The organism is uncultured Turicibacter sp. (assembly GCF_938044715.1).
GTDB lineage: Bacteria > Bacillota_I > Bacilli_A > MOL361 > Turicibacteraceae > Turicibacter > Turicibacter sanguinis.
In genome coordinates this window covers 115344-159920 of the sequence record NZ_CALIOS010000050.1, presented here as the reverse complement: position 1 = coordinate 159920, position 44577 = coordinate 115344, and the positions used below count along the sequence as shown (strand labels likewise).

The 44577-nt window shown below is 32.7% G+C and carries 46 protein-coding genes, 1 pseudogene and 2 riboswitches (1 of these 49 cut by a window edge); of the genes and pseudogenes, 17 read left to right on the top strand and 30 right to left on the bottom strand.

Annotated features, from left to right (window positions below; genetic code table 11):
• Positions 1-178: 178 nt before the first annotated feature.
• The gene (locus QWC74_RS05715; RefSeq protein WP_006785296.1) at positions 179-1009 is read left to right on the top strand and encodes an AraC family transcriptional regulator; all 831 of its coding nucleotides are present in this window, start codon (positions 179-181) and stop codon (positions 1007-1009) included.
• Between the two features lie 159 nt (positions 1010-1168).
• A complete protein-coding gene (locus QWC74_RS05710) occupies positions 1169-1807 on the top strand; it encodes a nitroreductase family protein (RefSeq protein WP_006785297.1) in 639 nt (212 codons plus the stop codon).
• Positions 1808-2050: 243 nt separating this feature from the next.
• Here QWC74_RS05710 and QWC74_RS05705 read toward each other — a convergent pair whose 3' ends face one another.
• Positions 2051-4519 (bottom strand): CoA-disulfide reductase, encoded by a 2469-nt coding sequence (locus QWC74_RS05705; RefSeq protein ID WP_006785298.1) that lies wholly within the window; start codon positions 4517-4519, stop codon positions 2051-2053.
• 293 nt (positions 4520-4812) lie between these two features.
• Between QWC74_RS05705 and QWC74_RS05700 the strand changes: the two genes are divergently transcribed.
• A complete protein-coding gene (locus tag QWC74_RS05700; RefSeq protein WP_288993938.1) occupies positions 4813-5181 on the top strand; it encodes a hypothetical protein in 369 nt (122 codons plus the stop codon).
• 331 nt (positions 5182-5512) lie between these two features.
• On the opposite strand, the gene QWC74_RS05695 is transcribed toward QWC74_RS05700, so the two are convergent.
• A complete protein-coding gene (locus tag QWC74_RS05695) occupies positions 5513-6088 on the bottom strand; it encodes a helix-turn-helix domain-containing protein (protein WP_237701258.1) in 576 nt (191 codons plus the stop codon).
• Between the two features lie 276 nt (positions 6089-6364).
• Positions 6365-6754 carry a hypothetical protein gene (locus tag QWC74_RS05690; RefSeq protein WP_006783959.1) on the bottom strand — a complete coding sequence of 130 codons (390 nt, stop codon included), beginning with the start codon at positions 6752-6754 and terminating at the stop codon, positions 6365-6367.
• A 111-nt stretch (positions 6755-6865) separates the two neighbouring features.
• Positions 6866-6924, top strand: a riboswitch (Fluoride riboswitch).
• Between the two features lie 65 nt (positions 6925-6989).
• On the opposite strand from QWC74_RS05690, the gene QWC74_RS05685 reads away from it, so the two are divergent.
• The 3 genes from QWC74_RS05685 (at position 6990) to QWC74_RS05675 (ending at position 9373) form a co-directional block, all read left to right on the top strand.
• A complete protein-coding gene (locus tag QWC74_RS05685) occupies positions 6990-8180 on the top strand; it encodes a cation:proton antiporter (protein ID WP_006783958.1) in 1191 nt (396 codons plus the stop codon).
• A gap of 93 nt (positions 8181-8273) precedes the next feature.
• Positions 8274-8711: a hypothetical protein gene (locus QWC74_RS05680; protein WP_039930904.1), complete on the top strand. Its 438-nt coding sequence runs from the start codon at positions 8274-8276 to the stop codon at positions 8709-8711.
• A gap of 155 nt (positions 8712-8866) precedes the next feature.
• Positions 8867-9373, top strand: a complete 507-nt coding sequence (locus QWC74_RS05675) for a pyridoxamine 5'-phosphate oxidase family protein (RefSeq protein ID WP_006783957.1) — start codon at positions 8867-8869, stop codon at positions 9371-9373.
• A gap of 159 nt (positions 9374-9532) precedes the next feature.
• On the opposite strand, the gene trxA is transcribed toward QWC74_RS05675, so the two are convergent.
• From trxA to QWC74_RS05635, 8 genes and pseudogenes are all read right to left on the bottom strand, one after another.
• Entirely contained in the window at positions 9533-9841 is a 309-nt protein-coding gene (trxA, locus tag QWC74_RS05670; protein WP_006783956.1) for a thioredoxin, read from the bottom strand.
• 114 nt (positions 9842-9955) lie between these two features.
• Positions 9956-10246, bottom strand: a complete 291-nt coding sequence (locus tag QWC74_RS05665) for a helix-turn-helix transcriptional regulator (RefSeq protein ID WP_006783955.1) — start codon at positions 10244-10246, stop codon at positions 9956-9958.
• 129 nt (positions 10247-10375) lie between these two features.
• The gene (locus QWC74_RS05660) at positions 10376-10585 is read right to left on the bottom strand and encodes a helix-turn-helix transcriptional regulator (protein WP_170837698.1); all 210 of its coding nucleotides are present in this window, start codon (positions 10583-10585) and stop codon (positions 10376-10378) included.
• 15 nt (positions 10586-10600) lie between these two features.
• A complete protein-coding gene (locus QWC74_RS05655; protein WP_006783953.1) occupies positions 10601-11188 on the bottom strand; it encodes a DUF2975 domain-containing protein in 588 nt (195 codons plus the stop codon).
• Between the two features lie 170 nt (positions 11189-11358).
• Positions 11359-12534 carry a NupC/NupG family nucleoside CNT transporter gene (locus tag QWC74_RS05650; protein WP_006783952.1) on the bottom strand — a complete coding sequence of 392 codons (1176 nt, stop codon included), beginning with the start codon at positions 12532-12534 and terminating at the stop codon, positions 11359-11361.
• Positions 12535-12552: 18 nt separating this feature from the next.
• Entirely contained in the window at positions 12553-12963 is a 411-nt protein-coding gene (locus QWC74_RS05645; protein ID WP_006783951.1) for a deoxynucleoside kinase, read from the bottom strand.
• A gap of 72 nt (positions 12964-13035) precedes the next feature.
• A pseudogene (gene ltrA, locus QWC74_RS05640) lies at positions 13036-14871 on the bottom strand (group II intron reverse transcriptase/maturase).
• Between the two features lie 746 nt (positions 14872-15617).
• Positions 15618-15911, bottom strand: a complete 294-nt coding sequence (locus QWC74_RS05635) for a deoxynucleoside kinase (protein ID WP_006783949.1) — start codon at positions 15909-15911, stop codon at positions 15618-15620.
• Between the two features lie 1000 nt (positions 15912-16911).
• On the opposite strand from QWC74_RS05635, the gene QWC74_RS05630 reads away from it, so the two are divergent.
• The 4 genes from QWC74_RS05630 (at position 16912) to QWC74_RS05615 (ending at position 20911) form a co-directional block, all read left to right on the top strand.
• Positions 16912-17604 carry an ABC transporter ATP-binding protein gene (locus tag QWC74_RS05630; RefSeq protein ID WP_006783948.1) on the top strand — a complete coding sequence of 231 codons (693 nt, stop codon included), beginning with the start codon at positions 16912-16914 and terminating at the stop codon, positions 17602-17604.
• A 4-nt stretch (positions 17605-17608) separates the two neighbouring features.
• Positions 17609-18415: a hypothetical protein gene (locus QWC74_RS05625; RefSeq protein ID WP_006783947.1), complete on the top strand. Its 807-nt coding sequence runs from the start codon at positions 17609-17611 to the stop codon at positions 18413-18415.
• Positions 18416-18427: 12 nt separating this feature from the next.
• Positions 18428-19510 carry a hypothetical protein gene (locus QWC74_RS05620; protein ID WP_040763802.1) on the top strand — a complete coding sequence of 361 codons (1083 nt, stop codon included), beginning with the start codon at positions 18428-18430 and terminating at the stop codon, positions 19508-19510.
• 261 nt (positions 19511-19771) lie between these two features.
• Positions 19772-20911: a 5-methyltetrahydropteroyltriglutamate--homocysteine S-methyltransferase gene (locus QWC74_RS05615; RefSeq protein WP_006783945.1), complete on the top strand. Its 1140-nt coding sequence runs from the start codon at positions 19772-19774 to the stop codon at positions 20909-20911.
• Positions 20912-21208: 297 nt separating this feature from the next.
• On the opposite strand, the gene QWC74_RS05610 is transcribed toward QWC74_RS05615, so the two are convergent.
• The 8 genes from QWC74_RS05610 to QWC74_RS05575 form a co-directional block, all read right to left on the bottom strand.
• A complete protein-coding gene (locus QWC74_RS05610) occupies positions 21209-21772 on the bottom strand; it encodes a DUF5780 domain-containing protein (protein ID WP_050775604.1) in 564 nt (187 codons plus the stop codon).
• 157 nt (positions 21773-21929) lie between these two features.
• Complete coding sequence (locus QWC74_RS05605) at positions 21930-22769, bottom strand: MurR/RpiR family transcriptional regulator (RefSeq protein ID WP_006783944.1); 840 nt, start codon at positions 22767-22769, stop codon at positions 21930-21932.
• Between the two features lie 13 nt (positions 22770-22782).
• On the bottom strand, positions 22783-23754 hold the full coding sequence (locus QWC74_RS05600; protein ID WP_006783943.1) for a Gfo/Idh/MocA family protein: 972 nt from the start codon (positions 23752-23754) through the stop codon (positions 22783-22785).
• 1 nt (position 23755) lies between these two features.
• Complete coding sequence (gene rpiA, locus QWC74_RS05595; RefSeq protein WP_050775603.1) at positions 23756-24421, bottom strand: ribose 5-phosphate isomerase A; 666 nt, start codon at positions 24419-24421, stop codon at positions 23756-23758.
• A 94-nt stretch (positions 24422-24515) separates the two neighbouring features.
• Positions 24516-25049 (bottom strand): GNAT family N-acetyltransferase, encoded by a 534-nt coding sequence (locus QWC74_RS05590; RefSeq protein ID WP_006783941.1) that lies wholly within the window; start codon positions 25047-25049, stop codon positions 24516-24518.
• Positions 25050-25104: 55 nt separating this feature from the next.
• Entirely contained in the window at positions 25105-26028 is a 924-nt protein-coding gene (locus tag QWC74_RS05585; RefSeq protein ID WP_006783940.1) for a cation diffusion facilitator family transporter, read from the bottom strand.
• A gap of 99 nt (positions 26029-26127) precedes the next feature.
• A riboswitch (NiCo riboswitch) is annotated at positions 26128-26232 on the bottom strand.
• Positions 26233-26470: 238 nt separating this feature from the next.
• Positions 26471-26593, bottom strand: coding sequence for a hypothetical protein (locus QWC74_RS05580; protein ID WP_006783939.1), 123 nt, complete (start codon positions 26591-26593; stop codon positions 26471-26473).
• A gap of 70 nt (positions 26594-26663) precedes the next feature.
• Positions 26664-28892: a beta-glucosidase gene (locus tag QWC74_RS05575; RefSeq protein WP_006783938.1), complete on the bottom strand. Its 2229-nt coding sequence runs from the start codon at positions 28890-28892 to the stop codon at positions 26664-26666.
• A gap of 117 nt (positions 28893-29009) precedes the next feature.
• Here QWC74_RS05575 and QWC74_RS05570 point away from each other — a divergent pair, with 117 nt between their 5' ends.
• Positions 29010-29435: a hypothetical protein gene (locus QWC74_RS05570; RefSeq protein ID WP_006783937.1), complete on the top strand. Its 426-nt coding sequence runs from the start codon at positions 29010-29012 to the stop codon at positions 29433-29435.
• Positions 29436-29452: 17 nt separating this feature from the next.
• Here QWC74_RS05570 and QWC74_RS05565 read toward each other — a convergent pair whose 3' ends face one another.
• Positions 29453-29992: a 2'-5' RNA ligase family protein gene (locus QWC74_RS05565; RefSeq protein ID WP_006783936.1), complete on the bottom strand. Its 540-nt coding sequence runs from the start codon at positions 29990-29992 to the stop codon at positions 29453-29455.
• 458 nt (positions 29993-30450) lie between these two features.
• Between QWC74_RS05565 and QWC74_RS05560 the strand changes: the two genes are divergently transcribed.
• Entirely contained in the window at positions 30451-31374 is a 924-nt protein-coding gene (locus QWC74_RS05560; protein WP_006783935.1) for an aldo/keto reductase, read from the top strand.
• A 51-nt stretch (positions 31375-31425) separates the two neighbouring features.
• On the opposite strand, the gene rbr is transcribed toward QWC74_RS05560, so the two are convergent.
• The 8 genes from rbr to brnQ form a co-directional block, all read right to left on the bottom strand.
• The gene (gene rbr, locus QWC74_RS05555) at positions 31426-31968 is read right to left on the bottom strand and encodes a rubrerythrin (RefSeq protein ID WP_006785031.1); all 543 of its coding nucleotides are present in this window, start codon (positions 31966-31968) and stop codon (positions 31426-31428) included.
• Positions 31969-32201: 233 nt separating this feature from the next.
• On the bottom strand, positions 32202-33359 hold the full coding sequence (locus tag QWC74_RS05550) for a cell wall metabolism sensor histidine kinase WalK (protein WP_006785030.1): 1158 nt from the start codon (positions 33357-33359) through the stop codon (positions 32202-32204).
• A 2-nt stretch (positions 33360-33361) separates the two neighbouring features.
• Complete coding sequence (locus QWC74_RS05545) at positions 33362-34036, bottom strand: response regulator transcription factor (protein WP_006785029.1); 675 nt, start codon at positions 34034-34036, stop codon at positions 33362-33364.
• Positions 34037-34104: 68 nt separating this feature from the next.
• Positions 34105-34794, bottom strand: coding sequence for an ABC transporter ATP-binding protein (locus tag QWC74_RS05540; RefSeq protein ID WP_006785028.1), 690 nt, complete (start codon positions 34792-34794; stop codon positions 34105-34107).
• Positions 34795-34796: 2 nt separating this feature from the next.
• Positions 34797-35411, bottom strand: a complete 615-nt coding sequence (locus QWC74_RS05535; RefSeq protein ID WP_006785027.1) for a hypothetical protein — start codon at positions 35409-35411, stop codon at positions 34797-34799.
• 32 nt (positions 35412-35443) lie between these two features.
• Positions 35444-36643, bottom strand: a complete 1200-nt coding sequence (locus QWC74_RS05530; protein ID WP_006785026.1) for an ABC transporter permease — start codon at positions 36641-36643, stop codon at positions 35444-35446.
• 4 nt (positions 36644-36647) lie between these two features.
• A complete protein-coding gene (locus QWC74_RS05525) occupies positions 36648-38207 on the bottom strand; it encodes an HlyD family efflux transporter periplasmic adaptor subunit (protein WP_006785025.1) in 1560 nt (519 codons plus the stop codon).
• Positions 38208-38329: 122 nt separating this feature from the next.
• Positions 38330-39613, bottom strand: a complete 1284-nt coding sequence (brnQ, locus tag QWC74_RS05520) for a branched-chain amino acid transport system II carrier protein (RefSeq protein ID WP_006785024.1) — start codon at positions 39611-39613, stop codon at positions 38330-38332.
• 353 nt (positions 39614-39966) lie between these two features.
• Here brnQ and QWC74_RS05515 point away from each other — a divergent pair, with 353 nt between their 5' ends.
• From QWC74_RS05515 to QWC74_RS05505, 3 genes are all read left to right on the top strand, one after another.
• Positions 39967-40452, top strand: a complete 486-nt coding sequence (locus QWC74_RS05515) for an LURP-one-related/scramblase family protein (RefSeq protein ID WP_006785023.1) — start codon at positions 39967-39969, stop codon at positions 40450-40452.
• Between the two features lie 204 nt (positions 40453-40656).
• Entirely contained in the window at positions 40657-41445 is a 789-nt protein-coding gene (locus tag QWC74_RS05510) for a histidinol-phosphatase (RefSeq protein ID WP_006785022.1), read from the top strand.
• Between the two features lie 52 nt (positions 41446-41497).
• Positions 41498-42154 carry an NAD(P)H-dependent oxidoreductase gene (locus QWC74_RS05505; protein WP_006785021.1) on the top strand — a complete coding sequence of 219 codons (657 nt, stop codon included), beginning with the start codon at positions 41498-41500 and terminating at the stop codon, positions 42152-42154.
• A 100-nt stretch (positions 42155-42254) separates the two neighbouring features.
• Here QWC74_RS05505 and QWC74_RS05500 read toward each other — a convergent pair whose 3' ends face one another.
• Positions 42255-42818, bottom strand: a complete 564-nt coding sequence (locus QWC74_RS05500) for a TetR/AcrR family transcriptional regulator (protein WP_006784546.1) — start codon at positions 42816-42818, stop codon at positions 42255-42257.
• Positions 42819-42951: 133 nt separating this feature from the next.
• Between QWC74_RS05500 and QWC74_RS05495 the strand changes: the two genes are divergently transcribed.
• Positions 42952-43695 (top strand): nitroreductase family protein, encoded by a 744-nt coding sequence (locus QWC74_RS05495; protein WP_006784547.1) that lies wholly within the window; start codon positions 42952-42954, stop codon positions 43693-43695.
• 32 nt (positions 43696-43727) lie between these two features.
• Here QWC74_RS05495 and QWC74_RS05490 read toward each other — a convergent pair whose 3' ends face one another.
• Positions 43728-44108, bottom strand: a complete 381-nt coding sequence (locus QWC74_RS05490) for a DUF3887 domain-containing protein (protein WP_006784548.1) — start codon at positions 44106-44108, stop codon at positions 43728-43730.
• 140 nt (positions 44109-44248) lie between these two features.
• On the opposite strand from QWC74_RS05490, the gene QWC74_RS05485 reads away from it, so the two are divergent.
• Positions 44249-44577, top strand: the 5' portion of a protein-coding gene (locus QWC74_RS05485; RefSeq protein WP_006784549.1) for a nucleoside hydrolase. 589 nt of this gene lie beyond the right edge of the window; only the first 329 of its 918 coding nucleotides appear in the window; the start codon lies at positions 44249-44251; its stop codon lies beyond the right edge, outside the window.

The following is a 44577-nucleotide window of genomic DNA, read 5'->3' as shown; positions in this document are numbered from 1 at the left end:
TTATTACCATTAAATACGTTTACCAGTTGTCTGACTTAATTATATAATTCAGGATACAAAAAAGCACTTGCATTTTCCAGTTATTTTTAATTATATATAAAAGCACTTACAAATAGTATTATCTAAATACTCAAAAATATGATATAATGTCTACATAATAGAGGGGGTTAGCGCTATCATGATTTGTTTCAAACCAAAATCAGATTACACTAAATTAGATTTTATGCTATATCACTGTGGAACCGGTGAGTGTGAAAAGAATTCTTCATGGGGGCCTGGAGTTCGTGATTATTATAGCCTTTATTATGTTTACGAGGGGAAAGGTTATTTAATTATTGATGGGCAAGAGTATGAAATTAAAGAAGGTACTTGTTTTTTAGTGCCACCACACTCACTTGTTTCCTATCGACCGAATCCAAGTAATCCATGGGGATATTATTTTGTATCTTTTAATGGACTACATGTTGATTCTTACTTGGGACGCCTTAACTTGTCACCCTGTTCACCAATCTCAAAATGTGATCGACATGAAGCAATTGAACGTTGCTTTGAACTAATATTGACAGCAGGGCAATTCAAACACAGCATGGACCTACAAGCATTAAGTGGATTTTATGCACTACTTGCGACATTAGCTGAGTATAGTCATTCACATCAAACTAAAATTCAAACAATGAGTAAACAATCAGATTATATTCGTCAAGCAATTGAATTTATTGAAACGAATTACGCACGCCATATTACAGTTGAAGAAATTTCAAATTATGTGGGAATTAATCGAAAATACTTAACTAAATTATTCAATGAATTAATGGCTGATTCACCTAAAAACTATCTAATTCATTTCAGAATTCATAAAGCATGTAACCTACTAAGGAAAACTAACTTAACGATTCAAGAGATTTCCCATTCTGTTGGATATACCGATGCTTTAGTCTTCTCCAAAATCTTTAAAAAAGTCATTGGAACTTGCCCACGCGAATACCGTAGTTCAAATTTTATTGCTTAACAAAAAGACTCAAGCTCATTTTTTATAAAATGAATTTGAGTCTTCTTTTTATATCTAGAATGCAGTAGAAAATAATCAGATTATGGGTTATAATCCGAGGATTGCATTGCATCTTGAATTAACATCTGTTTTAATAATAGTTAAAAAGGGGGTATTTCGTTGAAAAATTTAGAGTTTATTTATAATAGAAAAAGTATCCGTAAATTTAAAGATATCCAGATTCCTAAGGAAGATATCTTAACATTACTTGATGCTGCAACACAGGCACCATCGCCTAAACATCAACAAAATTGGCATTTTGTTGTGCTCCAAAATCGAGATATTATTAATCAAATGAGTGACATCGTAACAGAAAGTCATACTCAAATTGCAAACTTGGCACCAACAAAAGAACAGGGTGAAAAATATATGCGCCTACTAAAATACTACACCCTATTCAAACACGCTCCAGTCGTTATTATTGTTTATGGAAACGAATATGATATGATTGAGTACGATATTTTAAAGGCAAATGGTGCGAGTGAAGAACGATTAGCCGAAATTATCGCACCTCAATCAGCTATACAAGGAATCGGTGCTGCTGTTGAAAATTTTTTACTAGCCGCAACAGCAATGGGATATGGAACTTGTTATATGACAGGCCCAACTCATGCAAAAAAAGAAATTGAAGATTTAATCGGATTTAAAAAAGATGGTTATCAATTAATGAGCTTAATCGCTCTTGGAGTACCTGAGGATAACACTCCTCCTGCTCCAAAACGTAAGCCATTAGAAGAAGTTGTAACTTTCATCGATTAGAACATAAAAGCGAGTTTGCTATCAAATGAACTCGCTTTTATGTTTTTTTAATGCTTAAAGAAATATAATAATTTACTTACCCTTTTATTCTACTGATCTATGCTTGAAACAGTTGCTTCACCATCTCTTATCTATTCTCCCTCTCTTTCAACATAAATTGTCTTACTCGTTAAATTGCTCGCTTGTGTTGAACTTTATCTTCTTAAACAAAAATCTTAGAAAAATATAAACCCCTTCACTTCATTAGATAAACAAGTTCAACCCTGAATCTTCAGCTGCACCTAAGTATGAAGCAACTCCTCCAATTTCAACACCTTTTATAAATTCTTCTTGTTTAATTCCCATTAACTCCATACTCATAGAACAGGCAACAACTTTTACTCCCATATTAATGGCATTTTCAATTAATGTTTCTAAATCATCAACATTATGTTTTTTCATGATTTTTTTAATCATAGCAGGACCCATTCCCATCATGTTCATTTGTGATAATCGTAATTTATCTGTATTCCCTGGTAACATAAAGTCGAACATTTTTTCCATTGTATCTTTCGATACTTTTGGTTTATTTTTAGATTTTAATATATTTAATCCCCAGAACGTGAAGAACATCGTAACTTCTTTCCCCATTGAGGCAGCCCCTGTTGCAATAATAAATGAGGCAATTGCTTTATCTAAATCACCACTAAATACAACGAGTGTTGCTCCATTTTTATCGAGGGTATTTGTATTCGCTGTTTGAGAAACTTGAGTTCCTTTTTGAAGATAAGCAACAAAGTTTTTTTCATTTTTATTAAATTCTGAATTTAATAATGTATTTCCAGTTTTCTCACACCAAGATGAAATGTCTTTAGTAAAACCAGGATCACTTGCTTTAACTTCTAGAATCTCACCATCTGTCATATGATTCATTTCTTCAAATACTCGACGAATTGGCCCCGGACATTGTAATCCACAAGCATTCAATTTTACTTTGACAGGCATATCATCTAAATTTTGTGATACCACTGGCGTTACCTCCTTATTTTTAATAATTGATATCCACTGCTTACTTATTGCTTGCTGTGCTTTTTCAATCGCTAGATACGTTTTAACTCCACCATCAATATTTTTAGCTTTGAATCCATATTGGTTAAGTAGGCGACAAGCCACATAACCACGTAGTCCTACCTGACAGGTAACATAAACAGTTTTATCTGTTGGAAGTTCATTTAAACGATTTCTTAATTGCCCTAGTGGGATATGAATCGAATTTTTAATTTTACCTGTCATTAATTCAAAAGATTCACGCACATCTAAAACAACTGATGTTGTTTCATCTAAACTATTTACTTCACTCCAATCAATGGTTTCAATTAAGCCATCCATGATATTTTCTGCATAATACCCTAGCATGTTCACTGCATCTTTAGCTGAGTTATATGGTGGGGCATAGCAAACTTCAACATCTTGTAAATCAATAACGTTTAGATTTCCTTTAATAGCTGTGGCAATAACATCGATTCTTTTTTCAACACCATCTATTCCAACTCCTTGAGCACCATAAATTTGTCCTGTTGTTGGATTGAATAAGAGTTTATACGCGATTGGGAAGGCTCCAGGATAATAACCTGCATGAGAGCCTGGGTGAATGTGAAGTGCTTTGTATTCAAGATTTAATCGTTTTAATGTTTTTTCGTTATTTCCTGTTGCTGCAACTGTATAATCAAATACTTTTGCAACTGATGAACCAAGTGTTCCTTTATATTCCGATTCTTTACCACAAATATTATCAGCAACGATACGACCTTGACGATTAGCTGGCCATGCAAGAGGAATTATCGTGGGTTGTTTATTAACAAAATCCATGATTTCAACCGCATCACCTAATGCGTAAATAGACTCATCACTTGTCTTCATTTTTTTATCAACAACAATCGCACCACGTTCATTTAAAGCAAGTCCCGCTTCACGTGCAATCGTTGTTTCAGGATGTACCCCAATGGATAAGATAATTAAATCAGTTTCAATAACTTGCCCACTATTTAACACAACTTTTTTACCGTTATTTTCAAAGGATTTAACTCCATCATTCAAAATTAATTTAACACCTTTATCTACTAAGTGTTCATGAATTATACTTACCATTTCAATATCTAATGGAGCCATGACTTGACTACTTGCTTCAACCAATGTAATTTCAAGCCCTCTTTCATGCAGATTTTCGGCCATCTCCAGACCAATAAATCCTCCACCAATGACAACAGCATGTTTAGGTTTTTGGTTATCCACAAATGATTTGATTTGATCTGTATCTGGAATATTTCTTAAGGTAAATAGATTATTGCATTCGTTGATTCCAGAAATCCCTGGTTTGATAGGCTGAGCCCCAGGTGATAAAACGAGTACATCGTAAGTTTCTTCGTAACTTTCACCTGTTTTATGATTTGTAACGGTAACAACTTTATTTTCTTTGTCGATTTTAATAACTTCACTTAAATTACGAATATCTATTTTAAATTTAGTACTCATTTGTTCAACTGTTTGAACAATTAATTTTTCACGTTCATCGATGACTTCTCCAATATAATAAGGTAATCCACAATTTGCAAATGAAATATATTCCCCTTTTTCAAACATAATGATTTCTACTGTTTCATCTAGCCGACGTAAACGTGCCGCCGTTGAGGCCCCCCCAGCGACTCCACCAACAATAATTACTTTTTTACTCATCTTAAAACTCCTTTCACAAGGAACCCATCGTTTAATTTGCTTTATAAATTAAACAAATTTTTCTTCAATCGATAAATATCCCCTGCACTCTTTATATCTAAAGTATATTCTGAATATTCTAAAAGTTATGTAACTAAGTCACATAAGAAGCAACTACTCTCCTGTTGTATAAAATAATAAAAAACCACGCTTTTTAAGCGTGGCTATATATAATTCAATTTATATCTAAAATCATGTCACAATTAGGCTATCATTTCATAATATATCAAGAAATGAAGCTAGGAGATGATGGTATGTACAGTAATCAACCTTATTCATCTATGAGTTATAATAATGAAAATTTTTCAACACCTATTGATAATTATTCAAATTATACTATTCAAAGTGTACCCGAGCAAACCGAGCAAAGAATCATAATCCCACAAGGAGTAGGCGGTGGACAACCTATTATGAACAATCCTATGGGAGCCCAATACTATCCAGTTGTTCAACAACCTTATCAACCTATGGGGCAACCGAATTGGCCTATGAATCAACCCTACCAACCCATGGGACAACAAAACTGGCCTATGAATCAACCCTATCACCCTATGGGACAACAAAATTGGCCTATGAATCAGCCTTATCAACCTATGGGACAACCTTATCCAGTTATGAAATAGCCTATGATGAAAAGAATCTAAAATGTCATCCATGAATTTATTTTTAAAAGTTGTAATGACTAAAAAAGCTCTATCTTATTCTTCCTCTCTAACTGAGAAGATTTGAATAACTAGAGCTTTTATTTTTCAATTTCACACCTAAATAATGTAATAGTGTTTACTTTTTGAAATATTAAATTATACAACCTGATAATATGAACCATAGGATCCACATGCTAAGTAGACGACAGGCTCTTAGCTTTCCTCCACTGATGGGGGGGAACCCAGTGTGAACATAGTGAACACTCCTCAACTACTGGGGTAATTTCTCTTAATTCTAAAGAAATTCCAGTTAAATAACCTGATAATATAAACCATGATTACTACAATAATAGAATAACTTTCCATGTTTTCTCTTATGGAAATGGAATTGTAAATTCCACTCCGGATATTGCTTTCCAAGTATTACAGTATCTCCTGTTACATAAGCGATAAACGTAATATAATGACCTTTTGTCATTTCATGATCTGATGTTACATATAGTTCATCTTCAACTGGCTCAATACTTAATAAATGTCCATCTTCTGCTTTTTGAGGCACTAATGCTTCTAACGTTTTTCCACAACAAGATACTGTTGCATCTCCTGTTGCCGTCATTATATTTCCACACTGTGAACAAACAAAAAATTTTAATCTTCTCATATTTCCTCCTACTACCGGATTTTGATTTAGTTCTCCGGATAAAATTCCATCTATACTAACTCCAAAAATTTGTGATAATTCAGGAAGCAAAGAAACATCAGGGCACCCTAGTCCTCTTTCCCACTTACTAATCGTCTTATCGCTAATGTTCATTAATTCAGCTACTTGTTTTTGCGTCATATTTTTCTCTTTACGTAAGTCATAAAGTAACTTTCCTACCTTCACACAATCCAAAATTTTCACCTCTTCCTTTATCGTTAATCATTAACTGCCATGAAATTAACTACATCTTTTCCTAATTACTCTATAGTTATCTCTCAATCATCTGTATTTTATCTTGGTTAACCAAATGGGTTATGTACACTAAATAATCTAACTTAGTAGAGAAAAATAATCAATCTACGTATCGTAGAATTCCAATATTACTCTATTATTTTGGAAAACTAAGAGCCTTCGGATTCATAGGATGACCTCGCTAATATAAAAGAGTTTAACAAATCGCTAAACTCTTTTTAAGATGAATTTCTCTATTATTTTATCGATAATTTCTGCTAACATTAAGATAGTAAATAGTAATGGATGAGAAATCAAAGCGTAAATATAAATACCAATGGCTACAATGACGAAAGCAATTAAACTAACAATCACTTTTAACACTCTTTTCGATTCTGATTCATCTAAATCTTTATCGAGTATTTCTCCTAATTGATCTAGAGTATGTTCAAAACGTTTTCCTGTGTAGGGTGTAATGATTCTTTCAAAAATAAACATGATTAAAAATAAAATCCATGCCTCTTTTGTATAGCTTAATAAATAAAATACTAAAATTAAAATGGATAAAATCATCGTCATCCAGATAATGTGCTGGTCTTTAATTAGTTTTTTCTTCATCTTCTCTCTCCAATAGATTTTTAGCAAAAAAAGTCGCATTTAAAGAACTTCTTTCATTATATCATGTGATGATTAGTGTTTACAAACGGTTATATTTCTCATATAATAATGTTATCAATAGGCGATGGAGTTCGCCATTAACCGCGTAAGCTAATGACTCCTACTCTTTAATCTTTTTTGTCGTGGATTAAAGGGTAGGAGTTTTTTTGTGGTTAGAAGAAATAGGAGGATTAACGTGATAATATTGATTGTTTTACTCAGTTTAATAATTATTGGAATTTTGGCTAACTATAGTGGGAAGTTAGTCGAATATATTAAACTCCCCTCTTTAATTGGAATGATGATTTTTGGGATGATAATCGGACCCGCATTTTTAAACGTTGTGCCACAAGCTACTTTAAAAATAGCACCAGTCATCAAAGATATCGCCCTAGTAGCCGTATTATTTATCGGTGGACTTGGAATCAGTTTAGCACAAATGAAGCAAATTGGCCGTCCCGCCATCTTATTAAGTGCGGTTCCCGCTACACTTGAAGGGTTTACAATTGCCTTAATGTCGATGCTTCTTCTTAAATTTAGCTTCGTTCAAGGGGCAATTTTAGGGTTTATTATCGCAGCTGTGAGTCCTGCTGTTTTGATTCCGTCTATGATTGATTTAATTAATCGACGCGTTGGCCAAGATAAAGCAATTCCGCAGATGCTACTCGTTGGAGCGAGCGCCGATGATACGATTGCCATCACTTTGTTTACAACATTCCTCGGAATCTACTTCAACACAGGATCGATTAGCACCCAACTTCTTATGATTCCAGTAACACTTGTATTAAGTATTGGTGTAGGTTATCTTGTTTTCAAACTCACAAGAGGGATTATTGAACACGTTTCAAATGACTATCTAAAAGTGATGATTGCCTTCGGTCTTTGTTTAGCAATGCGCGCTGTTGAAAAATACGGTCACGTTGAGATTTTTAATTCTTTATTAACCGTTATGGTCTTTGGATTCTTTATTAGAAATTACATTGTGGATAGTTCAAAAATCATACTAGATAAAATGAACCTTATCTGGAAAACAGGAAAGCTTTATTTATTTGCCTTCGTTGGAATGGCCATTAATCCAACACTCGTCGGAGAATTTTTCTTAATCGGAGTTGGGATTTTAAGTTGTTCATTATTTGTTCGATCAATTGGTGTACTAATTTCATTAATTGGTACTAATCTCTCACTAAAAGAAAGAATTTTCTGTGTCATTGCTTATCTTCCTAAAGCAACCGTACAATCTGCCAAAGCAGCTATTCCAATGCAGATGGGAGTTGTGGGCGGTGAAATTATGCAAGCTATCGCAATATTAAGCGTCTTAATTACAGCTCCTATTGGTGCGATTGGAATTAAGCTAACGAGTGATAAATTATTAAAAACAGAAAATTAAATAGTCGTTTGAAGTAGGTAATCGAAAATGGTCAACATAGTATAAAGTAGGATTCATAATGAATTCTACTGTATACAGGAAGTGATTATACTAATGGCCTCCCAAATTAACATACCAAACTTTCGCAACCTATCCACAACAGAAATTATCGAAGTACTAAATAATGCTCCCTACTGTTTACTAGGAGTTGCTTATAACCACTCTGTTCAATCTAGTTCTAGTCAATCCCATAATTTAAAGGTACAACCTCTTGTTTTTCCTATGAATTACACCTACCGATATTTACGTGTAAATAATGAGTATGTTTATACTTTCACTTTACACAGCTTAAATCATGGACAAAAAATCGATGCTATCAATGATAATGATAGAGTTTGTTTAGAATTCAATTATCATACTTCTCGTAGTCGATTGAGTGTCATGGTAACAGGAACTGCTGATGTAGATATACTAAATAATGGCTTAGCTAGAATAACTATACGACCTGATGAGAATGGTGTTACAGGTCGTAAATTCTATACTTCAAGATAAAATTAGTTTATAGACCTCTTAGCCTAGTGATTCATATCTGAATCATTAGGTTTTTATTTATTACTAGGTGTTTTAATTAACTGAGAAAAATTTCAATGCATATGATATAGAAGAATTCTTAGGAGTTCTACTTTATATAGGAAGTGATTATACTCATGGTGCCAGTAACATATCGCTATTTAACTTGCAATGAAATTCATAACTTATTAGACAATGCTTCTTATTGCTTGTTGGGCTTATCTTATAATGCTGATGATAATAGTTCTAGTACACGTTCTTCAAGTTCGTTTACTAGAAGTTCAAGTTCTTCAAGTCGAAGCTCTAGTTCTTCGAGTGGGTCTCGAGATGTAGATCCTCGAGATAATCAACCTTACGTTGTTCCAATGTGTTATTGCTATACAGAATCGGATGGAGAATATACATTTACTCTTTATACTTATAATGAAGGAATGAAATGGGAGTTCTTAGAGAGCAACCCAAAAATCTGTCTAGAATTTAATTGGCGTAATCCAGATGGAGTAAAAAGTGTGATTGCTATGGGGCGAGCTGAGATTCATCATTCGGATACCTGTGTTCGAACAGGTAAAAAATTAAAAAGAATTGTGCTAAGAACAAGAAATGTAACCGGTAGAAAATATTATAATCTCAACAATTTGCGTTAAAAAAAGCGATGACTCTTTAAGAGTTATCGCTTTTTCTTAGCTATTTATAAAATTGACTTCTTTATTCAATCATATTCTATATGTAGATAAGTGTTTCACAGATTAAAAAACTCATTAAAGCTAAACAGATGGATTTTACTTTATGAATCTTTCATTAGCTTATAAATAATTGTTAATCCATTGTTGTAAGGTTTGTTTCGGCTTAAATCCTAATAAACGATCTGCTAACTCCCCATCTTTAAAGATTAATAAGTTAGGAATACTCATGACTCCATATTCTTTTGCTGTTTCCGGATTCACATCGATATCAACTTTTACAAATTTAACTTTTCCATCGTATTCTTCATGTAATTGCTCAAGTACTGGACTAATCATACGACATGGTCCACACCACTGTGCATAAAAATCAACTAAAACAATCCCATCTTCAATTTCTGATCTAAATTCATTATTTTTAATTTCAATCACTAGACTCTCTCCTTTGGAACATTATCCTCTGTCGGAATAATGATATTCATAGTTAATATATAGTATCGTATGCTGACGTTATCTAAATGTTGAGATAATTATTTCATTATATCATTATGTTCTATTTCGTTGTTTCAAAACAATATCTTCTGCCAATTCTAACAACTTTATGATGTCGTCATCCGCAATCTGATAACAAATATTCATTCCATTTTTAGAACATGTCACAATCCCAGACATTCTCATTAGTTTTAAATGTTGAGAGATATTAGGTTGCGAATAACCCACTGCTTCATTTAATTTATTTACACATAAAGGACGCTCACACAATACTTTTAAAATTTTATATCGCGTCGGATTCCCGATACATTTAAATAAATCAACAATCATCTCTTCTTTAGACATGTCTTCACATCCTTCTTTATCCTTTCCTTATTATATGGATATGCATCTCACAATCTCTCTAGCACTGTAGACTTTATAAAATCCTTTCACTTATCACCTATTTCTATTCACATCTTTAAAGCATTAAAATTAATCTTCATCCGTATACTCTAATATATCTCCAGGTTGGCAATTCAATTCCTTGCAAATCGCATTTAAAGTGGAGAATCGGATTGCTTTAACTTTACCTGTTTTTAAATTTGATAAATTAACAATAGATACACCTACTCGGTCTGCAAGTTCCGATAAATGCATTTTTCGATCTGCAAGCATCCGATCAAGTCTTGTTATAATGGCCATCATTCATTTCCTCCCTTAAAGTGTAGCATCATATTCTTCTTGTAACTGAAGTCCGTATTGAAAGACATGTGCTAATAGTAAAACTAACAACCCTTCCACAATGAGTGAGTTTTCAAAAATATTAAAGGTATAATTTACTTCAATTCCTGCATGATAAAGTGATTCTAAAATATTTAAATGATTTAGTGATAAATAATTTATAATGGCTTGTGTAGTTGAAAAGATAAGACTTCCGATTATAATTCCATATGCTAACTTTTTAACACATTTAATTATTTGTTTACTAAATGGATTATCTTCTAATACCCCAGCTAAAATCCCTCTAATTTGAACTATATTATATAACAAGACACTATTTCCAATTAATAATTCAATGACCGATAGCCATGACATATAATTATAGTTATCCAGATTTGAATTCATCACAAAGCTTAATCCATGATAAACAAAATTTGTTTCTAATTTTAAAGTATCAGGAATAGCTGGATTATTCATCAAAGTTCCAACTCCGACCATCGTGATAATCATTAGCGGACTAAGAATAATTAAAACCCAAAAACCAACCTTTAAAAATAAATCTAAATACTTAGCTAACTTCTTCATTACGCTCACCCCAAATTTTCTTTTCTCTTACACTAAAATTATATGTTTAAAATATTAAAAAGTTATCGTTTATCATTAAATTTTTAATATTTTTTTGTTTTAAGACATAAAAAAAATCGTTACGACTTGTAACGATTTTTTTCGATAAAGTTTAGAAACAGATTGTCGATTTAAATAAACATTCCTAAAATCGCTCCTGTTGTTAACGTAGCGATTGTTCCACAAATTAATGCTTTAAATCCTAATTTAGCAACTTCTTTTTTACGTGTTGGGGCGAAGGAATTGAATCCTCCAACTTGAATTCCAATTGATGAAATGTTAGCAAAGTTACATAATACAACAGCCAAAATAGCGTTTGTACGAGGTGATAATGCTCCCATAACATTAACCATGTCTCCATAAGCAACAAACTCATTGATACCAAACTTTGTTCCAACTAATGTAGCAAATGTGAAAGCCTCATTTGAGGGTACATGAAATAAATACGCAAATGGTAGGAAAACATATCCGAATAACTGTGAAAGATTTGTATCGAATAATCCTAAGAAGGCATTAATAACTGCAATTAATCCAACGAAGGCAATTAAACTTGCCCCTACATTTAAAGCTAATCCTAATCCATTTCCTGTTCCCTCAGAAATTGCTTCGAATAAACTATCAGATTCAGATCCGGATACTTCTGCATTTTCTGTTAATGATTTTTCCGTTTCAGGAACCATAATTTTAGAAACCATTAATGTACTAAATGGAACTGTAAATACAGCAATTAATAAGTATCTCATATCAATTCCCATTAATGCATATCCTGCTAAGATGCTAGCTGATGCTGAACCAAATCCTCCAACCATTACAGCAAACAATTCAGATTTTGTTAATTTTGGAAGATATGGTTTGATTAATAACGGAGACTCTGTTCCACTCAAGAAACAATTTCCAACAGCTGCAAATGTCTCAACATCTGTTGTTCCCATTAATTTGGCAACACTTTTTCCAACATATTTAACTAAAAATGGGATAACTTTTAAGAAATATAGAACTGAAATTAGAGCTGATGTAAAGACGATTAATGATAAGACATTAATTGCAAAAACGTAACTATCTGAAATTCCACCGAAAACGAAATTAACTCCTTCCATTCCCATTTGAACAATAGAATTTACACCCATTGCTAAATTTTCTAAAATCACTTGTCCAACTGGTACTTTAATAACGAAGAAAATCAAAATAATTTGTAATAATAATCCCATTACAACCGTTTGAACTTTAATACTTTTCTTATCTGTTGATAAAATAAATGCAATTCCTAGTAAACATACTAGTGCTAATATACTAAACAAAATATTCATGTTGCCCTCCACTTGATGTTATAAACTTCTAATTTCTTTTAATTTCTCTTCAATCATGGATAAAACTTTCATTTTATGTTCTTCATTATTCACATAGTCAAATTCATCGATATTAATTACAAGAACTTCACTTGCTTTATAATGCTCGTAAATCCATTGATCGTATCCTTTCCATAACTCATAATAGTAGGATACTAATCCTTCATCTAATTCATACTCACGCCCACGTTTTTTAATACGATTTAAAATAGTTTCGAAACTTCCCGATAAATAAATCATTAAATCTGGTGATTTTTTTGGAATTTCGTTTAATTCTTCCATCATATTATTTAAAAGACTCTCATATAAACTGAATTCTAAATCTGAAATACGACCTAAATCTTTATTAACTTTAGATAGTGATAGGTAAGACTTTGATGTTATCTCCATCTTTTCCCCCACTTCACACCGTACGTGAGAGTTTCCAGCTCATACAGCGTTCCAACAATTTTCAGTTATTATTTAAATAGTTAAATTTCCAACTTGTTCTCTTAAAGAATTAAGTTTCTCAAGACTTTTCTCGTTAAGTTTTAGTTTATGTAAGTATTTATTTATTGTTTCCTCTTTAGTTGCGTGTATCAATTTGTGTATATCTTCATTAACCCATATTAGGTTTTTATACGCATCCGTTCCTCCCTGTGATTTAGGAAGTTTATGATGACATTGCATATCGCATACGTTAAGAGGTTCTCCTGTCACACCACAATTACCTTTTTGTGCTATCATTAGTGATATTCTGTTGTCACTGTATTCAGTGGATTCACAATCTCTAACGTTGTTTAGTAGGTATCTGACTAGAAGATGATAATCGTTGTTTAACTTCTTATGCACTAACGCTCTACCTGTAACTGTATAGTTGCAAATCTCTTGAGTGAAGTTCATTGGTGGTGATGTAGATATTCCGTTGATAGGATATATACTTACATTACTAATTGTTCTTATCTTTCCTTTATACTTACCATAAAACTTTTTGAAAGCTTTGGAAGTTGAAGGTTTGTCAGAAATTACTTGTTTTAATCTGTTGTGTAAGGTTATTGATGTTAAGTAATTTATTTTATTGAAGTCTAAACTGACATTTGTTGCTATCTTATAGTAGTTGTGAACTCCTAGAATCATAGCATTTAGTTTGTTTACTTGTTTAGATTCATAATTACTTCTCATGTAGACTATCTGATGTTTTAATTTTGTAGTTACACTATCTTGTGCCTTTTCAGATATTCTACTTTGACATACATATTTCCCTTTCTTTGGTTTAGCCATTAGTTTGAAACCTAGAAATTCGGTATAATTTGTTTTGAGATTAGTAATTTTCGATTTATCTTCACTTATCTCTAAACTGAGTCTTTCTTTCAACCATTGTTTGGTTGCTATATATATCTTGTTAGCAGTTTCATAGTCTCTACAGAATATTTTAAAGTCATCTGCATATCTCACGAGCCATATCTCTTATAAGTTAGTGGTTTTCATTGTTTTGTATTTGTTGGATTGGTCTACATATCCATTCTTTCTAATGCTTGTGTAGTCATGGTCTGTCTGAAATGATTCCCATTGACTACTTATCCACCAGTCAAGTTCATTAAGAACTATGTTAGAGAGAAGTGGCGATAAAATACCTCCCTGTGGAGTGCCTTTTGTTGGAACTCCAACAGTATCGATTTCTGATTTAAGAATTTTATCAATTATAGAGATTAGGTTTTTATCCTGTATTCCTAATTTCCACATTTGCTTCTTTAATTTACTGTGATTTACGTTATCAAAGAAACCTTTTATATCAATATCAACCACATAGTGAAGTTTGTTCATATTTATTAAAGACATACTTCTTGATATAGCATGATGTGTCGACCTATTCGGTCTGAATCCGTAACTGTGTTTGTGGAATTTGGCTTCACATATAGGTTCAAGAACTTGTTTGATACATTGTTGTACAATTCTGTCCCCCATACATGGTATCCCTAGAGGTCTCATTTTACCATTTGGTTTAGGGATTTCGACTCTTCTAACACTTTTAGGATGATAATTTCGGAACATATTTTGGATATGTTTTACAAACACATCTTGTGGCATATTACTGTAGAACGTTATGTCTCTGCCATCTGTTCCCTTAGTCATTGAACCTTTATTCTTTTTGATGTTTCTGTATGCTAATAAGATATTTTCTCTATTTGTAATTAACTCCATAAGTTTAGTGAAGTTTTTGTTTTCTAGAGACTCACTGTATAAGCTGTCAAAAACATCTTGTATATCGTAATACTCGTTGTTCCTGAGTTTCTGTTTCTTTAAGATTTTAGTTGTCAAGTCTGTCTCCTTATCTGAAATTCAATTTCAGATAGTTCTACAACATCTCTTAGTCTTACTCGAACCTTGATTAAAATTATTTAACTTCTAAAGTTTTAACTTCAAATTGTCTAGTGGCTATTGCTCATATTTCATTACAAAATATTTCATAGCTTCATGCCACCACTTTCACATGGATTAAAATAAGTTATAGTTGTTTAACATTTCCTTATTAATACTTCATAGTGAGTGAACACTCCATATTCCATGCTTCCCTTGTTCCATTATTGCTATCCTTACATCTATCCTTAGGTCGTTGGTCTGAGCCTTTTAGCTTGATAGTGCCTGTAACACTATATGGATTTTCATAACTTCGAGTCTTACTCACCCACACTAAAATCATACTTAGATGATACATCCCTTTCGAGAAGTTCTGGTTTTAGACCCTTACATTCCCAACTTCGTCAGCTCTATTTATAGCAAGCATCCTAACCATAGATAGTTTATGGACTCTAGAACCATATATTACTCGACTACCTCTAGTTCGCTTTTCGTGTTGTGATTTGTTTAACCACATCTTACGGTAATACCTAGTCCGTTTTAACGAGCTTTTAACACACCATTGTTCACTCAATGTTATGCTAATCGTAACTTTGAGAGAGCATTTCAAGGCGTTACCCTATCATTCTACTCTTCGCAATAATAGTTCTAATTATTAATCTATAATAATTAGGCTAGTTTTGTAGGAAACCCTCGCTTCCCTTTGTCTAGCAACAAGTCGCACCAAAATACCAATCTTCATAAATACTACGGTCTAGTACATTATTATCTTGTATTAAAGCCTCTTTAATACTTTTAAAACGAGTATTTAAAAACCATAACTGCAATAAAAATGGATATCGATTCGCTTGAATCTCTTCTTCTGTTGACGTATAAAATAACGGTAGAATCGGATTATCATCAACACTTTCAAAAAATACATCTGAATTGAAATGATCTGCAACAAGTGTGGCTAAGCTTGTTTTACCTGCACCAATCATCGCTCCAATAGTAATCAACATCACTCACCTCTTCCTCTCTTTTAATCATAAAAAAAATTTTTCAAGAGTCCGACATTTTACGACATCTCAAAAAATACACAAAGACAATCTTAACATAAAATTTCTAAACGATATATCTTTTTTTTCGACCAATTTTCACCATAAAATATTATCCACAGCTTGTTAAAATTGAGATTAGGATAAATCACAATTTGTTTTTTCGTGAACTTTATTGCGTAAATTGAATGTATAAATTCGGCAAATTTCACTCTACTTGTATGAGATATTATAAGTACCTTTTAGGAAAATGCACACATTATCCACAGGAAAAATTATTATAATTTTAAAAAAGGATGATTGGTGATGATTGTATTATTAAAAAATTTACGTTTAATTAGTGTTTTAGGATCTTGTGCCAGTGTTTCTTTATTATTTGTGAACCTAGTTCTCATGCTATTCATTGAAAACACAGCTACTAAACTTCATTATAGCTGGGTTACCTTCTTTACTATTACATTCATCACACTTATATCAACACTAACTGGATATCTTCTGAATGAACGACGTCGCCGTCTTCGCAGAATTAAAAAAGTGCTAGATCAATGATTTAGTACTTTTTTAATTCTTTTAATGAATAATTTTATATCCTTATCACGTCATAGTAATATTGCATACATTAGTAGCGATAAAAATAGGTTTTTCTACTTTGATATCAAGTTCATTTAGAACGGTTAAGATTGGGTTTAGTTACTCTAAATTTAGATAATCTAAGAAATATTTCAAAGCATACTGTTAAATTTACTCCACCATACACGAGCTTTAGTGATGTTCTCGTATCAAGCATATTACCTAATCAATACATTCCGTACTAACATCCCCCTACGGTTCATATACAAGTTTCAACTACATACAACTTATCTATTTCTTAAGATGATATTAAGAATATCTTCACTTTTTCGGTAACTATTTCTTAAAATTTAACAGATATAATTCTTTCATCAACAAATCAAGGAGGATTATGATGCTAGAACTTCAAAATGTCACAAAGCGTTATGGTAAAAAAACAGTTTTAGATGATGTATCCATTCAATTTAAAAAGGGTGAAATTACTTGTTTACTGGGATTGAATGGTGTTGGAAAAAGTACAACGATGAAAGCAATTATGCGATTAGTTCCTATTTCAAAGGGGAAAATCCTAGTAGATGGAGAGCCTATTACACAACAAAACATTAATAAAATTGCTTATATTCCAGATATTCCAATTCATGATTTAGGATGGACGATTCCACAGAACTTAAGTTTTGCACAAGTCTTTTATAAAAACTTTAACCTCGAAAAAGCAGAACGTATGTTAAAGTTTTTCAAGGTTCCAACGGATAAAAAACTAAAAGAATTATCAAAAGGTAATTTAGCACGTTTTAATATCATTGTTGGGATGTGCCAAGACGCTCCTTATTTATTACTCGATGAACCTTTCAGTGGAATCGATGTTTTCACACGCCAGTCGTTTATCAATCTTTTAAAGTCAGAATTCTTAGAAGACGGTCAAACAGTCATTATTACGACGCATGAAATTGATGAAATTCAAGATATTGCTGATCATATCGTCTTGCTTGAAGACGGTCAAGTCTTTGCAAGCTTCTCAAAAGAAGAAGCTCAAAACGAAGGTTTAAGCATTGTGGATAAAATGCGAACTTTATATAGTGAGGTATAGTAACATGAAACTTTTAACTTTAATTGAAATCGAAGTCAAAAAAATTATTCCGTGGCTCATCTCATTATTTACCTTGATGACCGTTCTAACAGGAAGCCTCTTTTTCAAAGAAATTAGTGATTTAAAGAAAAAATTAATTCCTACTCTATTAGATAGCTCTATTGATGACTACGTCCAAAATAATGGTCATGTTACACTAGCATCAATACTCGATAATCAAATATTAATTATTGGAATCTTCATTCTTTTCGCTATCATCATCATCTGCCTAGGCCTTTATCTATGGTATAAAGAATGGATTGGTTCTTCAAAACGAATCTACATGTTGTTATCTTTAAAGGGACAAAGAACGTCTATTTTATTATCAAAATTAATCGTGATTATCCTATCAGTCTTTGTTTATTACGCCATCGTACTTTTAAATTTAGGTATTGGTTCACTACTCCTAAACACATTACTACCTGATGGACTTACCGGAAAACATTTAGTGCAAGGGGCCTTACTTCAATCACAATTCATCAATTTTGTACTTCCACTAACGATGACTGATTTTATCTATAAATTACTATTCGTTATATTAATGTTTGGTCTTATTTCTGTCTTTGTCTTAAGTGACCGATCAAAAAGAATATTTGGAATTATCTTCGGGATATTCTATGGAATTGCCAATATTGCAGTCTTCCTATATACTAAATCACTATTTTTATTTGTAGATGAGCGTTTCTTTGTAAACTTTGGATTTGTTCTAATTGGGACTGTCTTAAGTTACGGTATCAGCACTTGGCTACTAAATAAAAAAGTGTCAATTTAAAGAGGTGAAATGATGAAACTATATCATATGATCGGATTAACTACAGCTAGTCTTATTTCGTTAGGATCTCTGGCGTTCATGACAAATGTGAAACGGGTTGAATTAAATCAAGATTTTAAAATAGAAAATATTAGTGGGAATCTAAGTGAACTAGATGGAGTTGCACTTAAAGGAATTATTAAAACGGATCAATCAAATTACTCAAAAGTTTTACTTGAGAGTGACACTTTTCAAATGTCACCCACAACATATGATTATTTCTATTCAATGGATGATGAAAAGTTAGATAATAGAGAACTTTACAGAAATGCTCCTTGGGCTAAAACGTTTGAAAATGATGACTATGTTATCACAAGTCAGTTTGATACCTCATTCCCCTACTCAGCTGATGTGGCAACCAGTCGTCTAGCTGTTAAAAATAAAAAGACAAATCAAATTACAACGACTACTGTAGCGTTAAAGGAATTCTCATCCCAAGAAGGACGAGACAGTGAATATATTACAGACTATAACGGAACCTATTATTACATTTTAACAACTTACGGAAGAATGAATTCTAATTCTCGAATTCTTGTTTATACATTCAACCCTGATACATTACGTACAACTTTTAAATTCGAATTATCAAGTGATTATTCAGGAACTGCTACAACAGATGGAAAAATGTTATACATGACAGGATACCCAAGTCATTCAGATCAATTACAACTCCTGTCTTTAGATTTAGAAACCGAAGAACCAAAAACGATAGACTTGAACCTAAATATCTATCCAAATCAATTAATTGTTAAAAATAATAAGCTATATTTAATTTCAGATTCAGGAATTTATACGTATGATGCTTCAATCAGTTCTACTGAGGTCATAACACCAAGTTTTACAGAAGAACTTAATCAGTACGATTACTTCTGGATTGAACAGACCATTGCTCATGACAATAAATTATATATTCTTTATATAGCTTATAAACAAAGTCATTCAACTCAATATCTATCTATTTTAGATACAAATACAAATAAGATTAAGTTTGAAGGGAAAATTGCAGTTCGCAGTGATCAAGGTTTAATCGATAATTATACCTTAATTGCAAGATAGATATTTACAAATATTGGTAAATGTATTAAAATACCTTTAAAGAAAATTAAATATTCTTATCAAGAGCAGTGAAGGGACTACATTCAGAAATAATATTTTTATCCACCATAGGAAGATAGCTAAGGGTTCTGTTGCTCACCCCTTAGCGTGAATTTCTTGTCCTAAATCCCAGTAGATAAGAGAATGTTAATTAGCGCTATTAAGCACTAGAGGACGATTCTCTAGTGTTTTTTTGAGCTAAAAATAAAGGGGGAAAATATAATGGGTATTAAAGGAGAATCACGTCATGTAGCACCATTTAGAGCGGAGGTTGTAGGAAGCTTTTTACGACCAGATAGTATTAAGGAAGCCCGTAAATTACATCAGTCTGGATTTTTATCTGATGATGAGTTACGCGATATTGAGAATGATGAGATTAAAAAATTAGTTCAAAAACAAAAGGACGCAGGGTTACAGTTTGTAACTGATGGAGAATTTAGACGTGCTTGGTGGCACTTAGATTTCCTAGAAGGATTAGATGGCGTAACAAAGTATGAGGTAGAAGAAGGTTATCATTTTCATGATGTGGATACAAAGGCTGAAACAGTTTATGTATCTGGTAAATTAGATTTTACTAATCATCCTATGCTTGAAGATTTTAAGTTTTTAAAATCAATAGCAGGTGATCATGTTGCCAAAATGACGATTCCATCACCAAGTATGCTTTATATGGTAGGAGCACTTATTGACTCAAGATATAATGAAAATCCAGTTTATGAAAGTAATGAAGCATTACGTGCAGATATTGTGAAGACGTATCGCAAGGCGGTTGCAGCATTTTATGACTTAGGGTGTCGTTATTTGCAGTTAGATGATACGAGCTGGGGTGTGTTTGCGTCAAAAGAGTATCGTCAAGGTTACATTGATCAAGGAATTGATGTAGATGAGTTATGCTTTGATTGTGTAAATCTGATTAATGATATTATTGGGGATCGTCCTGATGATTTAAAAATTGGGCTTCATGTTTGTCATGGGAATTTCCGTTCTTCTTGGTTTTCATCAGGTGGTTATGAGCCTGTTGCCAAAATCTTATTTGGCAATGCGAAAGTAGATGCGTTCTTCCTTGAATATGATACAGACCGTAACGGTGATTTTGCTCCTTTGCGTTTCATCCAAGACCAATTTGTTGTTCTTGGACTTATTACAACGAAACATGCCGAACTTGAAAATCAAGATTTAATTATTGAAAGAATCAAAGAAGCATCTCAATATGTGGATATTAATAAGTTATGTTTAAGTCCGCAGTGTGGATTTGCCTCAACTGAAGAAGGAAATCTTATTACACATGAGGATCAGTGGAACAAATTAAAACTAGTTGTGGATAGTGCGAACAAAGTTTGGGGAAATCTCAACCTAGCTTAGCCAGGTTCCTCTTTTAAGTGCATAAATAAAAATAACACTTTTCTGATTATTTGTGGTTAATAAGAAAAGTGTTATTTAATTTAATTGAATAATTTGTCGGATTTAGTAGAAACTATAAGTAGTGGTTGGTGATCCAACCCATATACTAAAGTTCCTCCTTTTTATAGCTCTACACTCCTATTTCTAAACCATGACTGCCGTGAGGCACTCATGGTTTTTTATATCTTTGATAAATACCTCATAAAAAAATGCGTCTCTATTAAAAGGACGCATTTTTATTTAATATTCTTAAATCAATTAATTCAATTGTTTTCCTTCATAAAGACTGCAGAATTTTTCAAATTGTGGATTAATCCATGTTTCTTCTTTATAATTGGTGTACGATAAAACAATGGATTTGAATGTGTTTATTTCACAACTTTCATCAATTTCTAATCCTCTTTGGCCTTTAAATATTCCACCAGGAATTAAATTAATATCTGTATAGTTAACTGTTTTAATATAAGCCCCGTCACCAAAGTCAATACTTTCTTTTATTTTAACCGGACTATTGTCTTTATCCCATGCGACAAAGGCTACAACAACATCTTTAATCTTTACAGACGTCTTATTTTTAATCATCGCCTGTAACATATCAGGATATAGATGCTTGCATTGTTTATCTCTAACAATATGTTTTGTTTTAATAATTGTTACAGGTAATTGCATTAATAAATTATCAAATGATGATTGTACTAATGTAGTTTCTTCTAAATCTGGTCTGTTTTTTTCAAAAATTATATTTTTAAAATTAAAATTTGGAATCCTGGTACTACATTTGATTGCGGATCCCCATCCATTTATCATAGTAAAAATATTCAAAAATAACCCACCTATTCTCTTCAATTCTGTTACCCATTGATAATTTTACCATGATTAATAATTTTTTCCTATAAAAATATATAATTTTACCATTTTATCATATTGTTACTATTTATAATACTAATTTGCACCAAAAAGAAAACATAGATGATTCTGTTTATATTTTATCATCTGCCATTGCTTGCTCATGTTGATTCATGATTTGATAGGCATCTCGTTTTTTAGATGTTAATAAAAGAAATAACACTTCAATGACAGTCATCGCAGATATGCGAGAGAAACAGTATTCATTGAAGAATAGACGCTCTCTTGAGAACGTGGTAATGTGATAATCACAAAGAACAGCAATTGGAGAATTATCATGATTCGTAATTCCAACGACTTTAATATTGTGTTTTTTAGCTGCATCAATAAGAGTCACTAAATCTTTTGAAGCTCCTGAATTTGAAATGACAATAATAATATCTTGCTCTGTTAACGTATAAGTAAGTGCAAGTTGTGTTTCATGAATTGGCGTGGCAACCGCACTAATTCCAATTTGATTAAATTTGTAAGCTGCATCAAGTGCAACAGGAATCGTATTTCCAACAGCGGCAAATTGTACAACTCTTGCTTTTTCTAATAAATCAAGGACCGATTCAACCGTTTTTTCATCCATCAAAGAAATCGTTTGAGTTAGCTCATCTACTTTATTATCTAAAATATTTTTTAGTGATTGTTTTAAATTACTTACATTCAAATCATTTGAATTAACTGAACCTGAATTCATCATTTGTTTTGCAATATTCATCTTTAAATCATGAAATCCTTTATATCCGCACTTTTTACAAAAACGGATAATGGTTGCTTCACTAGCTCCACTCGCAGATGCTAAAGAAGAAACGGTCATCTCAATGACTTGTTCCTGGTTGTTTAAAATATATGTTGCTATTTTTTTCTCTGCTTCATATAAATCATCATACACCGCAAAAATTTTATCTAACACATTTTTAGTCATGAAGTAAAACTCCTTATTTTTCAAATGGATATTTAATTCCCCATTGATTTCTGACATCAGTCATAATATCCATCACATCTACTGATAACTGAAGAACATCATCTCCACCGTTATTTAAAATATAGTTTTCCATATCTAAGATTTCATATTCAAGCGCCTTTGCCTCGACTCCCGCTTCAACAACCTCTGTTGTTCCATCAAGATACGTAATCATGGCACGTGTTGCACGTGGGAAGTTATCAACTGTTATAAATCCTAAATCTCCTGCTACCACACCACGCTTTGGCATCTTAGCACGCATCGTTAATGTCACGACCGCCATCTCATCTGCATCATTTTTCAAAATGATTCCTGATTGCTCGTCTACACCTGTCTCAAACTTTTTAACTGTCGTTAACACTTCATGAGGTTGTGCTGATAAGAAGAAACGAGCAAATGATAAAGCATACGTTCCAATATCAAGTAATGCCCCCCCTGCAAGATCTGGGCTAAAGAAACGATTCGTCACATCATACTCCTTACAACTCCCAAAAGATACATTGACCATTTTTAAAGTTCCTAATTTTCCGGTCTGTACAACTTGTTTCAGTTTTTCATAAAGAGGCATATGGTAAATCGTCATCGCTTCTGAAACAACTAAATTTTTAGTGGCTGCCAACTCAGTAATTTCTTTTAACTCTGAGCTACTCACCGTAATGGCCTTCTCACATAGCACATGCTTATTTTGGTGAAGACTTTTCATAATATATTCATAGTGATTACAATGAGGGGTTGAAATATAGACAACATCCACATTTGAATCTGCTAATAGTTCGTCATAACTTCCATAAGCTTTTTGTACCTGATATTTTTTAGCAAACGCTTCTGCTTTTTCTAACGTCCTTGATCCAACGGCATAAATTTCTCCATGTACATTTAGTAAGGCTTGTGCAAACTCAGTTGCAATTAATCCTGGTCCTAAAATTGCCCAATTTAATTTTTTCATTTTAACACTCCTTTGCCATTAATTGATCCACAATTAAAACCTTAGTCACTTCTTTTGTAAATAATGATGTCCCAATCACACCACAGATTTCATTTAACTTTACATTTAACTCTTTAATATCTGATACTTGAGAAAACGTCACATCCATTAGATAATGACCATTCTCCGTAATCGTAAATCCATCTTTTGCACTTGAATGACGCATCACTGGAACGCCTCCAAGTTTTAAAACCTCGTATTGAACATAAGAAATCGCTGATTCAAGTACTTCAAGAACTACTGGATGCTTAAACGTTAAAACCTCACTAAACTTCGTTTCATCAATTAACAGTACGTAGTCTTTTGACATCGATGCGATTAATTTTTCACGTGTATGAATGCCACCGCCACTCTTTAAAGCATTAAAATTAGCATCTACTTCATCACACCCATCAAAAGCAATATCAATTTGATGAATTGCCATAGGATCAAGGACGGTTAATTCCTTTTCAAGACAGAGCATTTTAGTTTTTACAGAAGGCGTTACAATTTGAACGTTCAATTTATTTTCCTTAATTTCATCAATTAAATAACTAATCGTACTTCCACCACCAAGTCCGATAACCCCTGACTTAGGAATTAGCTTCAATGCTTCTTTAGCACATTTTTGTTTAATATCCACTTTCATTCCTCCCTTAACTTAACTTTATCATAATATGATAGTATAATTTCGTCAATATAATTATAACGAAATTAATTTTCTTAGATAAAAAAATGACTTCTTAATAGAAGTCATTTCTTAATAAATCCATCACCATAGCACTTCGATAATTCCCTTCTGGATCAAGCCAAACATCACGTTTAACTCCTACTACCTTAAAACCAACTTTTTGATAAAGATGTTGTGCTCGTTTATTTTCAAGTAACGTATCAAGCTCAATACGATGAAGCTCATACGTCCTAAAAAGATAATTAATAAAACCTCGAAGCGCTTCTTCTCCATATCCTTTTCCTTGTTCGCTAAGCTCACATATCTTAATTCCGATTTCGCAACTTTTATTCGTAAGATCTAAATTATGAAAGGATAGTTCTCCAATTGAAAAACCATCATTTTTCACAATCATAAATCTTTTACTTGTTGGTTGAATATCCTCTTTTTGAATTTCAAGTTCTGTTCTTAACTTTTCAATATTTGTTCTAATCCCATTGGGAAAGCCAACATGTTGCATCAGTTCACCAGTCGCCCACCATACCACAAGTGTTTCCACATCAGTAACCGTTGCTTCTCTAATATAAAGATGCTTCAATTTAATCATCTAATCCCCCCTTGATTAAGTTCATTATACTCTGTTTAAAATTTCTCAAAGTGCCTTACATGGCACTTTGAGAAATTTTTTTATGGCACGTCATATTTGTTGTATCTGGATTAACATGCACCATACAATGTTTGACGTGTTCAAATTTAGATTCAATAGCATCATGTACATTTTGTGCAATATCATGAGCTTCATTAAGTGTTAGATTTCCATCTACACTAATCTCAACATCAACATAAATTTTATTTCCAAATAATCGTGTTTTAATTTCATCTATATTAATAACACCTGATTGAGCTTTTATTAACTTAATCATTTCATTAATGGTTTCATCATCACAGGCTTTATCCGTCAATTTATCCACAGCATCGCGTCCGATTTCAAAAGCTGCTTTTAAAATAAATAAACAAATAATAACTGAGGCGATTGGATCAAGGATTGGAAATCCAAGTCTGGCTCCAAAGATTCCAATAAAGCTTCCAACCGATGATAAAGCATCTGAACGGTGATGCCATGCATCTGCCATTAAAGAGCTCGAATTAATTTTTTTAGCAGCGTGTCTTGTATACCAAAACATCCATTCTTTAAAGGCGATTGAAATAACTGCCGCAACAAGTGCAATAGCTCCCGGAATCGCTAAGTTTCCATAATTTCCTTGAAGAATTTTGTTTATTCCTTCTATTCCAATTCCAACACCGGTTGCAAATAAAATGGCTGCTAAAAATAATGCTGCAATACATTCTAAACGTTCATGACCATAAGGATGATCTTTATCTGAACCTTTACTTGAGAAGTTGTATCCAATAATAACAACAAATGTAGAAATAACATCTGATGCTGAATGAACCGCATCTGAAATCATAGCTCCTGAATTAGCTACAATACCAGCAAGTAATTTAATAACAGAAAGTGCAATATTTCCAATGATTGAGACGGCTGATACTCGCATAGCAATTTGTTTATCAGTTTTTTTCTTCATACTTAATCCTCCCATAGTTTCGTTCTCATAACCCTCACTACTATGGTTTTACGAGCAAAATGTCTCACAAGGACATAAAAAAACATCCGTGAAACATTTTACTGTCCCACAGATGTTAATTATCATCAATATGAATAATTAAATCTGCTGTTGCTAAGCAACCCGGCCACACGACTTAGTCGCTGCCTGTTCAGTTTGTACTGTAGATTTATATGCAGTGCAAAGAGTTATATTAATATATTAATCAAATTGAGTTTATTTGTGAATATAAAAACTGATATTTTATCAATTAAATACTCTAATTGATAATGAAAATTAATTTAAATATTTTAGACGGAACCTAATTGAATATAAAAAAGGAGATATATCATCGCGATATATCTCCTCTGTACTACATTAAAGAAAACTAAAAGCCATTGTTTCTAAACGAAACGTACTAGTATCAGCTAGATTTAGTAGCATTAACTTTAGCATTATCTTTATATAAAGCCTGGTTAGTTAAATGACTACAACGCTTCATTGTTAATTGTTTTAAATTATGTAACTCTCCAGGTGCTAGCTTCATATAAGCCGCCTCCTTTAAGAATATGTTACATGACTAATTTCTGTATTTTATATAATTTTTATTCAAAAAATTAAGATAAATAATGATTAAATGTTTGAATTAAATACTCAATCATTGCATTATCGATATTTTGAATAGTGCGAAGTTCACGAAGTGGTGTATCCTGAATTAGCTCAAGATTGAAGTCTATCTCCTGCCCTACATTAGAAATATCAATCTGTTTAGCTAAGGATTCAATAATAGGTCTTAATGTTTCATGCTTCATTAAGTCACCAAACGTTGTATTTGCTGTGACTTTAAATGGTAACTCCACTGTGCTTTGGACTTTAATGACATCTTTTAAAACAATCTCTCTTGAAGATTTTCCAATTAAAATTTCATACTCACCAGTGCCTACATACCAATCTGAAATAGTTTCATTATACCAAGCAAAAGCTCGTTTATCGAGTGTCATCTGAACTTCTTTTGTCTCTCCCGCTTGTAACTCAACTTTCACAAAATCTTTTAACTCTTTTATAGGACGAATTGTCAGATGAGTTAAATCACTCACATAAAGTTGAACCACTTCTTTTCCTGCTACCGCTCCTGTATTCGTGATTTTCAAGCTAACAACAAGTTCATCCGTATCTAACATTTCTTTTCGACTTAAAACTAAATCATGATATTCAAATGTTGTATAACTTAATCCATATCCAAATGGGAATAAAACATTCATTTCTTTTTTATCGTAATATCGATATCCTACAAAAATTCCCTCGCGATAATGAATTAAATCATCCACAACTTGATAATTTAAATATGATGGATTATCTGAAAGCTTTAAGGGGAATGTTTCGGCTAACTTTCCACTTGGATTTACGCGCCCAAACAACAAATCAATTGTCGCCAATCCAACCGCTTGACCAGCTAAATACATCTCAAGAACCCCTTTAACATCATGAATCCATGGCATCTCGACTGGTGATCCATTATGTAACACGACAACCGTATTTGGTTGAACCTTCACTACTTCTTTAATCAATTCATTTTGACAATTTGGAAGTTGCATATGTGTCCGGTCATAACCCTCTGACTCAAAAAAATCGGGTAATCCAGCAAAAATCACAGCCACTTCTGAAGATTTAGCAACTTGAATCGCTTCTTGAACTAACTCTTCATTGATTTGATCGACGTCTAACTCATATCCCTGTGCATAACTTACCGACGTCACATTTGACACCGCTTCGAGTGCACTACTAACTTTATACGTATTAATATGCGAGCTTCCCCCTCCTTGAAAACGAGGACTCTTAGCAAACGCCCCAATAAAAGCAATCTTGGCCTCTTTATTTAGTGGTAAAACCCCATCATTCTTTAACAACACCGCACTCTGCGTTGCAATCTTTCTTGCTGCTTCATGATGCACATCTCGATTAAAAATAGCATCCTGTCGGTTATCCACAAATTCAAAAATCTTCGTTACAATTCGCTCAACAGCCTCATCTAAAGTCGTTTCATCTAATATCCCTTTATTAATAGCTTCAATAATCAATTTATCATTTGTTCCATGACTTCCTGGCATTTCTAAATCAAGACCTGCTTTTAATCCTTCTACTCGATTATTAACAGCTCCCCAATCACTCATCACATATCCGTCAAATTCCCACTCATGTCTTAAAATATCTGTTAATAGCTTTTTATTTTCAGAAGCAAAGACTTCATTAATTCGATTATAAGAACACATCACTGCCCATGGTTTTCCTACTTTAACAGCATTCTCAAAACTAGCTAAGTAAATTTCCCTCAACGTTCTCTCATCTATTTGAGCGCTTGCTGTCATACGGCGTGACTCTTGGTTATTAGCAGCAAAGTGCTTCAAACTTGTTCCAACACCCTGACTTTGAACACCTTGAATATAATTACAAGCCATCTCTGATGACAAATACGGGTCTTCTGAGAAATATTCAAAATTTCGTCCACATAAGGGAGAACGTTTAATATTCACCGCTGGACCTAACAAGATTGAAACATTTTCTGCTTGGCATTCCTCACCAAGTAAAATACCAAGATTATAGAGTAAATCGCGGTCAAATGAACAGGCTGTTGCACACCCGGCTGGAAAACAAACTGCCTTAATACTGTCATTTACATCACTTGCGCCATCTTTTTGTTTACGTAACCCATGTGGGCCATCACTAACCATCACCTTGGGAATTCCTAATCGTTCAACTGATTTTAAACGCCAAAAATCAAGTCCTGAACACATTCCTGCTTTCTCTTGGAGAGTCATTTGATTAATAAGTTGTTTTATATCCCTCATTTTCAATCCTCCTTCATCTCATGAAATTATATTCAAGTATGCCTGTGATTATTTAATTTAATTTTAAGGTTCTTATGTTATTTTTAGGTTAACATCTAAACTATTGGAGGTATTTTTATGAAAGATTATAAGGAAGATATTTCAAATGAATCACTAGCTATGACACATGAGGGAGCAGATGAAACAACTCATGAGATGATAAATCAAGTAACCATTCAATCCACTTTAAAAACAGAGATAAAAAACATACTAAACAACTGTCGAAGCAATAATCGTTCACTAATATTTAGTTTTTTAGCAGTGGCTATCATTTCATGTCTCTTAACTTTCTCAGTCTCACAACTATTTAACTACGCCTATCTAAGTACAGTCTCCACTAAGCAATCTTATAGCCCTATGATTCGTATAGAAACTTCACCTAAAAATACATCTCAAAATCAATCTTCAACCCCAGCAAACAATGAAGAGCTAACTCAAAGTGAAATTGAACAATTATTAAAATATTATTTTGATGCATCAACTAACAAAGAAAATGCCCTATAAAAACAAAGCATGGAGGCCTAAACCTCCATGCTTTGTTTTAATTTAAATTTCTTTATTTCCTCGAATGTTCCAAACTCACATAATAATAACGATGTAATTTTCCCACTAAACGGCACAAAAGCTTCTGCAATAACCGGTAATGACCTTAATACAGCCTCTTCTTCATCCAAAACAAGGGTTGCATGAGGAACCCAATTATTAGATTTAGCAGTATAATTATATCCCATCTGTCCACAATACTCTTCAAAGCGTTCATGAATTTTATCATGAAACTCTATTAACTGTTTAGAAACATAGGGTGCTAAAAAAGAAACTTTTAATGAAAATAAACCAAGATGATTAAAATTAATCTGAATCTCTTCTTGATTTTCACATACTTCTTCAAGCCAATGGCATAACAAATTTAGATCCACATTCGTCCAAGAACCAAACGTTAAGTGTGGACACATTGAAGAAGATGGAACTTCATGATTTGATAACTCTCGATGAATATTTTGAATTTGTTCATTAGTTACTTCATCAAATAAGCCAATGAGATAGTAAATTTTATCATCCATTACAGTCACCTCCTCAGTCATTCAACTTCTAATTGATTCGAAAATGAATGGTTGCACGTCATCACCCAAAAGCTCAAGCGCCCACTCTAAAACAGACATCTTCGCTATAATGTTTCCCGTTCTAAACGTATAAATACATCTTGCCATATCAAACAGCTACTCTAACGAATACAAACTTTAATTCATCTTCAAATGAAATTCAACATCTTGTTTAACCTCATCCTCAGTTTTATTTAAAAGCATTTTACCTTAAAATTCTGTAGAGCTACCAATCGATGATAACTATGAAAATTCGTCTACGTAGTACTGAGAACCCATCCCCATTTCACCAAGAACTACTTGGTTTTAACTAGACTGTTACACTGTTATTTTAGGTATACATTCGAATGTTTATTCTATTTACTAATTCTCTAAAACATGACATACTTTTATTTATAAAATGGAAAAGGAGCATATCTATGAACCAAAGAATTCAAATTAAAGATACGACTTTATCACTTTGCCCGATTGGTTTTGGAACAGCAAATGCAGGTGTTGCCTGGGATAGCGAAGAAGCATTCAAAATGTTAGATTTATATGTTGAATTGGGTGGAAATGTCATCGATACAGCTCGTATTTATAACGACTGGATTGATGGCGAAATCGGACGTTCAGAACGAGTAATCGGCGAATGGATTAAATATCGTGGTGGTCATGATGATTTAGTAATTGTCACAAAAGGTGGACATCCCCCTCTTGAAAACATGCAAACATCACGTCTATCTAAAGAAGATATGACTTACGATTTAAATAAAAGTTTAGACGCACTTGAAATCGACTGTATCGACCTTTACTTCTATCATCGTGATGATGTAAATCGTCCCGTATCAGAACTCATTGAAACGATGCAAGACTTCGTCCGTGATGGAAAAATCAAATACTATGGTTGCTCGAACTGGTCAACTGCCCGTATGAAAGAAGCCATGGACTATGCAAAGTCTAAAGGATATCGCGGATTTGTAGCCAACCAAGCCCTTTATAACATTGGCTCAATTCATATGAAACCTTATGCAGATGAAACAATGGTTACAATGGACGAAGAAATGTTAGAGTTCCATCGAACATCAGATGTATTAGCGATGCCTTATTTTAGTTTATGTAGCGGATTCTTTACAAAATTAGCAACGCTTGGCGAGGGTGCCGTTAAAGACAGCCCTTATTATACTGAGAAAAACTTAGAGCTAGCTAAACTTATTAACCAATTAGCCGAAGAACGAAACATTAGTCTGACTCAGGTTATCATGGGATTTTTATTAACACAAGATCAACCGATGTGTGCACTAGCAGGTGCAAGTCGTGAATCACAACTTAAAGATTTCATGAAAACATTAGAATTAGTGTAAACAAAAAAACTGATAGAATCCGTAGAGATTCTATCAGTTTTTTTATTTATATTAGTAATTTTCAGAACGGATTTCGAAGTGTGCTTGATCATATGAGCAAACTGGGCATTTTTTAGGTGCTTTTTTACCAAAGTGAATGTGTCCACATTCTTGGCAAATCCAAGCTACTTCTCCATCACGCTCAAATACTTGACCTTCTTCTAAATTCTTTAATAATTGTAAGTAACGTGCTTCATGTTCTTTTTCGATTTTTCCAACCATTTCAAATAATACAGCAATGCGATTGAACCCTTCAGCGCGGGCTTGTGCTGCAAATGTTGCATACATATCTGTCCACTCACCATTTTCTCCCGCTGCAGCATCTTTTAAATTTGTCATTGTATCCGCTACTTCACCCTCGTGCAATAACTTGAACCATAATTTTGCATGTTGCATTTCATTATGGGCTGTTTCTAAGAAAATGTTAGAGATTTGCTCATATCCTTCTTCTTTTGCTTTAGCAGCATAGTAAGTATATTTATTACGCGCCATTGATTCTCCTGCAAATGCATGCATTAAGTTTTCTTCAGTTTTAGTTCCTTTTAAATTACTCATTATAGATCTCTCCTTATAACTCTTATTTTCAACTTTTTTCTTATAAACTAGTAACTATTACTAGTTTATATCATTTTTAAATGAAAATCAATAATAATTACTACTTTTCTTCAAATTAATTGATAATATGATATTTAATGATAATTATTATCAATATATATATAGTAAAAAATGTGATTACTTCTAATCAAAATAATCACATTTTTTACTTTTAGACTCATTTAATTTTAATTCTATACCACGATAGGCAATATTATTAAAAATTCAGTTCCTTGGTTAATAATACTGTTTACAGTAATTTCTCCTCCATGCATTTTTATAGCCGATTGGGTTAAAGATAACCCTAAGCCTATTCCACTATTGGAAGAAAGATTAGTTCCTTGACAACGGTAAAATGGTTTAAATATATTTTCATACTCCTCTACCGCTATCCCCTCTCCAGTATCAGAGATTTTTATATAGATATTTTCTTGTTCTTTCATGCAAGAAATTGTGACTGTTCCTAAAGGCTTATTGTACTTTATAGCATTTTCAATGATATTGTACAGTGCTCGATATAGTAAAATTTCATTTCCTACCATTTCGTCTTCTATCTCTTCTATGTTAACTTCTATACTGATTCCACTCTTTGATGCAATGACATTTAAGTCTTCAACCACATCTTCAAGAATAACTGAAACATTAACCCGGTCATTTAAGGGTTCATTTTCTTGTCTAATGATATCTAGTAATGTTTCAATAATTCCATTCATCTTTAAAACTGACTTTTCTATAACCTCTATAGTAGTTTTATATTCTTCAATATTAGTTTCTTCATTACTTTTTAATACGTCAATATTGGTTTTAATAACTGCTAATGGAGTTTTCAGTTCATGCGCTACACTAGAATTAAATCTTTTTTGCGAAGCAAATGCATTCTCTAATTTAGCAAGCATCTTATTAAATGAAATGGCCAATTCTTGAATTTCATCATGTGGCCCTTGTACATTTAAAGTGCAAGTTAAATTATCTTCATTTATTTCCTTTATATTATGGTTTAAATCAATAACAGGTTTTAATGCTTTATTAACTACAAAATAAGTAGTAAGGCAACCTAATATAGTAATAAAGCAAAACGTAATAATTGAAGTAGTATAAATATTCGATACTGTCTCACCTATGGCATTATCTATAATAACGACATTATTATCCGTCATATAATTCGGAATAATGATACCGTATGTTTCATTATTTTCAAATGAATAGATATCTATTATCAAGTCTGTTAACCCTGGCATTGTTTTTTTTATATCATAATTAATTGAAACAACAAGAATTGCACTTGTTAAAATCATGATTACTAAAGTCAATAAGGTAAATCTCCATTTTAAAGTCAATTTAAATTTCTTCAAATCTAGCTTCCTCCAAATAAATATCCAACACCTTTTATCGTTTGAATTATATTGTCTTTACCACTAATCGTGATCAGTTTTTTTCTTAAGGAATAAATATGAACCCTAATTACTGTCGTAAATGGATCCGCATTTTCATCCCAAACGTGTTGAATTAATTCCTCTGAACTAACAATTCGTCCTTTATTTTGTATGAGGTACTTTAAAATTGAGTATTCTTTCAGTGTTAAATTCAATATTTGGTCATTAAAGGTGACCTTATGAGTGGCTAAATCAAGACATAGTTCACCTTCTTTTATGATGGTAGGCACACTAGTAAACTCTCGTCTTAATAAAGCTCTAATTCGTGCTTTTAATTCTGAAAAATCGAAAGGTTTTACTAAATAATCATTTGCGCCTAAATCTAAACCTCTGATTTTATCTTCAATTTCCCTATTCGCAGATACAATAATTACTCGTGTTGTCATATCTTTTTCTCTTAATATTTCTAGGATAGAAAAACCGTCTATACTCGGGAGATTTATATCAAGAACCACTAAATTATAGGTATTAAAATTTAAAAGCTCTAATGCTTCCTCTCCATCCCCCGTAACATCAACAGCATATCCTTCCTTCTGTAGCCCCTTTTGTAAAGCTAATAATATATCTTTTTCATCTTCTATAATTAATAATCTCATAAAAAACTCCTAAATAACGATTAAACAACCTCACCTTTATATTAGTGAAGTTGTTTAATGGATTTTATTTAATAGGCTGTCTGATTTTCAAATATTATCATTCCATCCTGTATTGTTACAACTTTCTTACTTTCTTTTGCCACCTTATGATCATGTGTAATCACAATAATAGTATTTCCTCGTTCATTTAGTTCATTAAATAATTGAAGAATATCCTTTCCGGTAGCTGAATCTAATGCCCCTGTCGGTTCGTCAGCTAATAAAATAGTTGGATTCGTAACTAAAGCTCTCGCAATGGCTACACGTTGTTGCTGTCCTCCAGATAATTCATTTGGTTTATGAGAAATTCTTTCCCACAATCCAACCATTTTTATTTTTTCCTCTGCTATTTTAACAGCTTCATTTCTTGGTAATCCTTTAATTAGTAAAGGCATTATCACATTATCAAGAACAGTGTACTGTGGTATTAAATGATATTTTTGAAAGATAAATCCAATGTGTTCATTACGTAAGTTTGCTAAATCTACTTTATTACAATCCATTGTATTAATTCCATTAATATAATACTCTCCATCATCTGGAATATCCATACACCCTAAAATATTCATTAACGTTGTCTTTCCCGATCCTGATGACCCCAAAATAGCTATATACTCTCCATGTTCTACATTCAGGTTAATATCTTTAAGTACATGCAATGAATTTTCACCACTATGGTAATATTTATTAATATTTTTTAACGTAATAATATGATTCATAACTACCCCAGAATATCTATACTAATGACCGTGTTATTTTCACTATTCATTGTCACAGATAAGATAGAACCCTTTTTAATATCGGAAAATAATGCTTCTTCTCCAGTTAAACCATTGAAAATTTTAGCTCCCGCTGGAATAACTAAATCTTTTGTTTCTCCATTAAATGTCAATTGGCTAAATTGGTCAAAATTCAATCCTCCTTGTGAAATCATTGACTCCTCAGAAACTCCAGGATTTTCATCAGATGATTCACTTGATGAAAATTCAGTTGAATTGCCTGTTATTACTACACCATTTGGTAGTGTAAAAGTTTCACCATTTTCTAACTGAGAAAATTGGCTTTCATCTAAAGTAAATTCTAATGCTTCTTCATCCTCACTCTCATCTTCTAATGGTGTATAGTTATCATTACTCAATTTTAGGCTAATTTCATTTCCAACCATTTTTTCAACTTTTCCCAAATAGGAAGTTACCTGTAGTTGTTGTTCTTGTTCCTCAATCTGAGGTTGCTCCTCCTTATTTTCAGCCCAATTACCTTTATCACCTTCGGCACCACATCCTACTAATGATACCATTGTTAATGCTAAAACTGTTAATTCTAATGTTTTCTTCATAATAAAATTCATCCTTTCCTTTATTAGTATTTTTATTCATAACTCAACGCCTCTACAGGTTTGAGTTGAGATGCTTTATAAGCTGGGGAAAACCCGAATATAGTTCCTGTAAATATAGCAAATCCTAATGCCATTATTTGGCCTTCAACTGAAGGCGACACTGCTACTCCTACCTGCCTAACGAGTGGAATCACACAGTAACTAACAAGTATCCCAGTTATTCCACCAAAACTACTAATAATAATAGCCTCAAAAAGAAATAAAGACATAATTGTTCTTTCTTGTGCTCCAAGTGCTTTTAGAATTCCTATTTCTTTTGTACGCTCTTTTACAGTTAAAGATAAAACATTCATTATCCCAATTCCACCTACGACAAATACAATACTAGCAACAGAGATTAATAAAACATTCATGGTACGTGCAGATTCACTAGCAGCTTCTATACGACTTCCAGCATCTTCAGCTTTGTAAACATTGTCATCTTCTAAAAGATAGTTCAACGAATCTTCTATCTCAGCCATTGCCTTTTTAACGGATTTAATATTATTTGCTAAGGCTACAATTTGAGGTGTGGTACTCTTATCAAAAATGTTTTCTTGCGCTATAGAATATGGCATAAAAATAGTATCATCAGGACTTAACCCTTGCATTCCATCCGCACTTCTTTCTAACACTCCTATTATTTTGTAATTTTTCCCTTCTATCGTAATTGTTTTTCCGACCGCCTCTTCAGCTTGTGAAAAGTATTTAGTTGCTATTCCATCCCCAATTACAACAACATGATTCCCCTCCTCTATATCAATTCGATCTATATTATATCCCTGTATAATATTTAACTTAGAAACCGTGCTATACTCTTCTGTGACCCCTGTAATTGAAACATTTCCTTTTATTCCATTTAATACAGCTTGCTTATATGCCCCCCCTCTTAGGTAAATACCACTTAATGTAGTACTTTCATTCATAATAAACTCCATTTGTTCAGTTGTTAAATGTGGATAACTCCCTTCAAATACCTTGTTTCCCTTAGAATAATCGACATTAACATAAATTGTTTCTGCGCTCAATCCACTAAATTGATCCTTGACTGCCTCTTCCCCTCCCTTTCCGATCGCAATAACAGCTACAATTGTGGCTGTCCCTGCTATAATTCCTAAAGAAGTTAAAATCACCTTCGATTTATTCTCTAAAAGATTTTTTAAAACCAGTCTTATCATTTCAAAAAATCTCATACTCCTATCCTCCAACCACAACAGTGTCGCCTTCTGAAAGACCACTTACTATTTCAGAAATTTTTCCATCTGAGAAACCAGTTGTAATTTCTACTTCTTTTAGAGTCCCATCGTCTTGTTTAACTTGCACAAATTGTTTTCCATCTTTTAATGTAATCGCCTTATTAGAAAGAGTTAAAACATCTTTAACATCCTTGACAATAAATTGGGCACTAACAGTCATCCCTTCAAGTAATTTCAAATCATTCTCACTTATCTCAACCATAACAGAATAGTTAACTGAACTTCCTTGTCCATTCGGCTTTAAATTAATGAAACTTACGGTCCCTTCTAACATTTGATCCTGATAAGCGGAAACGATTAAATTAACACGTTGTCCTTCTTCAATCTTTGTAATTTCTTCTTGAGTAACTGTTATTTCTGCAAAAACCTTGGCATTTTCCCCAATTGTTACAATAGGGATTTCTGATGAAGTAGTTGAGCCCACTGTATAATTCAAATTAAGAATCGTCCCATCTATTTGTGCATATAAAGTAGAATTCTCTTTTAATTTATTAACCTTAGCGATTTGTTCATTAATTTTATCAACTTCTTTTTGAGCATTATTAATTGAATGATCTAACTCGCTATTAGTCAATGCATTTATTTCCCTATTAGCTGATTCTTCCTTTACTTCACTTTCTTTTTCCTTAGTACGTTCAACATCTAAACTATTTAAACTTTGATTTGTATTTTTAATCTCTGTTTCGAGTAACGATTTTTCTGATAATAATGTACTTTCAGTTAGCTTTAATTCTTGTAGTTTAGCTTCAATTTCTTCTGCATCACTCTCTTTCGTTTCATTGCTTTCTTGTAATAGGTTGGTATCTTCTACCGTGCTATTCTCTTGTAACACATGATTTTCGTCTACGTTGCGAGCTGTAGCTAAGTTTTGCATCTCTTCTATTTGACGTCTTACATCCTCTAATTTTTTATTAACGTCATTTAATTTATCCGTTAATTGATTAATATTATTTACTAAGGAATTTCTTTGGCTTTCATATTGATTCTTTGATCCTTGTACTTTATCTTCCCACGCTTTATTTTGATTCAGAACAGTCACCTGTTTATTATTCTTTGTAGATACTAAAGTTGCAGTTGCCCGCTCAAGCTGAGAGTTTAACTCTTCTAATTTATCATTAATAAATTTTTCAGAAATCGTTGCAATTTTATCTCCAATACTAACACGTTCTCCCTCTTTAACAAATAACTCCCCTATCTCGACGGGTTCTTCGAAATTTTGATTAACAGCTTGAAGCTTTAATGAACCTGATCCATTCGAGCCCGCTATAATATCTCCTCTTTTTACTTCATACTCTCGTTCCCTAGATACCAATTCACTATTAGTCTCGTTACTATCCTTAAACTTTGTATATGTGATTACTCCTGTTGGAGCTAATATCATGACTCCCACAACAATGGCTATTGTTTTTTTAGATAAAGCTTTATATTTTTTCCCCATCTTTGTATCACGCTCCTTATTTTCTAACTCTCCCATAGATGATTCTATCTTTTTTTCATCCATATAAAATATTTAGTATCCTAGGTACACACTTATCCTAACAAATTCAATGTAAAATTAACGTTAAGAAAAATAGTAATTAAAAAAGAAAAAGCCCAACACTTAAATGTGTTGGGCCTTATAGGCTAATCTAATTCTTTAACAAAAGATTCAATTTTTATTTCTTGTTTTGCTCCCATCATTTGACCAACAAGTGCAACTATTAATGCTGGTAATAGCCAGTTAAATCCCAACTTAGCAAGAGGCAACTGATTCATGATCGGCAACTGTAAAGCTGTTAAGATACTTAGAACAAGTGTCGTATATCCTGCAAGGATATACGGTAATTTACTTGTGAAGAAGTTTTTGAATAAACTTAAGATAATTAACGCAACTGATACCGGGTAAATAATCGTTAAAACTGGTACTGAAAGTGAAATAATTGTGTCTACTCCTACATTTGATGCAATTGCACTAAATACACAGATGAAAATTGCAACATATTCGTATTTTAATTTTTTGTTTGTTACATCTTCAAAGTATTTACTTGTCACTGATGTTAATCCAATGGCTGTTGTTAAACATGCAAAGGCAACAATAATACCTAAAATAATTAATCCTGGTTGTCCCATTAATTGTTTTGTAATGGCAATTAATAAGGCAGTTTGTGAAACTGATCCATCAAATTGTGTTGAAACAGTAGCTCCTAAGTAAGTTAATCCCCCGTACACTAAGACTAATCCACAAGAAGCTAAAATTGCTGATTTAATAGTCAATTTGATTTGTTCTTGTTTATCAGTGTATCCTTTACTTAAGAAAGAAGTCATCATAAAAGCTGTGATTCCCCCTATCGCTAAAGCATCCATTGTTTGGTATCCTTGTGTTAACCCCGTCGCAAATAAATCGTCTGAAGTAATCGTATGATTTAAACTACCTAGAGGAGAGATGAATCCTTTCCCAATTAAGAATACTAGGGCTAGTAATAAAACTGGTGTTAAGAACTTTCCAATAATGTCCATTACTTTACTTGGACGAATCGTTAATAGTAAAGTTACGGCAAAGAAAATAACTGAGAAGACAGCCGAATTAATTCCAGATGTAAAGGGTTGAATGCTTAATTCAAATGTTGTCGCGGCCGTTCTTGGAATCGCGATAATGGGTCCTAGACAAAGCATGGTGATAACTTCTAAGCTAACTCCAAATACTTTGCCAGCACGCCCCATAATGGCTTGGTAACTTCCAGCCTTTGCAACAGCGTAAATTGAAAGTAAGATGATTCCAACATCTCCTAAAATAAATCCAAGGAAACTTGTTAGCCACTCACTTCCTGATGTCACCCCGATAAATGGTGGGAAAATCAAATTACTTGCTCCAAAGAATATTGAAAACAAGGCAAATCCTACAACGATAATATCAACTTTTTGTTTCATACTTTCCTCTCCTTTTTCGTGTAAATAAAAAACCACATAGTATCTAGTGACTATGTGGTTACCTTGTCCATTTTTCATAAAAAGGGCCACATAGTTATTTTCTATGTGGCATCTACTTTATAAGAAGTTATAGCCATCATAGAGACAAACGCCTAAAGGTTTGTATCTATGATGAAATGAAGAAATCATAAATACAAACCTAACAATAATAGCTATAGTAAAATCGTGTTGTTAAATTTGAATTCATGTTTACTCCATCCTCTCTTCGTTATAAAATATTGTTACACTTATTATAATGGCATTATAAAATAAAATCAACCTATATATACCAATTTTTTCAAAGGGGATTTTTAATGGGAACCTATTATATTAAACAAAAAATATTTTCACTACGAGATCACTATTATGTTTATGATAAACATGAACAAGCAGCTTTTGAAGTAACCGGAAAATTTATAGCTATCGCCGATCAATTAACCATTCGCGATTTAAACCAAAATGAATTATTCACCGTTAAGCAAAAACTTATGACTGTATGGGGAGCCTATGATATTTATAAAGGAGACATCTTATGCGCAACAATTAAACGTCGACCTAGTCTATTTAAACCCAAGCTTGATGTTGAAAGTGAATATGGAAATTTTCAATTACGTGGAGATGTCTTTGATCACAACTTTAGCATTACAAAGGATGGTCAAGAAGTTGGACACATTGAAAAAAAATGGTTCAAACTAAGTGATCACTATGAACTACAAGTGGCTACTGGCCAGGATGATGCCTTCTTTATTGCCATGTTAATCGCGATTGATAACTGTCTACATAATAATAAAAATAATTAATTTAAAAATATATAAATAATTTTTTAAATTATGGATAAGCTAATAGTGGTTACACGTTTTGCAGATCATTTATGATTTTAAGCCTTCTTTCTACTTCCTAAATCTAAAAAATCCACGAGAATTCTCGTGGAGTTTTTAGTTCTTTTCAACTGTGTTATAATGAATTTGAATTAATTGGTTTTGTACCGAGGAGGATGAAATAAGTTGAAGGCAAATTATCATTCACACACAACGAGATGTCATCACGCAAAAGGAAGCGATGAAGAATATATTTTAAGTGCTATCAAAGGTGGCTTCGATGAAATTGGATTTTCTGATCACTGTCCTTGGCCATTTGAAAATGGATATTCATCTAGAATTCGCATGGATGTTTCTGAGTTTGAAAATTATGTGACAAGTGTCCAAGCACTAAAAGAAAAATATAAAAATCAAATTAGCGTCAAAATTGGTTTAGAGTGTGAGTATTTTGAGGAATACTTGCCATGGCTTAAAAACTTAATTCATGAATATAAGCTAGATTACGTTATTTTTGGAAATCACTTTTCTGAAAATGAATCTCGTGGTTATTATTTTGGAACAGAGACAACGTCAAAAGAAGCCTTATATCAATATATGGAAACAGCTATCAAAGGAATGGAAACTGGCTTATTCTCATACTTCGCCCATCCTGATTTATTTATGCGATCATGGACGGATCTTAATGAAGACTTCTATTACGTTTGCCGTAAAATATGTGAAAAAGCAAAAGAATTAGATATCTTATTAGAATATAATATCTCAGGATATATCTATAATCGTGATTTTAATGTAAATGGATTCCCAAATATTAATTTCTGGACAATTGCAGCCGAAGTCGGATGTAAAGCTATCATTGGAATTGATGCACATCATAATATGTATTACGAAACAGAAGAATATCGTAATCGTGCCTTAAAAGAATTAGCTGATTTAAATATTGAAGTCGTTGAAACAATGCCATTTATTCAACATTAGAATGAAACTTATTAACTTGGTTAAATCTATTATTATACAAGGAGGAATTCAAATGAATCATCAAGAAATTTTAGATATTCTTAATTTTCGCCATGCCTGTAAAGAATTTGATTCGAGTAAAAAGATTTCAAAGTCAGATTTTGATGTGATCTTAAAAGCAGGCCAACTTTCGCCAAGCTCAATGGGAATTGAACCATGGAAATTTCTTGTTATTGAGAATGAGGCCCTTCGTAATGAGTTAGCGCCACTCTCTTGGGGTGGAAAAGTACAAATTCCTAGTTGTTCACACCTTATTATTTTACTTAGTCGCAATGCTAGTGATTTAAAACACAACTCTGCGTACATCGACTATTTATTACGAGATGTTAAACAGATGCCAAATGAAACAATTGAAGGATTTAAAGGTATCATGAAATCTATTGAAGATACTCGTTTTAATAATGACGAGCGTGCTATTTTGAATTATTCATGTTTACAAACTTATTTAGCAGCCGCAAATATGATGACAGTTGCAGCAATGGAGAACATTGATTCATGTCCAATCGGTGGATATGATCAACAGGCAGTTGAAAACTTATTAGTTAGTCGAGGATTACTCGATAAAGATCACTTCTATTTAACGTTAATGATTGCATTTGGATATCGTAAAAATGAAGCTAAACCAAAAAGTCGTCAACCATTAGAAAGTATTGTTGAGTGGGTTAAATAAAGAAAAAATCGCCTAAAACAGGCGATTTTTTCTTTTGGTTCAATGGGATGAATGTACACCCTACTGTATAGCCTTATAAAAACTTGATTCATTGATACTATCATCTTTCACAGCATACTTTAAAATCGAATAAACTTTTAAAAATAAGAGCCATCTCATGAGGTGGCTTGATTGCACCATCTTCTATCCACTTTAATAATAAATTCCATATTCCACCCGCAATATAATGCATCTGATATTGATAAAACTCTTCATCTATCTCCTGATAATTTGTGATACTTGTGATTTCTTTAAAAATATCCGGTACTCGTTTATTAAATTTACATGTGAAAAAAACCAATAAATTTTGACGTAAAAGTAATTTTAAAAACTCTAAATGTTGGAGCCAAAATTCAAAATAAATAAGTCCTACTTTATAACAATTCAGTTCACTTGTTGCTTTAATTTTTTTAATAAATTCTTGTGCTAATAAGTCCCCATATTGGATTAGAATGTCTTCTTTAGATTCAAAATTACGATAAAAGGTTTTGCGATCAACTTGTGCTCGCCTCGTAATTTCTGTAATTTTAATACTATTAAAATCTTCTTCTGTCATTAATTCTAGTAATGCTTCTGTTATAAATTGCTTTGAGCGAATGACGCTTGGATTAATTTTTTCAATCATGCTTTTATCTCCTGCCACAAAATAATGGATTATGTCCCACTTATTCTAAGTCTATTGACCGACCTTTATAGGCATAGTATACTACACCGTATAAAGTGCCACAAGTGTACCATTTTTAAAAGGAGAGATAATAATGAATCAAGAGCGATATTTAAAAGCCATTGATGAAAGATGTTCAAGAAGAACTTATATAACCAAAGATATTGAGGTGGAAAAAGTAAACTCGCTTCAAAGATGTATTAAAAACTTAAATGAAATGAGCGGCTTAAATCTTCAACTGCAGTTAAATGGACCTAAATTATTTAAAGGATTCTCCTCATCATATGGAATGTTAAAAGGTGTTGGAGCTTATTTTGCATTAGTCGGATCAAAAGATGATAAAGACTTGCTTGAGAAGGTTGGATATTTTGGTGAAATCCTTGCTCTTGAAGCAACAGCTCTCGGACTTGGAACGTGCTGGATTGGTGGAACTTATGACCGAAAACTATGTGCGAAGCTTATTGATTTAAAAGAAAATGAGGAACTTGTAGCAATTATCACTGTTGGTTACACACCAGTGGATAAAACATTTAAGGAGAAAATGATTAGTAAACTTTCTCACCGTAAGACAAAAACAGTTGAGGAAATGTATCATAGTAATGAAGAGGTACCGAATGAATTTATTAATGGGATGAAGGCGGTACAAAAAGCACCTTCTGCACTGAATAAGCAACCAGTTAAATTCCATTTCACAAATGGTGTTGTGACAACATCGACTCTTAATAGCACAGGATATGAAAAGATTGATCTTGGAATTGCTAAATTACATTTTGAAATTGGAACTGGGCTACAAAAGAAATTTGAGATTGAAAATGGACAATCTGTTTATAAATTTTAAAAGGAGATAACAAATTTTTATCTCCTTTTTCTCTATTTTATATATAATCCAATTAACTCCATATCTGTGTTATATGTTGCGGTTACTTGTAACTTTCCATTTGCGTAATTAGAAATTAGTACAACTGTTGCATAATCACCATTAGCTTTAATTGTACAAGATGATTTATCTCGAGACTCCCCTAATTTTTCGTAGACTGGCTCCCACGCTTTTTGAATAACTAAAGCACTTAAAATATCTTTTAAATCATCGTTTACTGTAGTAACAATCGCATCATAGTTCTCATCATTCAAGTTTTCAACAATCGCTATAGTCTCTTGTTTTAATGTTTCCTTATCAAAACTTTCATCTAATACTTGTCCACACCCTGTTAGTCCTAATAAAACACAAAATACTAATAATAGTTTTTTCATGATTGTATCCTCCCTCTTCAACTGTAATATAGCATATCAAGGCCTCATAACTTGTCAGAACCTAAACTTTTTTCTATCGAATCCTGTCGAAATTATGCTAAACTTAATCTAAATTTAATTTTTAGGGAGAGACAGTCTACATGAGAAAATTTATTATTGATACCGATACAGCTTCAGATGATGTGATTGCAATCATTACCGCATTACGTGAACCTAGCATCAAAGTTATGGGAATTACTGTAGTAGCCGGGAATGTCGGACTTGAACAATCACTCCAAAATGCCTTAACAGCAATCAAAGTATCTGACACTTATATTCCACCAGTATTCGGCGGAATGAGTAAACCACTTTTTCGTGATTTAGTAATGGCTGATGACGTTCACGGAAGCGATGGACTTGGAAATATGTTCTTACCAAGATCTAATTTATCAATTGAACCTGAACATGCAATGGATGGCCTACTTCGACT

Excerpts from the sequence above, each read along its gene's own strand:
- QWC74_RS05525 (WP_006785025.1), bottom strand. The coding sequence starts at position 38,207 with ATGGATGAAAAAAAGATAGAATCATCTATGGGAGAGTTAGAAAATAAG.
- QWC74_RS05700 (WP_288993938.1), top strand. The coding sequence starts at position 4,813 with ATGTACAGTAATCAACCTTATTCATCTATGAGTTATAATAATGAAAAT.
- QWC74_RS05705 (WP_006785298.1), bottom strand. The coding sequence starts at position 4,519 with ATGAGTAAAAAAGTAATTATTGTTGGTGGAGTCGCTGGGGGGGCCTCA.
- QWC74_RS05645 (WP_006783951.1), bottom strand. The coding sequence starts at position 12,963 with ATGGAGATAACATCAAAGTCTTACCTATCACTATCTAAAGTTAATAAA.
- rbr (WP_006785031.1), bottom strand. The coding sequence starts at position 31,968 with ATGAGTAATTTAAAAGGAACTAAAACTGAAGAAAACTTAATGCATGCA.
- QWC74_RS05535 (WP_006785027.1), bottom strand. The coding sequence starts at position 35,411 with ATGAAGAAAACATTAGAATTAACAGTTTTAGCATTAACAATGGTATCA.
- QWC74_RS05615 (WP_006783945.1), top strand. The coding sequence starts at position 19,772 with ATGGGTATTAAAGGAGAATCACGTCATGTAGCACCATTTAGAGCGGAG.
- QWC74_RS05560 (WP_006783935.1), top strand. The coding sequence starts at position 30,451 with ATGAACCAAAGAATTCAAATTAAAGATACGACTTTATCACTTTGCCCG.
- QWC74_RS05590 (WP_006783941.1), bottom strand. The coding sequence starts at position 25,049 with ATGATTAAATTGAAGCATCTTTATATTAGAGAAGCAACGGTTACTGAT.
- QWC74_RS05500 (WP_006784546.1), bottom strand. The coding sequence starts at position 42,818 with ATGATTGAAAAAATTAATCCAAGCGTCATTCGCTCAAAGCAATTTATA.
- QWC74_RS05580 (WP_006783939.1), bottom strand. The coding sequence starts at position 26,593 with ATGAAGCTAGCACCTGGAGAGTTACATAATTTAAAACAATTAACAATG.
- QWC74_RS05575 (WP_006783938.1), bottom strand. The coding sequence starts at position 28,892 with ATGAGGGATATAAAACAACTTATTAATCAAATGACTCTCCAAGAGAAA.
- QWC74_RS05540 (WP_006785028.1), bottom strand. The coding sequence starts at position 34,794 with ATGAATCATATTATTACGTTAAAAAATATTAATAAATATTACCATAGT.
- QWC74_RS05605 (WP_006783944.1), bottom strand. The coding sequence starts at position 22,769 with ATGACTAAAAATGTGTTAGATAAAATTTTTGCGGTGTATGATGATTTA.
- QWC74_RS05630 (WP_006783948.1), top strand. The coding sequence starts at position 16,912 with ATGCTAGAACTTCAAAATGTCACAAAGCGTTATGGTAAAAAAACAGTT.
- QWC74_RS05495 (WP_006784547.1), top strand. The coding sequence starts at position 42,952 with ATGAATCAAGAGCGATATTTAAAAGCCATTGATGAAAGATGTTCAAGA.
- QWC74_RS05680 (WP_039930904.1), top strand. The coding sequence starts at position 8,274 with ATGGCCTCCCAAATTAACATACCAAACTTTCGCAACCTATCCACAACA.
- QWC74_RS05505 (WP_006785021.1), top strand. The coding sequence starts at position 41,498 with ATGAATCATCAAGAAATTTTAGATATTCTTAATTTTCGCCATGCCTGT.
- QWC74_RS05665 (WP_006783955.1), bottom strand. The coding sequence starts at position 10,246 with ATGTCTAAAGAAGAGATGATTGTTGATTTATTTAAATGTATCGGGAAT.
- QWC74_RS05585 (WP_006783940.1), bottom strand. The coding sequence starts at position 26,028 with ATGAAGAAAAAAACTGATAAACAAATTGCTATGCGAGTATCAGCCGTC.
- QWC74_RS05620 (WP_040763802.1), top strand. The coding sequence starts at position 18,428 with ATGAAACTATATCATATGATCGGATTAACTACAGCTAGTCTTATTTCG.
- brnQ (WP_006785024.1), bottom strand. The coding sequence starts at position 39,613 with ATGAAACAAAAAGTTGATATTATCGTTGTAGGATTTGCCTTGTTTTCA.
- QWC74_RS05545 (WP_006785029.1), bottom strand. The coding sequence starts at position 34,036 with ATGAGATTATTAATTATAGAAGATGAAAAAGATATATTATTAGCTTTA.
- QWC74_RS05690 (WP_006783959.1), bottom strand. The coding sequence starts at position 6,754 with ATGAAGAAAAAACTAATTAAAGACCAGCACATTATCTGGATGACGATG.
- QWC74_RS05565 (WP_006783936.1), bottom strand. The coding sequence starts at position 29,992 with ATGGATGATAAAATTTACTATCTCATTGGCTTATTTGATGAAGTAACT.
- QWC74_RS05635 (WP_006783949.1), bottom strand. The coding sequence starts at position 15,911 with ATGTTGATTACTATTGGAGCGATGATTGGTGCAGGTAAAACAAGCTTA.
- QWC74_RS05655 (WP_006783953.1), bottom strand. The coding sequence starts at position 11,188 with ATGAAGAAGTTAGCTAAGTATTTAGATTTATTTTTAAAGGTTGGTTTT.
- QWC74_RS05600 (WP_006783943.1), bottom strand. The coding sequence starts at position 23,754 with ATGAAAAAATTAAATTGGGCAATTTTAGGACCAGGATTAATTGCAACT.
- QWC74_RS05515 (WP_006785023.1), top strand. The coding sequence starts at position 39,967 with ATGGGAACCTATTATATTAAACAAAAAATATTTTCACTACGAGATCAC.
- QWC74_RS05625 (WP_006783947.1), top strand. The coding sequence starts at position 17,609 with ATGAAACTTTTAACTTTAATTGAAATCGAAGTCAAAAAAATTATTCCG.
- QWC74_RS05675 (WP_006783957.1), top strand. The coding sequence starts at position 8,867 with ATGGTGCCAGTAACATATCGCTATTTAACTTGCAATGAAATTCATAAC.
- QWC74_RS05570 (WP_006783937.1), top strand. The coding sequence starts at position 29,010 with ATGAAAGATTATAAGGAAGATATTTCAAATGAATCACTAGCTATGACA.
- QWC74_RS05660 (WP_170837698.1), bottom strand. The coding sequence starts at position 10,585 with ATGGCCATTATAACAAGACTTGATCGGATGCTTGCAGATCGAAAAATG.
- rpiA (WP_050775603.1), bottom strand. The coding sequence starts at position 24,421 with ATGAAAGTGGATATTAAACAAAAATGTGCTAAAGAAGCATTGAAGCTA.
- QWC74_RS05530 (WP_006785026.1), bottom strand. The coding sequence starts at position 36,643 with ATGAGATTTTTTGAAATGATAAGACTGGTTTTAAAAAATCTTTTAGAG.
- QWC74_RS05715 (WP_006785296.1), top strand. The coding sequence starts at position 179 with ATGATTTGTTTCAAACCAAAATCAGATTACACTAAATTAGATTTTATG.
- QWC74_RS05650 (WP_006783952.1), bottom strand. The coding sequence starts at position 12,534 with ATGAATATTTTGTTTAGTATATTAGCACTAGTATGTTTACTAGGAATT.
- QWC74_RS05490 (WP_006784548.1), bottom strand. The coding sequence starts at position 44,108 with ATGAAAAAACTATTATTAGTATTTTGTGTTTTATTAGGACTAACAGGG.